The organism is Nocardioides dongkuii (assembly GCF_014127485.1).
Taxonomy (GTDB): domain Bacteria; phylum Actinomycetota; class Actinomycetes; order Propionibacteriales; family Nocardioidaceae; genus Nocardioides; species Nocardioides dongkuii.
This window is the reverse complement of the sequence record NZ_CP059903.1, coordinates 4,165,835-4,207,844: the sequence shown is the minus strand read 5'-3', so window position 1 is coordinate 4,207,844 and position 42,010 is coordinate 4,165,835. Positions and strand designations below refer to the sequence as shown.

Annotated in this window: 41 protein-coding genes (1 of these 41 only partly in view); 22 read left to right on the top strand and 19 right to left on the bottom strand. The window is 73.9% G+C overall.

Annotation, left to right across the window (positions count from 1 at the left end; translation table 11 throughout):
* The first annotated feature begins 352 nt into the window (after positions 1-352).
* The 8 genes from rpmH (at position 353) to H4O22_RS20325 (ending at position 5,673) form a co-directional block, all read left to right on the top strand.
* Positions 353-490 (top strand): 50S ribosomal protein L34, encoded by a 138-nt coding sequence (gene rpmH / locus H4O22_RS20360; protein ID WP_101525941.1) that lies wholly within the window; start codon positions 353-355, stop codon positions 488-490.
* Between the two features lie 34 nt (positions 491-524).
* Entirely contained in the window at positions 525-857 is a 333-nt protein-coding gene (gene rnpA, locus H4O22_RS20355) for a ribonuclease P protein component (protein ID WP_182525106.1), read from the top strand.
* Positions 854-1,120 (top strand): membrane protein insertion efficiency factor YidD, encoded by a 267-nt coding sequence (gene yidD / locus H4O22_RS20350; RefSeq protein WP_182525105.1) that lies wholly within the window; start codon positions 854-856, stop codon positions 1,118-1,120. The genes rnpA and yidD overlap by 4 nt, the downstream gene beginning before the upstream one ends.
* Positions 1,121-1,156: 36 nt before the next feature.
* Positions 1,157-2,194, top strand: coding sequence for a membrane protein insertase YidC (gene yidC / locus H4O22_RS20345; RefSeq protein WP_227465704.1), 1,038 nt, complete (start codon positions 1,157-1,159; stop codon positions 2,192-2,194).
* Positions 2,191-2,724: a Jag family protein gene (locus tag H4O22_RS20340; protein WP_406603319.1), complete on the top strand. Its 534-nt coding sequence runs from the start codon at positions 2,191-2,193 to the stop codon at positions 2,722-2,724. Before yidC ends, H4O22_RS20340 begins: the two co-directional genes overlap by 4 nt.
* 53 nt (positions 2,725-2,777) lie before the next feature.
* Positions 2,778-3,476, top strand: coding sequence for a 16S rRNA (guanine(527)-N(7))-methyltransferase RsmG (rsmG, locus tag H4O22_RS20335; protein ID WP_319804101.1), 699 nt, complete (start codon positions 2,778-2,780; stop codon positions 3,474-3,476).
* 356 nt (positions 3,477-3,832) lie between these two features.
* Complete coding sequence (locus H4O22_RS20330) at positions 3,833-4,651, top strand: ParA family protein (protein ID WP_280530172.1); 819 nt, start codon at positions 3,833-3,835, stop codon at positions 4,649-4,651.
* Positions 4,648-5,673, top strand: a complete 1,026-nt coding sequence (locus tag H4O22_RS20325) for a ParB/RepB/Spo0J family partition protein (RefSeq protein ID WP_182525102.1) — start codon at positions 4,648-4,650, stop codon at positions 5,671-5,673. Before H4O22_RS20330 ends, H4O22_RS20325 begins: the two co-directional genes overlap by 4 nt.
* Before the next feature lie 494 nt (positions 5,674-6,167).
* Here H4O22_RS20325 and H4O22_RS20320 read toward each other — a convergent pair whose 3' ends face one another.
* Positions 6,168-6,947, bottom strand: coding sequence for a lysophospholipid acyltransferase family protein (locus H4O22_RS20320; protein ID WP_182525101.1), 780 nt, complete (start codon positions 6,945-6,947; stop codon positions 6,168-6,170).
* A gap of 50 nt (positions 6,948-6,997) precedes the next feature.
* Positions 6,998-8,317: an aminotransferase-like domain-containing protein gene (locus H4O22_RS20315; protein ID WP_182525100.1), complete on the bottom strand. Its 1,320-nt coding sequence runs from the start codon at positions 8,315-8,317 to the stop codon at positions 6,998-7,000.
* Between the two features lie 117 nt (positions 8,318-8,434).
* Between H4O22_RS20315 and H4O22_RS20310 the strand changes: the two genes are divergently transcribed.
* Complete coding sequence (locus tag H4O22_RS20310) at positions 8,435-9,118, top strand: GNAT family N-acetyltransferase (protein ID WP_182525099.1); 684 nt, start codon at positions 8,435-8,437, stop codon at positions 9,116-9,118.
* Here the strand turns inward: H4O22_RS20310 and trxA are convergent.
* The 7 genes from trxA to H4O22_RS20275 all read right to left on the bottom strand — a co-directional run bounded on the left by trxA (position 9,108) and on the right by H4O22_RS20275 (position 18,057).
* A complete protein-coding gene (gene trxA / locus H4O22_RS20305; protein WP_220451227.1) occupies positions 9,108-9,440 on the bottom strand; it encodes a thioredoxin in 333 nt (110 codons plus the stop codon). The genes H4O22_RS20310 and trxA overlap by 11 nt on opposite strands.
* 70 nt (positions 9,441-9,510) lie before the next feature.
* Positions 9,511-10,521 (bottom strand): thioredoxin-disulfide reductase, encoded by a 1,011-nt coding sequence (gene trxB / locus H4O22_RS20300; RefSeq protein WP_182525098.1) that lies wholly within the window; start codon positions 10,519-10,521, stop codon positions 9,511-9,513.
* 98 nt (positions 10,522-10,619) lie between these two features.
* Positions 10,620-11,438, bottom strand: coding sequence for a hypothetical protein (locus H4O22_RS20295; RefSeq protein ID WP_182525097.1), 819 nt, complete (start codon positions 11,436-11,438; stop codon positions 10,620-10,622).
* Between the two features lie 72 nt (positions 11,439-11,510).
* A complete protein-coding gene (sigM, locus tag H4O22_RS20290) occupies positions 11,511-12,194 on the bottom strand; it encodes an RNA polymerase sigma factor SigM (RefSeq protein ID WP_182525096.1) in 684 nt (227 codons plus the stop codon).
* The gene (locus H4O22_RS20285; protein ID WP_182525095.1) at positions 12,191-14,014 is read right to left on the bottom strand and encodes a protein kinase family protein; all 1,824 of its coding nucleotides are present in this window, start codon (positions 14,012-14,014) and stop codon (positions 12,191-12,193) included. The genes sigM and H4O22_RS20285 overlap by 4 nt, the downstream gene beginning before the upstream one ends.
* Positions 14,015-14,092: 78 nt before the next feature.
* Complete coding sequence (gene murJ / locus H4O22_RS20280) at positions 14,093-15,772, bottom strand: murein biosynthesis integral membrane protein MurJ (RefSeq protein WP_182525094.1); 1,680 nt, start codon at positions 15,770-15,772, stop codon at positions 14,093-14,095.
* A complete protein-coding gene (locus H4O22_RS20275; RefSeq protein WP_182525093.1) occupies positions 15,769-18,057 on the bottom strand; it encodes a DUF6049 family protein in 2,289 nt (762 codons plus the stop codon). The genes murJ and H4O22_RS20275 overlap by 4 nt, the downstream gene beginning before the upstream one ends.
* 115 nt (positions 18,058-18,172) lie before the next feature.
* Between H4O22_RS20275 and H4O22_RS20270 the strand changes: the two genes are divergently transcribed.
* Complete coding sequence (locus H4O22_RS20270; protein WP_244963227.1) at positions 18,173-19,585, top strand: CCA tRNA nucleotidyltransferase; 1,413 nt, start codon at positions 18,173-18,175, stop codon at positions 19,583-19,585.
* Positions 19,586-19,593: 8 nt separating this feature from the next.
* On the opposite strand, the gene H4O22_RS20265 is transcribed toward H4O22_RS20270, so the two are convergent.
* The gene (locus H4O22_RS20265; RefSeq protein ID WP_182525091.1) at positions 19,594-20,586 is read right to left on the bottom strand and encodes a hypothetical protein; all 993 of its coding nucleotides are present in this window, start codon (positions 20,584-20,586) and stop codon (positions 19,594-19,596) included.
* A gap of 23 nt (positions 20,587-20,609) precedes the next feature.
* A complete protein-coding gene (locus tag H4O22_RS20260; protein WP_182525090.1) occupies positions 20,610-22,277 on the bottom strand; it encodes a Kelch repeat-containing protein in 1,668 nt (555 codons plus the stop codon).
* Between the two features lie 135 nt (positions 22,278-22,412).
* Here H4O22_RS20260 and H4O22_RS20255 point away from each other — a divergent pair, with 135 nt between their 5' ends.
* A complete protein-coding gene (locus tag H4O22_RS20255) occupies positions 22,413-22,886 on the top strand; it encodes an SRPBCC family protein (RefSeq protein WP_182525089.1) in 474 nt (157 codons plus the stop codon).
* A gap of 15 nt (positions 22,887-22,901) precedes the next feature.
* Here the strand turns inward: H4O22_RS20255 and H4O22_RS20250 are convergent, their stop codons facing one another.
* The 3 genes from H4O22_RS20250 to H4O22_RS20240 form a co-directional block, all read right to left on the bottom strand.
* Positions 22,902-24,338 carry an alpha/beta hydrolase domain-containing protein gene (locus H4O22_RS20250; protein WP_220451226.1) on the bottom strand — a complete coding sequence of 479 codons (1,437 nt, stop codon included), beginning with the start codon at positions 24,336-24,338 and terminating at the stop codon, positions 22,902-22,904.
* A 113-nt stretch (positions 24,339-24,451) separates the two neighbouring features.
* A complete protein-coding gene (locus H4O22_RS20245; protein WP_182525087.1) occupies positions 24,452-25,537 on the bottom strand; it encodes an inositol-3-phosphate synthase in 1,086 nt (361 codons plus the stop codon).
* A gap of 53 nt (positions 25,538-25,590) precedes the next feature.
* Positions 25,591-26,169 carry a PadR family transcriptional regulator gene (locus H4O22_RS20240; RefSeq protein ID WP_182525086.1) on the bottom strand — a complete coding sequence of 193 codons (579 nt, stop codon included), beginning with the start codon at positions 26,167-26,169 and terminating at the stop codon, positions 25,591-25,593.
* Between the two features lie 213 nt (positions 26,170-26,382).
* Here H4O22_RS20240 and H4O22_RS20235 point away from each other — a divergent pair, with 213 nt between their 5' ends.
* A complete protein-coding gene (locus tag H4O22_RS20235) occupies positions 26,383-28,608 on the top strand; it encodes a transglycosylase domain-containing protein (RefSeq protein WP_244963040.1) in 2,226 nt (741 codons plus the stop codon).
* Positions 28,605-30,023: a glycosyltransferase family 87 protein gene (locus tag H4O22_RS20230; protein WP_182525084.1), complete on the top strand. Its 1,419-nt coding sequence runs from the start codon at positions 28,605-28,607 to the stop codon at positions 30,021-30,023. Before H4O22_RS20235 ends, H4O22_RS20230 begins: the two co-directional genes overlap by 4 nt.
* Positions 30,024-30,086: 63 nt before the next feature.
* Here H4O22_RS20230 and H4O22_RS20225 read toward each other — a convergent pair whose 3' ends face one another.
* A complete protein-coding gene (locus H4O22_RS20225; RefSeq protein WP_182525083.1) occupies positions 30,087-31,142 on the bottom strand; it encodes an alanine racemase in 1,056 nt (351 codons plus the stop codon).
* 4 nt (positions 31,143-31,146) lie between these two features.
* On the bottom strand, positions 31,147-32,289 hold the full coding sequence (locus tag H4O22_RS20220; protein WP_280530171.1) for a lipid II:glycine glycyltransferase FemX: 1,143 nt from the start codon (positions 32,287-32,289) through the stop codon (positions 31,147-31,149).
* Positions 32,290-32,414: 125 nt separating this feature from the next.
* Between H4O22_RS20220 and H4O22_RS20215 the strand changes: the two genes are divergently transcribed.
* The 5 genes from H4O22_RS20215 (at position 32,415) to H4O22_RS20195 (ending at position 37,929) form a co-directional block, all read left to right on the top strand.
* Positions 32,415-33,026, top strand: coding sequence for an RNA polymerase sigma factor (locus H4O22_RS20215; RefSeq protein ID WP_182525082.1), 612 nt, complete (start codon positions 32,415-32,417; stop codon positions 33,024-33,026).
* Positions 33,026-33,502, top strand: a complete 477-nt coding sequence (locus H4O22_RS20210; protein ID WP_182525081.1) for a hypothetical protein — start codon at positions 33,026-33,028, stop codon at positions 33,500-33,502. The genes H4O22_RS20215 and H4O22_RS20210 overlap by 1 nt, the downstream gene beginning before the upstream one ends.
* Positions 33,503-33,508: 6 nt before the next feature.
* Positions 33,509-35,086, top strand: coding sequence for a S8/S53 family peptidase (locus H4O22_RS20205; protein ID WP_182525080.1), 1,578 nt, complete (start codon positions 33,509-33,511; stop codon positions 35,084-35,086).
* A 7-nt stretch (positions 35,087-35,093) separates the two neighbouring features.
* Positions 35,094-37,520, top strand: coding sequence for a CHAT domain-containing protein (locus tag H4O22_RS20200; protein ID WP_182525079.1), 2,427 nt, complete (start codon positions 35,094-35,096; stop codon positions 37,518-37,520).
* Between the two features lie 91 nt (positions 37,521-37,611).
* On the top strand, positions 37,612-37,929 hold the full coding sequence (locus tag H4O22_RS20195; RefSeq protein ID WP_182525078.1) for a hypothetical protein: 318 nt from the start codon (positions 37,612-37,614) through the stop codon (positions 37,927-37,929).
* Positions 37,930-37,979: 50 nt separating this feature from the next.
* Here the strand turns inward: H4O22_RS20195 and H4O22_RS20190 are convergent, their stop codons facing one another.
* Positions 37,980-38,777 (bottom strand): deoxyribonuclease IV, encoded by a 798-nt coding sequence (locus H4O22_RS20190; RefSeq protein ID WP_182525077.1) that lies wholly within the window; start codon positions 38,775-38,777, stop codon positions 37,980-37,982.
* A complete protein-coding gene (locus tag H4O22_RS20185) occupies positions 38,774-39,580 on the bottom strand; it encodes a serine/threonine-protein kinase (protein WP_220451225.1) in 807 nt (268 codons plus the stop codon). The genes H4O22_RS20190 and H4O22_RS20185 overlap by 4 nt, the downstream gene beginning before the upstream one ends.
* A gap of 202 nt (positions 39,581-39,782) precedes the next feature.
* Here H4O22_RS20185 and rpsF point away from each other — a divergent pair, with 202 nt between their 5' ends.
* From rpsF to rplI, 4 genes are all read left to right on the top strand, one after another.
* A complete protein-coding gene (rpsF, locus tag H4O22_RS20180; protein WP_182525076.1) occupies positions 39,783-40,073 on the top strand; it encodes a 30S ribosomal protein S6 in 291 nt (96 codons plus the stop codon).
* A 123-nt stretch (positions 40,074-40,196) separates the two neighbouring features.
* Complete coding sequence (locus tag H4O22_RS20175) at positions 40,197-40,772, top strand: single-stranded DNA-binding protein (RefSeq protein WP_182525075.1); 576 nt, start codon at positions 40,197-40,199, stop codon at positions 40,770-40,772.
* A gap of 89 nt (positions 40,773-40,861) precedes the next feature.
* Positions 40,862-41,098 carry a 30S ribosomal protein S18 gene (rpsR, locus tag H4O22_RS20170; RefSeq protein WP_017933521.1) on the top strand — a complete coding sequence of 79 codons (237 nt, stop codon included), beginning with the start codon at positions 40,862-40,864 and terminating at the stop codon, positions 41,096-41,098.
* A gap of 14 nt (positions 41,099-41,112) precedes the next feature.
* Positions 41,113-41,559 carry a 50S ribosomal protein L9 gene (gene rplI / locus H4O22_RS20165; RefSeq protein WP_182525074.1) on the top strand — a complete coding sequence of 149 codons (447 nt, stop codon included), beginning with the start codon at positions 41,113-41,115 and terminating at the stop codon, positions 41,557-41,559.
* Between the two features lie 82 nt (positions 41,560-41,641).
* Here the strand turns inward: rplI and H4O22_RS20160 are convergent, their stop codons facing one another.
* Positions 41,642-42,010 carry the 3' end of a hypothetical protein gene (locus H4O22_RS20160; RefSeq protein ID WP_182525073.1) on the bottom strand. 795 nt of this gene lie beyond the right edge of the window, so only the last 369 of its 1,164 coding nucleotides appear in the window; its start codon lies off the right edge, out of view; its stop codon occupies positions 41,642-41,644.

Here is a 42,010-nt window from a genome sequence, read left to right as displayed (position 1 = left end):
CCGCTCCGAGACGCAGCTCGTGGCCGTCGTCCTCGGTGTTCCCGCAGGTCAGGGCGGGTGCGGGGAGACACCTGGCCGGGCCGTGAGCGGGACGCCCAGTGCGCGGACCCCAGACTGGCGGGGAACCTCGGTGCCGCGAACCTAACCCGCGGTCCGGGGCTCCGGCAAGACGTCATCCACAGGCTCGGGGGCGGTCCCGTAGGCTGATCCCGTCGCCGTCCGGCGTCGGTTTGACCCTGTGGAATCACAGCGCGTACCGTTGGCCGGTCCCCCGGTGTCGATCGCCGCCGACGCGCAGTGCCGATCCATCGGTGGTCCCACCAGGCCTGAACACCCAGCGAAAGAGATGCTCGTGAGCAAGCGTACGTACCAGCCGAACAACCGTCGTCGCCACAAGGTGCACGGGTTCCGCCTGCGCATGCGCACCCGCGCCGGGCGCGCCATCCTCTCCTCGCGTCGCCGCAAGGGACGCAAGGAACTGGCCGTCTGACGGCCGGTCCCCGGTCGTCCACGCGGGATCGGCCGTGCTGTCGCCGGACCATCGCCTCACGGGTGCGGACTCGTTCCGCTCCGCGACGCGGGGCCGGCGCGCCGGAACGCGCACCCTGGTCGTGCACCTCGCCCTCGGTGAGGGGCACGATCCTGCCCGGGTCGGGCTGGTCGTCAGCAAGGCCGTGGGCAACGCCGTGGTCCGCAACCGCGTGAAGCGCCGACTGCGTCACCTCGCCCGGGAGCACGTCTCGTCGCTCCCGGGCGCTGCTGTGCTCGTGGTCCGCGCGCTCCCGGCGGCGGCGGGTGCGACCTACCCCGAGCTCGGCGCCGACCTCGCGCGCGGCCTGGACCGGGTGCTCGCATGAAGCACGTCCTGATCGCCCTGCTCCGCGCCTACCGCGCGGTGATCAGCCCTCTCTACGGCCAGGTGTGCCGCTACCACCCGTCGTGCTCGGCGTACGCGCTGGGCGCGGTGCAGGAGCACGGCAGCCTCCGCGGCTCGTGGCTCGCCGTACGCCGTCTGGGACGCTGTCACCCGTGGGCCGCCGGCGGCTACGACCCGGTGCCCTCCCGATCCCGTCCTCCGCGCTCCGGCGCGGCCGCCACCTCATCCCAGCAAGGAGCCTGATCGGTGGGCATCTTCAGCGACATCGGCAGCCTCATCATGACGCCGCTGTACTACGCCATCTCCGCCGTGCTGCTCGGGTGGCACTGGCTGCTCACCGAGCTCGGCATGGACCCGGCCGGCGGCTCGACCTGGGCGCTGTCGATCATCGGGCTGACCCTCGTCATCCGCGCGCTGCTGATCCCGCTGTTCGTCAAGCAGATCAAGTCCAGCCGCAACATGCAGCTGATCCAGCCCAAGGTCAAGGAGCTGCAGAAGAAGTACGGCCACGACCGGGAGCGTCTCGCGCAGGAGACGATGAAGCTCTACAAGGACACGGGCACCAACCCGTTCGCGTCCTGCCTGCCGATCCTGCTGCAGATGCCGATCTTCTTCGCGCTGTTCCGGCTGCTCGACCAGGCGGCCCGCAACGGCACCGCGCACGGCCTGCTGACCGAGAAGCTGGCGCGCCAGTTCGGCGACTCCCAGCTGTTCGGGTCGATCCCCATCGCGGAGAGCTTCTGGGGTGCGGGCGTCTGGCGCGCGGACGGCGGCCACACGGGTGTCATGATGCTGGCCCTGGTGCTGGTGCTCGCGATGACGGCGACCACGTTCACCACCCAGCGCCAGCTGATGAGCAAGAACATGCCGGCCGACGCGCTCACCGGTCCGTACGCCCAGCAGCAGAAGCTGCTGCTCTACGTCCTCCCCGTCGCGTTCGGTCTCGGTGGCGTCGCGTTCCCGATCGGCGTCCTCCTCTACTGGACGACCTCGAACCTGTGGACGATGGGCCAGCAGTTCTACGTGATCCGCAACAACCCCGCCCCGGGCACGCCGGCGGCGAAGGCCAAGGAGGAGCGGGACCGGGCCAAGGCGGAGCGCAAGGGCCTCACGGTCGCCGACGAGGCGGTGCCCGCGGTCGAGGAGAAGCCGCGCCCCGCCGTACGCCAGCAGCCGAAGAAGCAGACCCGTGAGCAGCGGCGCCAGGGGGCTCCCCGTCCGCCCGGCGGGTCCACGGCCAGTCGGCCGACCCCGAAGCCGAAGCCCAAGCAGAAGCCGAAGCCGCAGTCGAAGCCCAGCAAGGGAGACAAGTCGTGAGCGACGAGATGACGCAGTCCGAGGTCGAGGAGACCGGGGCCGAGCCGGTCGCCGCGCAGACCGAGGACGCTCGCCTCCAGCAGCTCGAGCAGGAGGGCGACATCGCCGCCGACTACCTCGAGGAGCTGCTCGACATCGCCGACCTGGACGGCGACCTGGACATGGACGTCGAGGGCGACCGCGCCGCGGTCTCCATCGTCGGGGCCGACCTCTCCCAGCTCGTGGGCACCCACGGCGAGGTGCTGGACGCGCTGCAGGAGCTGACCCGGCTGGCGGTCTACCGCGAGACCGGCGAGCGCTCGCGCCTGATGCTGGACATCTCCGGGTTCCGTGCGGAGCGCCGCGCCGAGCTGGAGCAGCTCGCCCAGGAGAAGATCGCGGAGGCCCGCGTGGGAGGCGAGCCGGTGTCGCTGCGCGCGATGTCGCCCTTCGAGCGCAAGGTCGTGCACGACGCCGTCGCGGCCGCCGGGATGTCGTCGGAGTCCGAGGGCGTGGAGCCCCGTCGCTACGTGGTGATCCTCCCGAGCTGATGTCCGACCACGTTTCACGTGAAACACCCTCCGCGCCCGACGTGGCCCGGAGGGTGTTCTCGTCCCAGCGCCTCCCCCTCGCCGAGAGGTACGCCGCCCGGCTCGCCGGTGACGGCGTGGTCCGCGGCCTGATCGGTCCCCGCGAGGCGCCCCGGCTGTGGGAGCGACACCTGCTGAACTGCGCCGTGCTGGCGGACCTCGTCCCGGCTGACGCGACGCTCTGCGACATCGGGTCGGGCGCCGGGCTCCCCGGGATCGTGCTGGCGATCGCCCGCCCCGACGTCCGGGTGACCATGGTCGAGCCGCTGCTGCGCCGGACGACGTTCCTGGAGGAGGTCGTCGAGGAGCTGGGCCTCACCAACGCCGAGGTAGTCCGCGGGCGCGCCGACCAGCTGCACGGCGAGCGCCGGTTCGGCATCGTGACGTCGCGGGCGGTGGCGCCGCTCGACCGGTTGCTGGAGTGGTCGATGCCGCTGGTCGAGCCGACCGGAGCCCTCGTGGCAATGAAGGGATCCTCGGCTGCGGACGAGGTCGAGGCGGCCGGGCCCACCCTGCGTCGGCTCGGTGCCGCGCCTCCCGAGGTGATCGTCCTGGGCGAGCACCTGCTCTCCTCCACCACGGTCGCCGTCCGGGTGGTCTGGTCGGATCCCGCGAAGGTATCTTTACCGCTTGCCCCGAACCCGGCGGCGGGGCGGAGTCCCCGACCCCGACGCAGGTCCCAGCAACGATCCCACCGAAGGCAGGGCACGTGACCGACGAGCCACGACCGGCGCACGAGCATCCGGGCACGACGGACCTGAGCGACCCCCAGGACGAGCAGGACCGGACGACCTCGGCAGAGTTATCCACCGGCGAAACCGGGTCCGCTGAGCCTGGTCGTCCACAGGATGATGCAGTTTCTCCACAGGACGCCCCGGCTTTCGTTTCACGTGAAACAGGCGGCTCGGAGGACTCGGTTTCACGTGAAACCACTCCCCCGGCGCCGTTCAAGGTCCGCACCGCCGGAGACGTCGCGCCGTACGACACCGACATCGCCGACCACAGCACGCCGCTCGCCCGGGCCGCCGAGCACGTGGTCCGCTCGCGCCAGAGCGGGCCCGGCCGGCGCGTGGTCCCCCGCCCCTCGGCCACCCGGGTCTTCGTGGTGGCCAACCAGAAGGGCGGCGTCGGCAAGACCACCTCGACCGTGAACGTCGCCGCCGCCCTGGCACAGCTTGGCCAGCACGTGCTGGTCATCGACCTCGATCCCCAGGGCAACGCCTCGACCGCGCTGAACATCGAGCACCGCCGCGGCGTGCCGTCGACCTACGAGCTCCTGGTCGAGGGCGCCTCGCTCTCCGACGTGGTCACGCCGTGCCCCGACATCGAGGGCCTGGACGTCGTGCCGGCCACCATCGACCTCGCCGGCGCGGAGATCGAGCTGGTCAGCGTGGTCGCGCGGGAGAACCGGCTGCGCCGCGCGATCCACGGCCACCCGATGGTCGGCGACGAGTCGCGCGGCGAGGACCGTTACGACTACGTGCTGATCGACTGCCCGCCGTCCCTGGGACTGCTCACGCTCAACGCGCTGGTCGCCGGCGACGAGATGATGATCCCGATCCAGGCGGAGTACTACGCGCTCGAGGGGCTCGGGCAGCTGCTCGAGACCGTCGACATGGTGCGCGCGCACCTCAACCCCGACCTGGCGGTCTCCACGATCCTGGTGACCATGTACGACGCCCGCACCCGGCTCGCCGCGGGTGTGGCGGCCGAGGTGCGCGAGCACTTCGGCGACCAGGTGCTGCGCACCTCGATCCCCCGTTCGGTGCGGGTCTCGGAGGCGCCGTCGTACGGTCAGACCGTGATGACCTACGACCCCGGCTCCCCCGGGGCGCTCAGCTACTTCGAAGCCGCCCGCGAGATCGCCACCAAGGGAGCCCGTCCGTGACCAACCGCCCCCAGCAGCGTCGCGGACTCGGGCGCGGACTCGGCTCGCTGATCCCCACCGCGGCCCCGCAGCCCGCGACTCCCCCGACCCAGGACGGGACGACCGCCCCCGGCACCGGCACCGACGAGCCGGACGGCCCGCGCCCGGGCGGCCAGGGTGCCGCGGCCGCGCGGGACGGGTCCGGCGCAGGGCCGGAGCTCGCGCCCGTCGAGGGCGCCTGGTTCGCCGAGCTGCCGATCGACCAGATCGTGCCCAACCGGGTCCAGCCGCGCACGGTCTTCGACGAGGACGCGATGGCCGAGCTGGTGCACTCGATCACCGAGATCGGGCTGCTCCAGCCGATCGTGGTCCGGCGCTCGGGCGCGGACACCTACGAGCTGGTGATGGGGGAGCGGCGGTGGCGCGCCTCGCAGCAGGCGGGTCGTACGACGATCCCGGCGATCGTCCGCGAGACCGACGACACCGACATGCTCCGGGACGCGCTCCTGGAGAACCTGCACCGCTCCGATCTCAACCCCCTGGAGGAGGCGGCAGCGTACGCCCAGCTCCTGGAGGACTTCGGCTGCACCCACGAGGAGCTCGCCGGCCGGATCGGCCGCTCCCGCCCGCAGATCAGCAACACCCTCCGACTGCTCCGGCTCAGCCCGGCCGTGCAGCGTCGGCTGGCAGCCGGCGTGCTCTCGGCCGGCCACGCCCGATCGCTGCTCGCCGTCGAGGACCCGGAGATCCAGGACCGGCTGGCCCAGCGGGTGGTCGCGGAGGGCATCAGCGTGCGCGCGCTGGAGGAGATCGTCGCCGTCGGCGACCACGGCGGTGCCCCGCGCAACGTACGACGGCCCAAGCCGACCGCTCCCGGGCTCTCGGACCTCGCCGAGCGGCTCTCGGACCGCCTGGAGACCCGGGTGAAGGTCGACCTGGGCCGCAGCAAGGGCAAGGTGACCGTCGAGTTCGCGTCCCTGGACGACCTGCGCCGGATCGTCGACATCATGGACCCGCGGAACCGGAACGACAGACCGATCTAGCCATTCATCGCTTTGTCGACAAACCGATGAATCCTCGGTGTGGTGGAGGTAGTCCGGCACGATCCGGTTCGTGGAGCGGCGTCCTGAGCGACCGGAACGTGCCGGACTATCCCGGGAGAGCCCGGTCCAGGGCCCCAGTTGCGTCTGAGCGAACCGCGCGCACGCAGGGATCGGCTCCCCAGGGCGAGTATGCGGGGGTAGTCCGGCACGATCCGGTTCGTGGAGCGGCCTCCTGAGCGACCGAAACGTGCCGGACTATCCCGGGAGAGCCCGGTCCAGGGCCCCAGTTGCGTCTGAGCGAACCGCGCGCACGCAGGGATCGGCTCCCCAGGGCGCGTATGCGGGGGTAGTCCGGCACGATCCGGTTCGTGGAGCGGCCTCCTGAGCGACCGAAACGTGCCGGACTATCCCGGGAGAGCCGAGTCCGGGGCCCCAGTTGCGTCTGAGCGAACCGCGCGGGCCGAGATCGGTGCCCCCAAGGGCGCGTAGCCGGACTACCCCTGGGTGGGACGGGTGGCGGCCTTGGCGGCCTTGCGCTCGGCGCGGCGGCGCTTCTCCTCGGCGTCGAGGCGGGCGGCCTCCTCCGGGGTGGGGGCGGAGCCGCCGAAGCGGGCCGGGAGCCACCAGGAGCCGGGGGGTTGCTCGGCGGCGGGGTACGCCGCGATCGTGTCGTCGAGCAGCCGCGACATCACCGCGCGCAGCTCGGCGGTCTCGGCCACCGGGTCCGCCCCGGTGGGGTGCAGCGGCTCGCCGACCGTGATCGCGATGGTCTTCCCGCGGGAGAGGTCCTTGGGGTGGTCCTTGGTGAGCATCCGCTGGGTGCCCCACAGCACCACGGGCAGCACGGGGACGCCGGCCTCGGCCGCGATCCGGACCGCCCCGGTCTTGAACTCCTTGAGCTCGAAGGACCGCGAGATCGTCGCCTCGGGGAAGATCCCGACTGCCTCGCCGGCGCGCAGGTAGTCCACTGCCCGCTGGTACGACGCGAGGCCCTCGCCGCGGTCGACCTCGATGTGGTGCATCGAGCGCATCACCGGACCGCCGACGGCGTGGTCGAAGATCTCCCGCTTGGCCATGAACCGCACCAGCCGCTTGGCGGGGTGGGCCGCGAGCCCGCCGTACACGAAGTCGGCGTAGCCGATGTGGTTGCACGCGAGCAGCACCCCGCCCGTGCGCGGCACGTGCTCGGTGCCGGTCATCACGAAGCGCTGGCCGAGGAGGCGGAAACCGGTCTTGGCGGCGACGATGATCGGGGGGTAGGTGAGGTCCAGCACGGAGCGAACCTACAGGCCCCGGTACGCCGGCCCGAGACCAGGGACGCCGGTCAGGACAGGTCGGTGCTCGGCCCGTCGTACCCCTGCGGGCCGACCTCACGGGTCGGGGTGGAGGCGCCGAACGTCGCGCGCAGCTCCATCTCGGCCTCCACGACGCCGGCGAGGCGCCGGACGCCCTCGCGGATCCGCGTCGGGGTGGGGTAGCAGTAGGAGAGCCGCATCGAGCCGGAGCCGAAGCCGTCGGCGAAGAACGCCGTGCCTGGCACGTAGGCGACGCGGGCGGTGACCGCGCGCGGCAGCATCGCCTTGGCGTTGACGCCGTCGGGCAGCGTGAGCCAGACGTAGAACCCGCCGTCGGGGACGTTCCAGCGGCACGCGGCGGGCATCAGGTCCGAGAGCGCGTCGACCATCGCGTCGCGGCGCTCGCGGTACATCTCGCGGAACTGCTTGATCTGGCCCTGCCAGTCGTGGTTGGCGAGGTACGCCGAGACGGCCATCTGCGAGAACTGCGGGGGACAGAGGGTGGCCGACTCCTGGGCCAGCACCAGCTTCTCGCGCACCGGGTGCGGGGCCAGCGCCCAGCCGACGCGGAAGCCCGGCGCGAAGGTCTTGGAGAACGACCCGAGGTAGATGACGTTCTCGGCCTCGTCGGCGCGCAGCGCCCGGATCGGCTCGTGGTCGAAGCCGAGCAGGCCGTACGGGTTGTCCTCGAGCACCAGGATGCCCTCGGTGCGGCAGATCGCCAGCACCTCGGTGCGGCGCTCGGCGGACATGGTCACGCCGGCGGGGTTGTGGAAGTTCGGGATCGTGTAGAGGAACTTGATCGTCCCGCCTGCGGCCTTGACCGACGCGATCGCCTGCCGCAGCGCCTCCGGCACCAGGCCGTGGGCGTCCATCTCGGCGTGCACGACCTCGCACTGGTAGGACTTGAAGACGCCGAGCGCCCCGACGTACGACGGGGCCTCGCAGATCACCACGTCGCCGGGGTCGCAGAAGACCCGGGTGACCAGGTCGACCGCCTGCTGGGAGCCCACGGTGACCACGACGTCGTCGGGGTGGGCGTGGATCCCCTCGAGGCGCATCACCTCGGTGATCTGCTCGCGGAGCTCGGGGACGCCCTGGCCGGAGCCGTACTGCATCGCCACGGCGCCGTGCTGGGCGACCAGGTCGGCGATCGCGCCGCCGACGACGTCGAGCGGGAGGCCGGAGATGTTCGGCATGCCGCCGGCGAGCGAGACGACCTCCGGGCGCGAGGCCACCGCGAACAGGGCGCGGATCTCGGACGCCGTCATGCCCGCGGTCCGTGCGGCGTACCGGTCGACGTAGGAGTCGAGACGGGCGCTCTGCGGTCGCTCGGGCGTGAGATCCATGGTCTGCCTAGCATGGACGATGCACCTCGCGATCGCACGCCCGGCCCGCGGTTCGGTCGCGTCGGACCCGTCACAGAGGACGCGGGGGAGCACGGCTCGAGCAGGGAGGGAGCAACCATGACCCGCAAGGTCGTCCGGCTGACCGTCGACCACCTGGCCCAGCTGCCGGGACCCTGCCCCACCTGCCTGTTCTGGGAGCTCGACCCGGTACGCCGGGCCCGGGTCCGTCCCGCCGAGGTCGCCGCCGAGAAGGAGGCCTGGGTCAGCGAGGTGCTGCGCGAGTGGGGGTCGTGCGGACGGGTGCTGCTGGTGGACGACGCGGTGGCGGGCTTCGCCGTCTACGCGCCCCCGGCGTTCGTGCCGGGCGCCGCGGGGTTCCCCACCGCCCCGGTCTCGCCGGACGCGGTCCTGCTCACCACGGTGTACGTCGACCCGGCCCACGCCGGCGGCGGGCTCGGCCGGGTGCTGGTGCAGGCGATGGCGGCCGACCTCGTCGAGCGCGGGGGCGTGGTCGCGGTGGAGGCCTTCGGGTCGCGCGGCGGCGGCCGGCGCACCTGCGCGCTGCCCGTCGACTTCCTCGGCGGCGTGGGCTTCAAGACCCAGCGCGCGCACCCGACCACGCCCCGGATGCGGATGGACCTGCGCTCCGCGCTGAGCTGGCGCGGCGAGGTCGAGGCGGCTCTGGAGCGGCTGGTGGGCGCCGTGCGTCCCCCGCAGAGGGCGAGACCCTCACCGCCCACCCGCGACAGCGGGCGTACGACGAGGGTCTCGACGAGGCGAGTCGGGGGACTCAGCCGATGAACTCGGAGAGCTCCTTGACCAGCGCGGCCTTCGGGCGGGCGCCGACGATCGTCTTCACGACCTCGCCGCCCTGGTAGACGTTGATCGTCGGGATGCCGGTCACGCGGTAGGACGAGGGCGTGACGGGGTTCTCGTCGACGTTCATCTTGAAGAACGTGATCTTGTCGCCGTGGCTGCCCGCGATCTCGTCGAGGATCGGAGCCACCTGGCGGCACGGCCCGCACCACTCGGCCCAGAAGTCCACGAGGACCGGCTTGTCGGACTTGAGGACCTGCGCCTCGAACTCGGCGTCGGTCACTGCGGCGATGTTGCCCACGGTCATGCCCCTTTTCTCACGGTGGTCGATGTCTGGTCCAACAGCGTGCCCGGGACGGTTGTTCCCGGGCCGCGGCTCACAGGCCGGCGGTCTGCACGGCCTCGGTGTCGGCCGACGCCGCGACGGCGTCCTGGGCCTGCCCGGCGGTCGCGGAGGAGTGGTCCCGCTCGGCGAGGTACCGCTCCGCGTCGAGCGCGGCGGCGCAGCCGGTGCCGGCGGCGGTGATCGCCTGGCGGTAGTGGTGGTCGACCAGGTCGCCGGCCGCGAAGACGCCCGGCAGGTTGGTGGCCGTGGACGGGTGCCGGACCAGCACGTAGCCGTTCTCGTCGAGGTCGACCTGGCCCGCGAGGAGCTCCGAGCGCGGGTCGTGGCCGATCGCGATGAACAGGCCGGTGGCGGGCAGGTCGCGGGTCTCCCCGGTGACGGTGTCCTTGAGGGTGACCGACTCGAGGCGGTCGGAGCCGTTGACCGACTCGACCACGGAGTTCCACTCGATCTCGAGCTTGGGGTCGGCGAACGCGCGCTCCTGCATGATCTTGGAGGCGCGCAGCTCGTCGCGGCGCACGATCAGGGAGACCTTGGAGCCGAACCGGGTCAGGAACGTCGCCTCCTCCAGCGCGGAGTCGCCGCCGCCCACGACGGCGATGTGCTGCTCGCGGAAGAAGAACCCGTCGCACGTGGCGCACCAGGACACGCCGCGGCCGGAGAGCTCCTCCTCGTTGGGGAGCCCGAGCTTGCGGTAGCCCGACCCGGTCGCCAGGACGACGGCCCGGGCGGTGTAGGTCTCGGTGGCGGTGCGCACGGTCTTGACCTCGCCGACCAGGTCGACCTCGACGGCGTCGTCGGGGATCAGCTCGGCGCCGAACCGCTCGGCCTGGGCGCGCATCTCGTCCATGAGCGCCGGGCCCATGATGCCGTCGCGGAAGCCGGGGAAGTTCTCGACCTCGGTGGTGTTCATCAGGGCCCCGCCGGCGGTGACCGAGCCCTCGAGGACGAGCGGCTGGAGGCCGGCGCGGGCGGCGTACACGGCTGCGGTGTAGCCGGACGGCCCGGAGCCGATGATGATCACGTTGCGGGTCTCGGACATGAGGTCCCTTCGGTCGACGGTGGCGTCTGGTGGAACCGATCGTAGGGGAGGGACATTCCCCCGGCCCGGCGGCCGAGTGGGTCAGGGAACCGGGATCCTCAGGGCAGCGGGATCGTCATCGAGCGCAGCACCGTGCCCGTGCCGCACTGCAGGAGCTCCACGACCACCGTCTGCTTCGTCGGGGGACGGAAGGCGAGGACGGCGGACTGGTCGTCGTACTCCACCGCGGTGAGCCGGCCCTCGCCGTACGGTCCGGGCTCGCAGGTGAACCAGGCTCCGTCGCGGAGCGCGTCGTTGCTCAGCTGGCTGTCCGCGTCCGCCGCGTCCTCGGGTACGGCGGGCTCCGGCGCGCTGCCCGCGTCGCCTCCGGCGCTGAACTCACCGCTGGAGTCGAGGTTGCTGGCCAGGGTGGGGCGGCCGCCGAGCAGGCCGGCCACCCGGGCGCGGCGGCGGGCGTCGCGGGCGAAGCCCTGCGAGGTGACCTCCACCGGCGTGGCGCTGGTGGGCCTGGGGGCGGGACGGGCCGCGCCGTCCGCCTGGGGCGCCGCCTCGGCGGCGGCAGCCGGTGCGCTGCTGCCGGCCGCCTCGTCCGAGGCAGCGCCGCCGCCGGCACTGCCGTCGGCACTGCTGTCCGCGTCGCCGGAGGTCGAGGTGAGGTCGAGCTGCCCGATCCCGACACCGACCGCCACGGCGGCCGCGGCCGCGACCAGGACGGTGCGCGCCCGGCGGCGCCGGTGCGCGGCCAGGTCGGCGGCGGGTGCGAGGACCGGCTCCTCCGCGACCAGGGTCGCGAGCACCCGGTCCAGCCGGGTGGCGACGTCGCCGGGGACCGGCTCGTCGTGACGTGCCTCGGCGAGCAGGCGGCGTACCTGGTCGGACTGCGGGTCGAGCGGGTCGTGCTGGTCGGGCTGGTCCATCGGGTGCCTCCTCTCGGCGTCGGGAGCGTGGTCGAGCGTGGTCGGGCGTGGTCGGGCAGGGTCGGGCGCGGCTCACGGGGGAGCGCGGGAGCCCTGGGGTCGGACGGACGGCGGCGGGAGCGGGTTCCCCGGCGGCTCGTGGTCCGGGTCACCCCCGGGGGCGAGCACGCCCAGCAGGCCCGCCAGGCGGGTCCGGCCGCGGGAGCAACGGGACTTCACCGTACCGACGGCGCAGTCGAGGATCGCCGCCGCCTCCAGCACGGAGTAGCCCTCCATGTCGACCAGCACCAGCGCGGCCCGCTGCTCCGCCGGGATCCGGCCCAGCGCGTCGAGCACCAGCCGGCGCCGCTCGGCGCGGACCGAGAGGTCGGCGGGGTCCTCGACGTCCGTGGTGGCCGAGACCAGCGAGCCCCGGCCCCCGCGCTCCTCGTGGTCGTCCGGGAGCGGTTCGGCGCGGCGTACCTTCTGGGCGCGGAGGCGGTCCAGGCAGGCGTTGACGACCACCCGGTGCAGCCAGGTGGTCACCATCGCCTCGCCGCGGAACGACGCCGCCCGGCGGTACGCCGCGACCATGCCGTCCTGCAGCCCGTCGGCGGCGTCCTCGGGGTTGCCGGTCGTGCGGAGCGCGACCGCCCAGAGCCGGTCGCGGTGCCGCCCGAAGAGGACGCCGAAGGCCGCGGGGTCGCCGGCGACGTGCGCGGCCAGCAGCGCGGCGTCCGAGGGCCCCCCGTCGGGGGGCTCGTCGGCCGGGCTCATCCCCGCACCCGGATCTCCGCGACCTCCGCACGGAAGCCGTCGCTCACCGCCGGCAGCGCGGTGAACCAGACGGTGAGGTAGCGGCCCCGCGCCGGCTCCTCGAGGGTCGCGGTGTCCTCGGTGCCCACGGTGAGCTCGGCGACCGGCTCCAGGTCGGCGATCGCGGTGGGCGGCTCCTCGGTGAGGTAGAGCTGGACCGCGGTGGGCTCCTCGACCATCGTCAGGTCGACCTCGGCGACGTCGACGACCGACCCCAGGTCGACGACCAGGCCGACGCCGGTCTTCAGGCCGGCGGGCCCGAGCTGCTGCTCGTACGTCGAGGTGCGCCACGTCGTCGCGGGGTCGCCGTCCACGGTGGCGCCGACACCCTCGGGGTTCTCGTCGCCGTCCTCGCTCTGGGGGTCGAAGTCGGTCGCGGCCAGCCCGGCCAGCGGGGTCGGGGTGGTCGAGGGAGTGGCGGTGGGCGACGCCGCGGAGGAGGTCGGGTCGTCGGGCTCGGTGCCGAGCGGCGTCTTGCCGCGGCCGAGGTTGACCGCGACCACGACGGCGACGAGGAGCAGCAGCGCGGCGGCGATCCCGGCGGCGAGCCGCAGCCAGCTGCGCCCGGGCACCTCGGCGTCCTCGACCACCGGGGTGAGCCCGGTGCCGGTGGCGCGACCGGGGTCGGTGCCCTCCCACGGCCAGTAGTCGCCCCGGCCCTGCAGCCCGGCCACCGCGGCGACCGACGGCCGCTGGCGGCGCAGCGGCTCGCCGTCGGACGGCTCGGGGGCGAAGAGGGGGCGCTCGGGCGGCTCCTCGAACGGCGGCGGGGGCGGCGCGGGCGCGCCCGGCGCGGTCAGCCAGGACACGTCGTCCTCGCCCTCGCCGAAGATCGGCATCCCGGCCTGGGTGGGCTCGGGCTCGGGGACCGCACGGGGCGGGGGCTCCGGCTCCGGCTCCGGCTCGGGTTCCGGCTCCGGGTCGGGGGCCGGGATCTCCTCGAGCGGGGGCAGCACGACGGTCTCGTCGCGGTGCTCGTTGACCATCGCCAGCTGCTCGGGCAGCCCGGTGGGGTCGCCGACGAAGTCCGCGAGCAGGTCGGCGATGCCGCGGGCGCTCGCCGTGTCGTGGGCGGAGCCGGCGCGCGCCGCGGCGTACGGGTCGAGCACCTCCTCGCAGAGCGCGTCCAGCGGCCGGGGTACGCCGGCCCGCACCTGCCGGGGTCGCAGCACCCGGCCGTGGTCCTGGGGCGCGGGCGGGACCGCCGACGGCGAGACCCCCGCCCACCGGCCGGTGAGCGCGCAGTAGAGCAGCCCGGCGAGGTCGGTGACGTCGGTGGCGAGCCGCCCCGGGCCGAGCCCGTGCAGGGCGGCGTCGACGGCGAGCCCGATCACCTTGACCGCGCCGGTCCCGTCGATCAGCACGTTCTCCGGCGTCAGCCGGCCGTGCGCGACGCCGGCGGCGTGGGCGGTGGCGATCGTGTCGGCGACCTCGGCGACCAGCCAGGCCGCCCGCCGCGGCGGCAGCGGCCCGTGGGTGGCCACCAGGGCGTCGAGGGAGGTGCCGGAGCCCCACTCGTTGACGACGTAGCAGAGCCCGCCCGAGCGCTCGGCGTCGAGCACGCGCAGGATCCGGCGGTCGGGCACGGTCGCCGACCGGCGGGCGGCCTCGACGAGCGCCTCGGCCCGCTCGTCGCCCTCGGCGATGACGTGCAGCGCGACGTGCCGCTCGAGCACCCGGTCGTGGGCGCGCCAGAACTTGCCGTTCCCGCTCTCGCTGAGCAGGTCCACCAGCCGGTAGCGGCCGGCGAGGACGTCACCGGGTCGGATCGAGAGCGGCACGGCGCAGCGACCCCCTTCCGACGTCTGGACGGCGACGACCGTGGTCCGGCGAGGGACCCGGGGTCATCGTAGGCCGGGTCATCCCCGGCGCGCGGCCGGAAGCCGGCGCGTGATGGTGGCGAGCACGGAGGTGACCTCGCGCAGCCGCAGCGCCCGCGCGAGCAGCAGGAAGACGGCGACGTCGAGCGCGGTGACCACGCCGGCGCGCAGCAGCGCCTCGAGGTACGTCGGGGCCCCGAGCAGCGCCTGCCCCACGGCGTACGCCCCGCCCGCGACGGCGGTCGAGACCGCCACCGTGACGCCGAGGCGGACCAGGAAGCGCACCAGCACGCGCGACTCCAGCCCGCCCAGCACCCGCGCCAGGACGGTGTAGGAGATGACCGAACCGACGAGGTACGCCGCCGAGTAGCCGACCACCAGCGCGGGGGCGGTGTCGGCGTCGCCCGTGGCGTTGACCAGCAGTGCCGCGACGACGATGTTGGTGACCGCCACCGCGCACTGGATGTAGAACACGGTGCGGGTGCGCTCGACGGCGTAGAAGCCGCGGAGCACCAGGTAGTGCACGGTGAAGAAGACCAGCCCCGGCCCGAAGAGGGCGAGGGAGGGGACGAAGTTCTCGTAGGTGTCCGCGGAGCGGCCGTAGGAGATCAGCCGGGCCAGGTCGGTCGCCACCAGCGGCAGCAGCGCGGCGAACGGCACCGTGACCGCCAGGGCGGTGCGCAGCGTGGCGCCGAGCCGGGCGGCGAGCCCGCGCAGGTCGCCGTCCGCGCCGTGCGCCGAGAGCGTCGGGAGCACGGCGGTCGCGAGCGACACCGTGATCACCGAGTGCGGGACCATGATGATGAGGAACGCGGTCGAGTAGACGCTGTAGCCGGTCCCGTCGGCGCCGCCGTCCGCCGTGCCGCTCGAGGCGAGCCGGACCACCACGAAGTACGCGACCTGGTTGGCCAGCACGAACAGGACCGTCCAGGTGCCGAGCCGCAGCGTGTGCCCCAGCCCGGTGCCGCGGAAGTCGAAGCGCGGGTCCAGCCGCACCCCGGCGGCGCGCAGGTAGGGCACCAGGACCAGCAGCTGCACGGCGATGCCGAGCGTCGACCCGAGGCCGAGCAGCAGCTCCTGGTTGGTCGTGAAGCCGCCGTCGGTGGACCCGCCCGTGGTGCCGTACACGACCAGGTAGATCACCAGGACGGCCACCGAGACCACGTTGTTGGCGATCGGCGCCCACATCATCGGGCCGAACCGGCCGTGGGCGTTGAGCACCTGCCCGACCAGCACGAACATCCCGTAGAAGAAGACCTGCGGCAGGCAGAGCCGGGCGAAGTCGACCGCCGACCGCTGCGCCTCGGGGGACCAGCTGCCGTCGGTGGCGAGCGCGACGACCCAGGGGGCCGCCAGCACCAGCACGACGGTGACCCCGCCCAGGAAGAGCGCCGCCAGCGTGACGATCCGGCTGGTGTACGCCGCGCCGCCGTCCTCGTCGGAGCGCATCGCCCGGACCAGCTGCGGGACCAGCACCGCGTTGAACACGCCGCCCGCCAGCAGGATGTAGAGCATGTTGGGGATCGTGTTCGCGATGTTGAACACGTCGGCGTGCAGGCCGTTGCCGAGCGCGGCGAGCAGCAGCCCCGACCGCACGAAGCCGCTGAGCCGGGAGACGACGGTCCCGGCGGCCATCACCGCGCTGGAGCCGAGGATGCTGCGCTGCTCCTGGTCCTCTGCGGTCCGGTCGGCCGGGGCGGGCGGTGCGGGCTCGGTCATGCGGGGGCGTGCTCCTGGCTGGTGTCGGGGGCGTCGGCGTGGTCGGTCGGCTCGGCCTGGGGGGTACGGCGGGCGGCGCGCAGCCGGCGTACCAGCCGGACGGCGATGGCGCCGAACAGCAGCGCGCACCCGGTGGCGATGATCAACCAGATCACGCCGCTGACCTGCGCGGCGCGGATGGGGAGCCGGTCGGAGGAGCCGAGCGGCGTGCCGGCGATGTCGGTGACCCGCAGCGTGACGTTGTGGACGCCCTGCTGCTCGGTGGCGGCGGTGAGCAGCACGGTCCGCCGGCCGCCCGGGGGCAGCGTGATGTCCTCGTCGGGCATCGTGATGGTCATCGACTCGTCGGCGACCGCCTGGATCCGCACGGTCACGGACTCGTCGAGGGAGTTCTCGAGCAGCGCCGAGAACTGGCCGCTGGCGCTGGAGAGGATCACCTTGTCGGGCGCCGAGACGCTGACGTCGCGCAGCTGCCGGTCGATCTCCGCGGTAGCGGCTTCGGTGTCGGCGCGCACCGCCCGCGGGTCGATCCGGGCTGCGTAGGAGAGCGAGGTCATCGCCTGGTCGCTGACCTCGCGGCCGACGGTGTCGTTGCGGGTGAGCAGGTTCTGCAGCGTCCGGCCGGCCTCGGTGAGGGCCGTCGCGGCGGCGAAGGCGGCCTCGTCGAGCTCGCGCCGCACCTGGCTCTCGGGGTACAGCAGCTCCTCGGCGTCGACGGGGGTGGCCCGGGTCTCGGCCACGTCGGTGAGGGTGTCCAGGTCGAGCCAGTCGTGGTCGAGGCCGCCGAAGAACTCCTCGGGGTCGTCGGGGATCCAGCCCGTGGGCAGCACGACGACGAGCGGTGCGCGCGGCGTCTCGAGACGGCGTACGGCGGCCTCGGCGAGCACCCGCTGGCGCAGCGCGACCGTGGCGAGCGGGTCGTCGGGCCCGGGCCCGCCCGTCGCCACGTCCGAGGCGGCGACGACCAGCCGGTGGCCCGCGAACGTGACCACGGCGGGGACGTCGGGTCCGAGCGCGGCGAGCATCTCGTCGGAGACCACGATGGTCTCCTCGTCGGAGACCATCCGGATCGCCCGCTCGTCGAGGTAGCCGGCGGGCGAGCCCAGCGCCGGGGTGGTCGCCACGTCGCCGGGCTGCAGCGCCGAGCCGGACCGCTCCCGGGCGCGGAGGTACGCCCCGGGGTCGTGCTGCGCGGCGGCGGCGACGTCGAGGTCGCCGTACGGCAGCGCGAGCGCCTCGCCGGAGCCGAGCGCGTCGCGGAAGAGGTCGAGCCAGCCGGTCGCGGCCTCCGCGGCCGCCAGGTCGGCGGGGTCGGGCTCCTCGGCGGGGGCGTCCCCGGACTCCTCGGACTCCTCGCCGTCGTCGGGCTCGAGGGTGACCGGCGGGACCGGCTCCGACGGGCTGGGGCTCGGCGACGCGGAGGAGCCGGGGTCGACGGCCGCGGCGTCGGGGTCCTCGGTGGCGTCGGGGTCCAGGCTCGGGGCCAGGGACCGGCCGGGGTTGCCGGCGGCCAGGCGGGCGACGGCGTCGGGCAGCGCGGGGTCGACCAGCCAGCTGACCGGCCGGCTCCCGGCGGCGGCGCCGAGCTCGACCAGGGACTGCAGCCGGCCGCCGTCCGAGAGCGTGGAGGTCCAGTCCTCCGGATCCGCCAGCGAGCCGTCCGGGTCGTAGTCGATCGCGCCGCGCACCGGGACCACGACCGCGGTCTGCACCTGGCGGCCCGACCCGGTCATCCGGGGCAGGAAGGTGCGGGCCCGGCCGTCGGCGGTCGCGACGTCGTCGCGGCCCTCGGTCGTCTCGCCGAGCGCGTGCACGCCGAACCAGTAGACGCCTTGCTCGTCGGCCCCCAGGTCGCGCTGGCGCACCCGGACCGCGAAGCGCGCCGTCTCGCCGGGGTCGAGCCGGTCGATGGTGTCGTAGGGCCCCTGGTCGGTGAGCCGGTCGCCGACGGAGACCTGCGGGTCGGAGTCGACGGCCTCGGCGATCTCGGCGCGGGTGGTGAGCGGCTCGGCGGAGACGAACGGGTACATGTTGATCGCCGACCAGGTCACGTCGTCCAGGTTGGTCACCGTCCCCACCACCGTCACCCGGCCCTCGCGGGGGATCGCGGACGGCGACACGGAGTCCAGGGCCACCGCGAGCGGGGCGTCCTCCTCGGCGGGCGCGGCGCTCGGCGCCGGACCGGGCGCCGGGCCGGCCGACGCCGGCTCCGTGGGTACGACGCCCACCGCCGCCGTCGCGGCGACCACCACGAGGGCAGGCAGCAGCGACAGAGGGCGGAGCATGCGCTCGACTCTAGATCAGGGCGGCCGACCCCCGGGGTGGCACGTCGGCGCGGCGCGAGGCCTAGACTGACCCCCCGTGCCAGACGCCCCCCTCCCGCCCCTGAGCCTCGTCGAGGTGCAGCGTGCCGTGGCGGGCGAGCTCGACCGGATCGCCCCCGTGATCGACGACCTCGGGGAGCGGTTCGCCGCGGCCGGCCACGAGCTGGCCCTGGTCGGTGGGCCGGTGCGCGACGCGATGCTGGGCCGGCACCACAACGACCTCGACTTCACCACGTCCGCGCGCCCCGACCAGACCGAGCGGCTGCTGAAGACCTGGGGCGACGCGACCTGGGACATGGGGCGCGCCTTCGGCACCATCGGCTGCCGCAAGGGACCCTGGGTGGTCGAGGTGACGACGTACCGCTCCGAGGCCTACGACCCCTCCTCGCGCAAGCCGGACGTCGAGTTCGGCGACGACCTCGTGGGCGACCTGGGCCGCCGCGACTTCACCGTCAACGCGATGGCGGTGCGGGTGCCGGGCCGGGAGGTCGAGGACCCGTACGGCGGGGTGGTCGACCTCGCGCACCGGGTGCTGCGGACGCCGGGCCGGCCCGAGGACTCCTTCTCCGACGACCCGCTGCGGATGATGCGCGCGGCCCGGTTCGCCGCCCAGCTCGGCTTCGCCGTCGACCCGTCGGTGGTCGCGGCGATGACCGCGATGGCCGACCGGATCTCGATCATCTCCGCCGAGCGGGTCCGCGACGAGCTCGTGAAGCTGGTGTGCGCGCCGTACCCCCGCCTGGGGCTGAGCCTGCTGGTCTCGACCGGCCTGGCGGCGCACGTGCTGCCCGAGCTGCCGGCGCTGGCGCTGGAGCGCGACGAGCACCACCGGCACAAGGACGTCTACGAGCACACGCTGACCGTGCTCGAGCAGGCGATCGACCTCGAGGACCGCCTCGGCGGGGAGCCCGACTTCGTCTCGCGGTTCGCCGCGCTGATGCACGACGTCGGCAAGCCGCGCACCCGCCGGTTCGTCGACGACGGCACCGTCACCTTCCACCACCACGACGTGGTGGGCGCCAAGCTGACCCGCAAGCGGATGAAGGCGCTGCGGTTCTCCAACGACGAGATCGACGCGGTCTGCAAGCTCGTCGAGCTGCACCTGCGCTTCCACGGCTACGGCAGCGGCGAGTGGACCGACTCCGCCGTCCGTCGCTACGTCCGCGACGCCGGCGACCAGCTCGACCGGCTGCACGTGCTGACCCGCGCCGACTGCACCACGCGCAACCAGCGCAAGGCCGACCGACTCCGGCGCACCTACGACGAGCTGGAGGAGCGGATCGCCCGGCTCTCCGAGCAGGAGGAGCTCGCCTCCATCCGGCCCGACCTCGACGGCAACGAGATCATGGCGATCCTCGGCATCGGCCCCGGGCGCGAGGTCGGCCAGGCCTACCAGCACCTGCTCGAGCTGCGGATGGACCGCGGCCCGATGAGCGAGGACGAGGCGCGCGCCGAGCTGCTCGCCTGGTGGGCGGCGCGCTCGGACTGAGCCGCACCTCAGGGGCGGACGGTCGGGAACCGCGGCCCGCTGCGGTCGGCCGGCAGTCGCGCCCCGGCGGGCACGTCCGGCAGCGGTGCGCACCGGCCGGTGGGCAGCGTGCAGCCCAGGAGCACGTCGGTCTGCCCGTCCAGCGCCCCGCCGACCGCGGTCTGGTCGTCGAGCCAGGAGTCGAGCTCGTAGACGTCGTACGGCGCGCGGGTCACCACCGGATCCCCGCCGTCCGCGGGTACCAGGCGCGCGGGGCTGCCGTCGGCCGGCTGGGCGAGGGTCCACGCGCCGTCGGGGCTGGTGCGGGCCTCGGGGGAGCCGAGCGCCAGGAACCAGTCGTCGTCCCACGCGTCCGCGGCCGACGGCGCGACCTCGCTCGGCTCGCCCGTCGCCAGGTCGTAGGAGAGGACCGCGCCCGGGCCGGCGACGTACGCCGCCCGGTCGGTGAGGCCGAGCACCTCGGGCGCCCCGGCGTCCTCGTAGAGGTCGGCCAGGTCGTCCTGACCGGGGTCGCCCATCGCGGCGGCGCTGCGGACCACCTCCTCGCCCTCGACCAAGTCCACGACGACGGCGGTGCCGAGCGGGGTCCCGTACTCGTCCTGGGTGCCGGTCTCGGGGTCCAGGAACGCCAGGTACCGGCCGTCGGGGGAGACCCGCAGGCTGTCGGGGGCGGCGACCGCGCCGGTGTCCTCGGGGTTCCCGGGGTCCTCGGGCGTCGCGTGCAGCACCGGCCCGGCGGTCGCGTCCGACCCGGCCGCGGCCACGAGGTAGACGCCGTCCCCGGCCACGACGTACCCCGCGACCTCCTCGCCGGTCTCGATCGTGGTGCCGTCGCCGAGGTGGACGGTGCCGCCGGACTCCCAGACCAGGCCGGAGGCGTCCAGGACGGTGTCGGCGGCCGACCAGGTCGGGGCCTCGCCGGCGTCGGCGTCGTCCCCGCAGCCGGCCAGGGTCACCGCGCCGAGGAGCGCGAGGGCGGCCAGGGACGGGGCGGTGCGCATGCGGGGTCTCCTGCGGTCGGGGGTCACGGGATGAGCGAGCGGAGCCGGTCGAGCAACGAGCCGCTGCCCTGGTCGCTCTCCTCGTACGCCTTGGCGGCGCTGACCAGGCCGGACGCGGTGAGGGTCGCGGAGATCCTGCCCTGGTCGAGCCAGGCGGCGGTCTCGCCGAGGTGGGTGACGACCGCGGAGGCGAACGCCGCGCCCTCCGGAACGTCGCCGAGCACGCCGCCGGCCAGGGTCAGCCGCCCCACCTTCCGCTCGACGGCGTCCAGCCCGGCCTCGACCTGGTCGAAGATCCGGCCGGCCTCGGTGAGCGTGACCGGGCGGACCTCGACGGTGCCCCCGCCGGCGAGGCCGAGCTCGGAGTACGGCGTCACGCTCATGTTCATCGCCGCCCAGAGCTCGTCGAGCGAGGCGGACCTGGTCGTCGAGGAGTACTTCTCGGCACCGGACTCGAAGGTGGTGAGCAGGCCCTGGGGGAGCGCGGCGACGCCCTCGGCCATGTTCGGCAGGTCGGCGGTGCGGATCGGGTCGCCCAGCGGCCCCGCGGAGAGGGCGTCGCCGCGGTTGAAGCTCTGCAGCGTGCTGCCGTTGCCCCGGCCCAGCGAGGAGCTGTAGACCACCTCGTTGCCGCGGACCGCGATGCCCTGCACCTTCGGCGGGGTGGGGAAGGGCCCGCCGGACTTCTCCCACGAGCGGGAGTCCTTGTCCCAGGTGTAGGTGTGCAGCTGCCCGGGCCCGTCCTCCTCGTGGGTGCCGACGTAGAGCGTGCCGTCGACGATGGTCGAGTACGCGCCGGCGGCCACCGGGACCGGCGTGCCCTGCACGTCGACGGTGCTCCCGGGGCTGGCCCGCTCGATGTCGGCGAGGGAGTAGGCGAAGAGCCGGGGCGGGCTGTCGGAGGAGGTGACGTAGACCGTGCCGTCGTGGGCCGCCACGCCGCCGGCGTGGTCCGGGGCGGTGTCGCCGGCGCCGCCCTTGCCCAGGTCGACGGTCTGGGTCAGCTCGCCGGTCTCCGGGTCCACCAGGGACAGCTGCGCGCGGCCGTCGCTGGTGTACGACGTCTGCAGCAGGTGGCCGGACTCCGGGTCGTAGCCGAGGCCCTGCGGGATGAACCCGTCGTCGGCGCCGGTCGCCAGCGTGCCGGGGATGATCGGCCCGGCGTCGGTGGGGTGCGTCAGGTCGTGCCGCATCGACCGGACGAGGCCACGCTCGAGCCAGGCCTCCTGGTCGCCGGTGAACGGGTCGTCGACCACGAAGTCGGTGGCCTCGGCGACCCGCGTGCCGTGCGTCGAGCGGATCTCGGCGAGCACCACCAGCACCGACACCCGGAACGTCACGAGCTCCAGCACGTCGCGCGCGGCCTTGCGCTGCCGCCGCCACTGCTCGATGACGTCGTCGGCGTCCGCGGCCATCACCCGGTAGCTCTCCCGCACGGCCCGCAGCGCGAGGGCGGCCCGGTTGAGGCGGATGAACGACACCTCGGCCGCCGCGCGCGTGGTCCAGGCGCGCATGTTGAACCGGGTGCGGGCCGACGGGCTCGACCAGTCCGGGGTGTCCTCGGCGTACCGGATCGTCCCCATCTCGTCCGCCGCGTCGCCCATCGCGCGGCGTACGTCGGACTCGAGCGCGGCGACCGTGCCGGGATCCCCGGAGGTCATCGCGGCGTGCACCGCCTCGGGGCCGCCCATCTCGCCTCCTCGCCCGCACCCCGCAGCGACGCCGTGCGGCGCGCGGGAGATCGTGCTGCGGTGCCTACCCGGCCGACCGGTCCAGGAAACGCGGGCCCGGCGGCGGGGCACCGCGCGGCCACTAGGGTGCGGCGCATGCCCAGCGATGCCACCGCCCCCGTCACCGACCTCGAGGCCTCGATCGAGGTCGCCGCGCCCCCGGCCGCCGTGTGGTCGCTCGTGTCCGACCCCGCCCGGGCCCGGGAGTGGAGCCCGCAGGTGCTGCGGACCGTCGTCCGCCGGCCGGTCGGGGTGGGGACCCGCTTCCTCAACCTCAACCACCGCGGCCCGCTCGTCTGGCCGACCACGGCGAAGGTGGTCGCCTACGAGCCGCACGTGCGCTTCGCGTTCCGGGTCATCGAGAACCGGACGATCTGGTCCTTCACCCTCGAGCCCACCGCCGACGGCGGCACCCGGCTCACCAACCGCCGCGAGGCGCCCGACGGCATCTCGGGGGTGTCGCTGGCGCTGACCCGCGTCGCGCTCGGCGGCGTGGACACCTTCACCGAGGAGCTGCGCGCCGGGATGCAGGAGACGCTGCGGAGGATCAAGGCCGAGCTCGAGGGCTGACCCCCCGGCCCGGGATCACTCGGGCAGCCGGTCCGGCTGCGCCATGGCGAGCAGCGCCTCCCGGTCCTCGGCGAGCACGAACCCCGCGGCCACGGCCGCGTCGGCGGACGCCTCGAACCGCCGCAGGTAGGACGCGCGGTCGCCGTACGCCGCGAGGCGGGCGTCCGGCAGCGGCCGGGTGGAGCCGAAGAGCAGGCAGGTCAGCTCGTCGCTGGCCGGCTCCCCGGAGAGGACGTCGACCGGCACGTCGACCAGCGGGGTGCGGATGCCGCCCAGGACGATGCCGTCCGGGCTGCGCCGGTAGGCCCCGTCCTCGACCTCGAGCAGCTCGGCCTTCGGCGGTGCGAAGCCGTCGCGGACCCACGCGTCGAGCGCGCGCAGCGCCGCCTTGGCGACGAGGTGGTGCGGGCCGTCGTTGATCGGCCCGCCGCAGTCGAGGGTGTCGGCGACCTCGCCGAGCAGGTGCCGGTCGGCGTGCGCGGTGCCGGCGACCTCCCACAGCCGGAAGGTGTCGGTGTCGGGCTGCCGGGAGGGCAGGTAGTTGAGCACCCCGACCACGTCGGACTCGGTCTCCAGGGTGAGCACCGGCACCTCCAGGTCGGTGCGCACGGTGACCGGGTCGCCGAGGATGCTCGAGGCGATGTCGATGCCCTGCCCCGGCTCGCCGAGGGGCGCCTGGGCACCGCCGCGGCTGTGCAGCAGGAAGCCGTCGAAGGCGTCGGTCAGCGGCTGGACGCCGTTGGCGTACGTCGTCAGCGCGAAGCCCGACTGCGACTCGCCGACCGCCAGCACCCGCTCGGGCTCGAGGTCGTCGAGCAGGGCGCCGTCGCGGGCGGCCGCGGCGGCCTGGGTGTAGATGTCGTAGGAGAACGCGTCGCCGGGGTGGAGCAGGTCGCCGTACCGCTCGGGGTCCAGGGCCTTGAGGCCCTTCCCGGCGCCGGCGGCGTCGCCGGCGGGGATCCCGACGGCGACCGGGCCGCCCTCGATGCCGATCCGCTGGGCGGAGACCCCGACCCAGGCGTAGCCGCCGCGGAGGATCTCCTCGCGCAGGTAGGAGAAGTCGGGGTCGGCGTCCAGGCCGCCGCTGACGTTGAGCCACTCGACCAGGACGGTGCCGTTGAAGTCGGCGGCCGGCGGGCGGCGGACGACGGCGCGGGTGGCGAAGAGCGCCTCCGACCCGGGCTCGAGCGCGACGGTGCCGTCCCGCGGGGCGCCGTTGGTGCTGGTGTACGTCGTCGCCGTGCCCTCCAAGAGCAGCTCCTCCTCGGTCCAGCCGTCCGGGAGCTCGGTGGCTCCCGAGGCGCTGGCCAGGAAGATCCCGTCGCCGCCGGTCAGGGCGGTCGGCCCGGTGCCCTCGTCCTCGCCGGGGTCGTCGTCGGAGCCGGAGCAGGCGGTGAGCAGGCAGCAGAGCGTCAGGGCGATCAGGGCGACGCGGGCAGGGGTCGAACGCATGGGCGCCATCCTGCGGCATCGGTGGTGGGACCGGCGCCGAAATGCCGACGACCCGCCCGGTGGGACCGGGCGGGTCGTCGTGCGTTCAGCGGTTCAGCGTGAGAGAGGCAGTCTCACTCGTCGCCGGCGATGAAGGCCTCGACGCGGCGGCGGCCCTCGTCGTCCGGCAGCTGCACCGGCGGGGACTTCATCAGGTAGGACGAGGCGGAGATGATCGGGCCGCCGAGGCCCCGGTCCTTGGCGATCTTCGCGGCGCGGATCGCGTCGATGATGATGCCGGCGGAGTTCGGGGAGTCCCAGACCTCGAGCTTGTACTCGAGGTTCAGCGGGGCGTCGCCGAAGGCGCGTCCCTCGAGGCGGACGTAGGCCCACTTGCGGTCGTCGAGCCACGCGACGTGGTCCGACGGGCCGATGTGCACGTTGCGGTCGGAGATCTTGTCGGCCAGCTCGCCGGTGAGGTTGGAGGTCACCGCCTGGGTCTTGGAGATCTTCTTGGACTCCAGGCGCTCGCGCTCGAGCATGTTCTTGAAGTCCATGTTGCCGCCGACGTTGAGCTGGTAGGTGCGGTCCAGCGTGACGCCGCGGTCCTCGAACAGCTTGGCCATCACCCGGTGGGTGATGGTGGCGCCGACCTGGGACTTGATGTCGTCGCCGACGATCGGGACGCCGGCGTCCTCGAACTTCTTGGCCCACACGGGGTCGGAGGCGATGAAGACGGGCAGCGCGTTGACGAAGCCGACGCCGGCGTCGATGGCGCACTGGGCGTAGAACTTGTCGGCCTCCTCGGAGCCCACCGGGAGGTAGGACACCATCACGTCGACCTGGGCGTCCTTGAGCGCCTGGACGACGTCGATCGGCTCGGCGCTCGACTCGTCGATGGTCTGGCGGTAGTACTTGCCGAGACCGTCGAGGGTCGGGCCGCGCTTGACCTCGACGCCGAGCGTCGGGACGTCGGCGATCTTGATGGTGTTGTTCTGCGAGGCGTTGATGGCCTCGGAGAGGTCCTTGCCGACCTTGAGGTCATCGACGTCCAGCGCCAGCACGAACTCCACGTCCTTGACGTGGTACTCGCCGAAGGCGACGTGCATGAGACCGGGGACGGTGCCCGACGGGTCGGCGTCCTTGTAGTACTCGACGCCCTGGACGAGGGAGCTGGCGCAGTTGCCGACCCCCACAATTGCTACACGAACCGAACCCATCGGGTTTCCTTCCTGGTCACGAAATCAGGTCTGTGGTGCTGCGGTGCTGGGTGCTACTGCTCAGCCGGTCTGATCGGCGCCACGGGGGGCGCGCCGTTGCTGCGCTCGGCGTTGATGAGGTCGGAGAGCCACCGCACCTCACGCTCGACGGACTCGACGCCGTGCCGCTGCAGCTCGGCGGCGTAGCGGTCGACCTCCTTCTCCGTCATCGACAGCTCGCGCTGCACGCGGTCGAGCCGTTCCTGCAGGCGGATCCGGCGGCCTTCGAGGACGCGCAGCCGGATCTCCATGTCGGTGCGCCCGAAGAAGGCGAACCGGATGTCGAAGTTGTCGTCCTCCCACGCGGCAGGGCCGACCTCCGACATCAGCCGCTCGAACTCGCGGGTGCCGGCCTCGGTGACCTGGTAGACGATGCGCGGCCGCCGGGTCACCGGCGTCACCGTGGCGGTGGTCTCCTCGATGAGGGAGCCCCGCAGCATCTTCTTCAGGGTCGGGTAGAGCGACCCGTAGGACAGCACCCGGCCCCAGCCGAGCATCAGGTTGAGCCGCTTGCGCAGCTCGTAGCCGTGCATGGGTCCCTCGTGCAGCAGTCCGAGGACTGCGAGCTCGATGGTCTCCGCACGACGTGTCACGCGACCTATCGTAGCGATATATCTGGCCGACGTGAATCCTCGTCGCATCGGTCGTGAGGTGGGGCACCCGCTCCCCGGGGGGACGACGACTTCTGCCCCGGCGCTGTGCCTGGTGCGTACCCTGGTGAGTTGTGCGCCCGGACCCCCGGTCGCGGACCCCCCGACGCAGGAGATGGACGATTGGCAGCCAAGCGCAGGGCTGAGGGCCCCGCCGTGAAGCGGCCGCCGGCCAGGAAGCCGACGGCACCCCGCACCCGCAAGCAGAAGCTGGGACGCTTTGCGAAGTGGATCGGTATCGCCGGTCTGGTCGTGACGCTGCTGGGGGTCGGTACCTTCGTCGCGCTCTACCAGGTCATCGACGTCCCGGACCCCAACGAGGACTTCCAGACCGAGACGACCTTCGTCTACTACGCCGACGGCAAGACCGACCTCGGCAAGCTCGCCGAGCAGGACCGGACCTCGATCTCCCTCGACGAGATGCCCCAGCACCTCCAGGACGCGGTCGTCGCGGCGGAGAACCGCTCCTTCTGGTCCGACCGGGGGCTCGACCCCAAGGGCATCATGCGCGCGGCGTTCAGCAACGCCTCCGGGGGCACCACCCAGGGCGCGTCCACGATCACCCAGCAGTACGTGAAGATCCTCTACCTGACCCAGGAGCGCTCCTACACGCGCAAGGTCAAGGAAGCCATCCTCTCGCTGAAGATCCACCGCCAGCAGAGCAAGGAGGAGATCCTCCAGGGCTACCTCAACACCATCTACTTCGGCCGCGGCGCGTACGGCGTCGAGGCCGCCGCGAAGGCGTACTTCATGAAGCCCGCCTCCGAGCTGGACCTGCGCGAGTCGGTCGTGCTCGCCCGGGTGCTGAACAACCCCTCGGCGTACGACCCGGCGAACGGCAAGAAGGCGCGCCGCGAGCTCAAGGCCGGCTACGCCAGCATCCTCGAGGGGATGGCCGAGATGGAGCCCGACCTGTACGCCGACAAGGCGCCGCGGGCGGCCAAGCGGCTTCCGGAGTTCCCCGAGATCCCGGAGGAGAGCACCAACGGCGGCCAGGCCGGCCACATGCTCACCATGGTGAAGAAGGAGCTCGCCCGCCTCGGCTACGAGGAGGACGAGGTCGTCGGCCAGGGCCTCAAGGTGACCACCACGCTGACGCCGAAGGCGATGGCCGCGGCGGAGGCCGGGGTCGTCGAGGGCCGGCCGGAAGGCTTCGGCGACAAGGAGTTGCACGTCGGCGTCGCGAGCGTCGAGCCCGGCACCGGCGCGGTCCGGGGCTTCTACGGCGGCCAGGACTACCTGCAGTCGCAGATCAACTGGGCGGTCGCGGGTGGCCAGGCCGGCTCGATCCTCAAGCCGTTCGCGCTCGCCGCGGGCCTCGAGGAGGGCTTCTCGCTGCGCGACACCTTCGACGGGAACAGCCCGCTGACGATCGGCGACACGCCCTTCGAGAACCAGGGCAACGAGGACTACGGCCCGGTCAACCTGATCACCGCGACCCAGAACTCCGTCAACACCGCGTTCATCGACCTGACCAACTCCATCCCGGGCGGCCCCGAGAAGGTCGTCAAGACGATGAACGCGATGGGCATCCCGCCGCGGGAGGCGCCGTACCGCAAGGCGCCGGGCTTCCCGAGCTCGACGCCCGGCCTGGAGCCGCAGGTCGGCGTCGCCCTCGGCAGCGCGACCGTCAGCCCGCTCAACATGGCCAACGCCTACGCGACGATCGCCAACGGCGGCGTCTACACCGAGCCGTACCTGATCGAGAAGATCGTCGACAAGGACGGCGAGACCGTCTACACCCACCGGGTCAAGGAGAAGCGGGTCCTCGACGAGGACATCGCCGCCGACGTCTCCTACGCGATGGAGCAGGTCATCTCCCCCGAGGGCACCGGCTCGCGGGCGATGGCGCTGGAGCGGCCGGCCGCCGGCAAGACCGGCACCTCGACCAACGACAAGGGCGACGTGGTGTCGTCCTGGTTCTCCGGCTTCACCCCGCAGCTGGCGACCTCGGTCGTCTACGTGCGCGGCAAGGGCGCCGAGCCGCTCGACGGCTTCCTGCCGGAGTTCTTCGGCGGCACCTACCCCGCGCAGACCTGGACCGCCGTGATGCGCCAGGCGCTGGAGGGCCTCGAGGTGCTCGACCTGCCCGACCCGGTGTACGTCGACGGCGAGGCGCCCTCGGACGGGCACGCGCCGTACGTCCCGCCGCCGTCGCCCACGCAGCAGCCGAAGCCGACGCGGAACCCGCCGAACAACCCGAACCCGAGCCCGGAGCCGACGAAGGAGCCGACGAAGGAGCCCTCCCAGTCGCCGCCGCCCTCGCCGCAGCCGACTCCAACGCCGACTCCGACGCCCACCCCGACGCCCACCCCGACGCCGACGCCGACCCCCAGCCCGACGGGCCCGACGTCGGCCCCGCCGGGCGGTCTCCGCCGGTGACCGACCGGGTCCACCCCACCCGCAGCGACCCCGTGGTCGCCGCCGTGAGCGCCGGGGTGGGGGGCCCGGTCGGGTCGCGTGCCGGCCGGCACCCGTGGTGGACCCCGGTCCGGGTCGTGCTCGCGCTCGCCGCCCTGGCCTTCGCGCTGGGCATGGTGCAGAAGTCCCCCTGCTACGAGGACACCTGGAGCGACGGGCAGCAGCGCTACTCCCAGATGTGCTACTCCGACCTGCCCTACCTCTACACCGGGCGGGGGTTCGTCGAGCTGGCCTGGCCCTACGACGACGACGCCGAGGTGCGCGGCCGGTACGAGGTGATGGAGTACCCGGTCGGCATCTCCTACGTCGCCTACGGGACGGCGTGGGCGACGCACCTGCTGACCGGGTCGCCCGACCTCGCCGAGCGGTTCACCCGGCCCGTCAGCGAGCTGTTCGGGGACGAGGAGGTGCAGGGCGAGATCCGCTGGTTCGTGGTCCTGAGCGCCGTCGGGCTGGCCCTCGCGACGCTCCTGACCGCGTGGTTCCTGGCCGGCGTGGACCGGCGGCGCCCGTGGGACGCCGCGATGTTCGCGGCCTCGCCGGCGCTGGCGCTCACCGCGCTGGTCAACTGGGACCTGCTCGCGGTCGTGTTCGTGGCGGGGGCGGTCTGGGCGTGGGCCCGGGGCCGGCCGGTCCTCACCGGGGTGCTGATCGGGCTCGGCACCGCGACCAAGCTCTACCCGCTGTTCCTGCTCGGCGCGGTGCTGGTGGTCTGCGTCTGCGACAAGCGGGTGCGCGACTTCCTGGTCACGACCGCCGCCGCGGCCGGCGCCTGGCTGCTGGCCAACGCCCCGGCGTACCTCTCCGGGCCCGAGGAGTGGAAGGTCTTCTGGACCTTCAACTCCGAGCGGGGCCCCGACCTCGGCTCGCTGTGGCTGGTCGTCGCGCAGGCGACCGACACAGCGATCGACGCCTCGACGGTGAACACCTGGTCCTGGCTGCTCTTCGGCGCCTGGTGCGTCGGCGTGTTCGTGCTCGGGGTGCTCGCACCGAAGACGCCGCGGCTGGCCCAGCTCGGCTTCCTGATCGTGGCCGGGTTCCTGCTGGTCAACAAGGTCTACTCACCGCAGTACGTGCTGTGGCTGCTGCCGCTGGCCGTGCTGGCCCGCCCCCGCTGGCGCGACCAGCTGGTCTGGCAGGGCAGCGAGGTCCTCTACTTCGCGGCGGTCTGGTGGTACCTCGGCGGCTACCTCGCGCCCGGGGGCGGCGGCGACGCCGGCTTCTACTGGCTGGCGATCCTGGTCCGGGTCGCCGGCGAGCTGTTCCTCATCGCCCTGGTGGTCCGCGACGTCCTGGTGCCCCGCCACGACCCCGTGCGGATCGACGACGCCGTCGTTGAGTTGGGCCGAACTCCCGCTCGAGTTGGGCCGTCCTGACGCACCGGGCGTGAGAAAGGCCCGATTGGAGGGTGAGGAGGGCCCAACTCGACGGACGGGGGGTCAGCTGATGACGACCCGGTCGAAGGCGGTGGCGGTGTAGCGGACCCGGACGTCGACCTGCTCGCCCACCTCGGGCACGCGGGCGCCGGAGGGCAGGAACAGCATCGAGGCCTGCATGTGCGGGGGCTCGGCGAAGAGCCGCTGCTTGCCGTCGATCGAGAACGGCGAGCGCACGAAGCCGACCGCGTCCAGGCCGCCGCGCGCGAGGGTGGCGGCGCGGGCGCGGAGGCCCTGGTCGCCGGTGGGCGCCTCGAGGCCGATGCCGTGCGCGGTGCCGCCGCTGACGACCAGCAGGTGGCCGGACTTCGGGGCGGTGCGGCTGCGGTAGCCGAAGGAGTCCCCGCGCTCCACCTCGTGGACGTCGAGCACGGTCGCGGTCACGCGCAGCGCGTCGCGGGCGCCGAGCCAGAGCGAGGTGCCGATCCGCGGCCGGATCTCGTAGTCGGCGTACGACGCCCGCAGCTGCTCGAGCTCGGCGTCGGTGAGGTGGCTGACGTAGACGGTGTGGGTGGGCAGCTCGGCGGCGACGACGTCGTTCATCAGCCGGTCCACCTCGCCCAGGTGCGAGCCCTGCGCGAGCGGGAGGTGCAGCGCGATGCCCTCGAGGCGTACGCCGGGGTGGTCCTGCAGCATCCGGCCCGTGGCCCACAGGTCGCGGGCGGAGAGCCCGTGCCGCTGCATGCTGGTCAACCGCTCCAGCACGAACCGGGCGTCGGGCTGCGCCTCGAGCAGGTCGGCGAGGTCGTGGGTGCGGCCGACGGTGTGCACGACCCGGCGGGCGAGCGCGGGGTCGACCTCGAGCGCGGCGCCGAACGGCCGCCACGGCGTCAGCACCAGCAGGTCGCCGTCGAAGCGGGTGGCCACGTGCGGCAGCTCGTCGTACGTGCCGACGGCGACGGTGTCGACGCCCAGCCAGCCGGACTTCCGCGCGAGCCGGCCGACGGTGAAGCCGTAGCCGTTGCCCTTGAGCACCGGCACCAGGCCCGGGTGGGTCTCGGCGACCGAGCGCAGGTGCGCGCGCCAGCGCTCGCCGTCGACGGAGAGGGTCAGGCTCATCGACTCACCGCCGGCGCATGTAGAGGTCGAAGGCGGCGTAGAGCGCCCGGTTCAGCGGCAGGTCCCACTCCCCGGCGTACTCGACGGCCTCGCCGCCGGTGCCGGCCTTGAACTGGATCAGCCCCACGTGCGGGTCGTCGGCGTCGAGGGTGTCGGTGATGCCGCGCAGGTCGTAGACCGCGGCGCCGGCCGCGAGGGCGTCGCGGATCATCGCCCACTGGACGGCGTTGGAGCCGCGGACGTCGCGCTTCTCGGTGGAGGAGGCGCCGTAGGAGTACCAGGCGTGGGTGCCGACGCGGATCGCGATCGTCGCGGCCACCAGGTCGCCCTCGTGGTGCGCGGCCCAGAGCCGGAACCGGTCGGGGTCCTCGGCGGCGAGGGCGTCGCGCATGGTGCGGAAGTACGCCAGCGGGCGCGGCGTGAAGTGGTCGCGCTGCGCGGTGTGCAGGTAGAGGTCGTGGAACGCCTCGAGGTCCTCGCTCACCGAGACCTCGACGCCCGCCTTGGCGGCCTTCTTGATGTTGCGGCGCCACAGCTGGTTCATGCCGGCGAGGACGTCGTCCTCGGTGCGCGGCTTGCCGTCGGCGTCGACGAGCGGGACCTGGAAGACGTACTGCGGCTGGCCGGCCGCGAACCCGCCCTCGGCCACCTGCGGGCGCCAGCCCAGCTCGCGCAGCTGGGCGACCACGCGGGCGCCGGTGGCGTCGCGGCCGGTCGGCGGCAGCTCGCCGAGGCGGTGTACGGCGGGGTCGGCGATGCCGTCCTTCACCACGGCGGCGGTCCACCGCCGGGTCACCACGGGGGGACCCATCCGGACGCCGAAGGCGCCCCGGCGCTGGAGGTGGGCGGCCATCGGCGCCAGCCAGGCGGCGAGGTCCTCGGTGTCCCAGTCGAGCAGCGGTCCCTCGGGCAGGTAGGCGAGGTAGCGCTTGACCTTGGGCAGCTGGCGGTAGAGCACCAGCGCCGCCCCGACCAGCTGCTCGCCCTCGAACCAGCCGAGGGACTCGCGGCGCCACTCCGCCTTGACCCGTCCCCAGGCGGGGGTCTGGAGGAAGGACGCCGAGGACCGCGAGCGGATCAGCGCGAGGTGCTCGGACTCGGAGATCTCGCGCACGCTCAGGAGGGTGCCGCTGGGTCCGGGAGTCACCCCACGAGGCTAGACGACCGCGGCAGGGGCCTCGCTCCCGGCGCTGGCGTGCCCCACCATGGACTCGGACGTATCAGGACGGGGGGACCGTGCTCCTGGGGTCTGTGATCTTGACGGAGGCGAGGATGGCGGCGAAGCGGCCGGCAGCCCGGGCCGCGCCCGGCGCGCGCCCGCTCGCGGACGGCGTGTGGGCCGAGGCCACCTGCGCCTTCGAGCGGTGGACGGCGGGCGACCAGGCCGGCCTCGACGAGCTGGTCGCGGTGATGACGCCGGTGCTGTGGCACGTCGTGCGGGCCTACCGCCTCCCGGCCGACGTCGCGGAGGACGTGGTCCAGACGACCTGGCTGGCGCTGGTGCGGCGGCGTACGACGATCGCCGACCCGGGCGCCGTGGGTGGCTGGCTGACCACGACCGCGCGCCGCGAGGCGTGGCGGGTCGCGAAGTCCGCGCAGCACGCGGTGCCGGTGGCCGACGAGGTGCTCGGCGCGCGGCTGCCGGCGGGCCGGTCCGCCGAGGCCGAGGCGGTCGAGGACGACGGCCGGCGGCGGCTGTGGGCCGCGGTCGACGGGCTTCCGGAGCGGTGCGGCCGCCTGCTCCGGGTGGTGGCCTTCGAGCAGCGGCCCGACTACGCGCGGCTGGCGGTCGACCTGGACATGCCGGTCGGGAGCATCGGCCCGACCCGGGCGCGGTGCCTGGCCAAGCTGCGGGTCGCCCTGGTGCAGGCGGGAGGAGCCTGATGAGCGAGATGGGACGCGAGGACCTGCTGGCGGTCGTGCGCACGGTGTGGGAGGAGCGCGACCCTGTGCCCCCCGGCCTGGTCGAGCGGGCGCAGGCCGCGGCCGGGCTGGCCGCCACCGACGCCGCCACCGACGCCGCCCTCGACCTGGACGGCGAGCTGGTCGCCCTGATGGAGCTGGTCGAGCGCTCCGAGGAGCTCGTCGGGGCGCGCGGGTCCGCGACGTACACGCTCCGGTTCGTGCACGGCGAGACCGACCTGCTGGTGCGGATCGCCGTCGACGACGGCCGCTCGCGCATCGACGGCTGGGTGGTGCCGCCCGAGCCGATGACGGTCCGCGCCGGCGGCCACGAGGCGACCGTCACCGACACCGGTCGGTTCGAGCTCGACGACCTCCCGCTCGGGATGCTCCGGCTCGACCTGGAGCCCCACGACGCGCACCGCGCGCCGTTCGCCACCCCCGCCTTCGAGATCTGAGGAACCATGGCCGCACCCGACCAGGAGAAGCGCCCCACCCGGCGGAAGCCGCTGGACCGCGACCCGGCCCCGCCGCCCCGCGAGACGCTCGCCGCCGTCGGCGGGCGGGTCCTCGACCCGGCGACGGCGATCCCGGTCAACGGCGTCACCCCCCGGCCGACGGTGTACGTCGGGCCGCGGCTGACGGTGTCGAAGTCCGTCGACCTCGAGGCGGCCCTCGAGGTGCTGCGCGCGGTGGCCGGCCCGCTCGGCTGGGACGTGGAGCCCGAGCCGGAGGAGCCGCGCACCCGGGGGCTGCGCTTCGGGGTGCGCCGGGTCCGCATCACCGTCGCCAGCAACCGGGTGACGGTCGCGCCGGACGGGTGGACGCTCCTGCAGCAGACCCGGGCCCAGCTCGGGGTCGAGGCGGTGCGCGGCGTCGGCCTGGACCACGTCGTCTTCACCGACCCCTACGACTCCAGCCACCCCTACGACTCCAGCCACCCGTACGACTCGAGCCACCCCTACGACTCGAGCCACCCGAGCGGGCCGGGCGGGGCGCGGCCGGTCCGGACCTACGCGGTCGCCGGGTCCGGCGGTCGGCAGCCGATCGCCTACGTCGGCCCGGCGCCGCGCCGTACTCCCGACGACGGGATGCGGAGCCGCCGACCGGTGGTGGCGCTGCTCGACACCGGCTGCGCCGCGCACCCGTGGCTGGACGCCGCGGTGGACACGTCGGTCACCCTCGACGGCCACCCGATCGGGTACGACGACGCGGCCACCCACCCCGAGCTGCGGGGGGACCTGGTGGGCGACCTCGACGGCGTGATCGACCCGCTCTCGGGCCACGGCACGTTCATCGCCGGGCTGGTGCACCAGGCCTGCCCCGACGCCGACATCCTGGCCTGGCGGGTGGTCCCGTCCGCCGGTCCGATCCTGGAGTCCGCCTGGGTGACCGCCCTGGCGCAGGTCGCGGAGCTGAGCCGCCGCCACCACGCGGGGGAGCCGGGCGGGCGGGCGATCGACGTGCTGAGCATGTCGATCGGCTACTACCACGAGACCCCGCAGGACGCCCTGTTCGACCCGACCCTGCTGGCGATCCTGGAGGACCTGGCCGGACGCGGCACGATCGTCGTCTGCTCCGCCGGCAACGACGCGACGAGCAGACCGGCCTTCCCGGCGGCCTTCGCTCCCTGGTCGGACGGGGCCGGACCGGTCCCGCTCGACCCCGCTCGACCGCCGGTCGTCTCCGTCGGTGCCCTCAACCCCAGCGGCCACAGCGACGCGCTCTTCAGCAACACGGGACCGTGGGTGCGGGCCTACGTGCCGGGAGCCGCGGTGATGAGCACCATGCCCTCCTTCGAGGGCGGCCTGCAGTCCGTGGCGCGGACCGTCGTCTTCGATCGGGTGCGCACGACGATCGATCCCGACGACTTCCGGTCCGGCTTCGGGGTCTGGAGCGGGACGTCGTTCGCGGCGCCCCTGCTGGCCGGACGACTGGCGCAGTCGCTCCTCGACGAGCCGGCGGCCCTGCTCGCCGAGGAGAGCGACCCGGTGGAGCGCGCGTGGTCGGTCATCGAGAGGAACACCTCGATCGCGAGATGATGCCCGGGTGCTGAGCGCCCGCCAGCTTCACGAGCGAGGGGTCGTCGCGATCAACGACGGCCTGGTCCGAGCCGCGCGCCCCCTGCTCGAGCGCGCACTGGCCGCCGCCGACGAGGACGACCTCGCCGCCCGGGTGGAGGCGAGCCTGGCGTACGTCGTCGCGGAGCTGGACGGACCGGCGGCGGCCCTCGCGCTCCTCGAGCGCTCGGCGCTGCGCACCGAGACCTCGGCCCTCACCCGCGGCATCGTCGCGAGCCAACGGGCCCTGCTGCTGATGCGGCTCGGCGAGACCGCGGCGGCGCTCCGCGAGTTCGGCTCGGCGATCGCGGCACTGGGGTCCGAGCCGGGCGAGCTGGGCCGGGCCGAGCTGAACCGGGGCGGGGTCCACCTGCAGCAGGGCGAGGTCGCCGCGGCGGTGCGCGACTTCACCCTGGCGGCCGGGCACCTCCGGGCGGCGGACCTGACCACCGAGGCGGCCAAGGCCGAGCACAACGGCGGCTACGCCCGCTTCCTCGCGGGTGACCTCGTCGGTGCCCTCGCGCTGATGGAGCCGGCCGCGCGGGTGCTGGCGCCGCTCGGCGAGGTGAGTCGCGCGATCGGGGAGCAGGACCGGGCGGAGGTGCTGATGGCCGCCGGGCTGGTCGAGGAGGGGCGGGCCGCGCTCCGCTCGGCCGCGCGCGACTACGGGACCCGGCGCCTGCGCCGACGGCAGGCCGAGGCGGAGCTGGTCCTGGCCCGCTCGCTGGTCTGGGACGACCCGGCCGGTGCGCGGCGGGTCGCTCGACGCGCCGCGCGGCGGTTCGGGGCGGTCGGGGCCGAGGCCTGGGCGGCCCGGGCCGAGGCGCTCGCGCTGATCGCGGAGGTGGACACCGGCCGTCACTCCTCGGACCTGCTGGAGCGGGGCGACCACCTCGCCGACCAGCTGGTCGCGCAGGGCCTGCGCGACCAGGCGACCGACCTGCGGCTCCACCTCGTGCGGGCCGAACTCGCGCGGGGCCGGGTCGCGGAGGCGCGCGCCCGGGCGGTCGCGGTGCGACCGGGCTCCCGGGCCCGGCTGGCGACCCGGCTGCTGGACCGCGACGTCCGGGCCGAGCTGGTCGGCGCGGGCCGCCCGACGCTGGCCCTCCGGCACCTGCGCGAGGGACTGGCCGACGTGCACGCGTGGCAGAGCTCGTTCGGCTCCCTCGACCTGCAGACCGGGGTGGCCGGCCACGGGGTCCGGCTCGGTGTCCGCGGGCTCGCCCTGGCCGTGGAGTCGCGGCGGCCCGCCGTACTGCTGGAGTGGTCGGAGCGGGCCCGGATGCTGGCGAGCCGGGTGCAGCCGGTGCGGGCGCCCGAGGACCCCGACCTGGTCGCGGACCTGACCGAGCTGCGCGCCGACCCGTCGCCGGCCCGCGAGGCCGAGCTGCGGCAGCGGGTGCGCGAGCGGGCCTGGCAGCACCGTGGGTCCGGCGAGGTCGTCGACCCGGTGACGCTCCCCGACCTGCAGGCCGCCCTCGACGCCGGCACCGCGCTGGTGGCCTACGTCGTGACGGCGACGGACGTGGTCGCGCTGGTCGTGACGGCCGAGGCCGCGACCTGGGTCGACCTCGGCGGCCGGTCCTCGCTGGACGCGCTGCTCGGCGGGCTGCTCCCCGACCTGGACACGGCCGCGGCCGACCTGGCCGAGCCGCTGGCGGGCGCGGTCCGCAGGGCGCTGGCGGCTCGCCTGGAGGAGCTGGCGGGCCTGCTGGTGACGCCGGTCCTGGCCGCGGTCGGCGACCGGCGGGTGGTGCTGACGCCGTCCGGGGTGCTGGCGGGCGTGCCGTGGCCGCTGCTGCCCGGGTACGTCGGCCGCCCGGTCACGGTCGCGCAGTCCGCCACCTCGTGGCTGGCGCGTCGGACGACCCCGCTGCGCACGGCGGCCGCGGGCTTCGTCGCCGGCCCGCGGGTGCTGCGCGCCCAGGACGAGGTCGACGCGGCGGCCAGGGAGTGGGCGGGCGCCCGGGTCCTGGTCGGCGGGGCCGCCACCGCCGGCGCCGTCTCGGAGCTGGCCGAGCAGGTCGACGTCCTGCACGTCGCCGCGCACGGCCGGCACTCCGCGGAGAACCCGCTCTTCTCGGGCCTGCTGCTGGCGGACGGCTCGTGGTTCGGCTACGACGTCGACCGGCTCCGGGCCGTCCCGGACGTGGTGCTGCTCTCCGCCTGCGAGGTCGGCCGCTCGACGGTGCGGTGGGGCGAGGAGCTGATCGGCATGTCCACGGCCTGGCTGCACGCCGGCGCCCGGTGCGTGATCGCCTCCGCGGCCGCGGTCAACGACCGGGCGGCGTACGAGGTGCTGGTGACCGTGCACCGGCACCTGGCCACGGGCGCCGACCCCGCCGCGGCGCTGGCGGCCGCCGTGCCCGCGGTGTCGGACGAGTGCGCCCCGGTGCCGCTGGTCTGCTTCGGCTGAGGTCGCGCCGGGCGCGGGGTATCAGTGCGGGACGCCGGCTCTCCTCGTCCTCATCAGCATCCCCGCCAGCACCCGCACCGAGGAGGACGTCGTGCCGATCGCCCAGCAGACCACCCACCAGGTCACCCACCACGTGGTCAAGGATCCCGCGTCCGGGGAGGTGATCTCCGCGGACGTCGGCAGCTGGGTGCGCCTCTCGTTCCGCCGCCGCCTCGGCCTCAGCCGCTGGCGGGTCGCCGACCGCCCGGCTCACCTCGTGCCGATCGAGGAGAACGGCCACGACTTCTCGTTCCTCGTCTTCGGGCCCGGCCGGGCCGACGCCACCGCCGGCATGCTGCGGATGGTGCGCGAGCGCGACGGGAGACCCGGTTCGGCCGAGGTGCGCTCCCTCACCCTCACCATCCGTTGAGTTGGGCCTCCCTCACCGTTGAGTTGGGCCCTCCTGACGCGGGGGGCAGGTCAGAGGCGCTCGCGGAGCCAGGCGAAGTCGGCGAGGTGGGCGTCCGCGGGGCCGGGGGTCTCGCAGACCACCGGGGCGCCGGCGTCGCGGACGACGGCGGCCAGCAGGTCGGGGTCGATCCGGCCGGCGCCGAAGTTGGCGTGCCGGTCGGCGCCGGAGTCGAAGTCGTCGCGGCTGTCGTTGCAGTGCACCAGGTCGATCCGACCGGTGATCGCGAGCACGTCGGGGACCACGGTCTCCAGGGCGTTGCCGCCGGCGTGGGCGTGGCAGGTGTCCAGGCAGAAGCCGACGAGGTCGGCCTGCTCGGTCGCCGAGATCGCCGCCCACACACCGGAGATCCGGTCCAGGTAGCGGGTCATCGCGTTGTCGCCGCCGGCAGTGTTCTCGATCAGCAGCGGCAGCTTGAGGTCGGTGGCGTCGATGGCCTTGCGCCAGTTGTCGAAGCCCTTCGCCGGGTCGTCGTCCTTGCCGACGTGGCCGCCGTGCACGATCAGGCCCTTCGCGCCCACCGCGGCCGCCGCGTCCACGTGCTGCTGGAGCAGCTTGCGGCTGGGGATCCGGATCCGGTTGTTCGTGGTGGCGACGTTGATGATGTACGGCGCGTGCACGTAGAGGTCGACGCCGGCCGCCTCCGCGTCGGCGCGCAGCCCGTCGGCGCCCCCGGCGTACCGGACCTCGGGGCCCTTGTAGGACTGCGGGTCGCCGAGGAAGAACTGCACCAGCGGCGCCTGGCGGGCCTGGGCCTCCGCGATCGGGTCGGTCTGGTCGACGTGGGCACCGATGGCGAGCTGGGTCATGGGGCCCATCGTAGGAACCGGCGGGGGACGGCCGGATCGGGGCCGAGCCGGTCGGGCACCGCCGGCCAGGCCGCGCCCCGGCGTACGGGGAGGGTGCGCAGGCGGTCGAGCGCGGCCGCGGCGGCGGGACGCAGCCGGGCCTCGGGCCGGGTCATCGAGTCCAGCACCGTGCTGACCGCGGCCGGGCCGGCGAGCAGCAGGCGCCCGGTGACGCCGAGCGCGTAGAGGTCCTGGGCGGGGTCGGGGGGTGCGCCGCGGGCCTGGTCGGGCGCGAGGAAGCCGGGAGTGCCGACCGGTCCGGTGTCCGGGAACACCACGCCGTCGCGGGCGGACGCCAGCCCGAAGTCGGCCAGCCGCAGGTGCGGCCGGCCGGTCCCCGTGGGCTCCAGCAGCAGGTTCGCCGGCTTCACGTCGCCGTGCACGACGCCGCGGTCGTGGACGGCGGCGAGCGCCTGCAGGGCCTGGTCGAGCAGCGCGACCACGAGCCCCTCGGGGAGCGGGCCGGCGGCACGGACCAGGTCGGCGACCGACCCGCCCCGGACCAGCTCGCTGACGATGACCGCGACGCCGTCCTCGGCCGCCCAGCCGTGCGGGGCGAGCACGTGCGGGTGCCGCACCCGCAGCGCCTGCTCGCGGACGAACCGCAGCAGCAGCGCCTCGTCGTACCGGCGCAGCACCTTGGCCGCGACCCAGCGCTCCTCGCGCAGGTCCCAGGCCCGCCAGACCGCGCCCACCCCGCCGATCCCCACGGGGTCGCCTAGGACGTAGCGGCCCACGATCGCGGGGGTCGGGGGGCGCGCCACCCCGGGACGCTAACCGCGGGTCGCGGGACCTCCGGGCGTTCTCCACAGGATTGGGAGGCGGTCGTGCGCCGCTGCTAACCTGTGCTGTCCGCTGCGCCCCGCCCACCGACGGGACTGGTCGCCGCGTGACCCCCGGTCCGCCGGGGAGGATCCCCTCCTGCCACGGAGAGACCGTGGCCGCCGAGCCCACAGGAGGACGCGCATGCGCGCTTACGAAGTCATGGTCATCCTCGACCCGAGCCTCGAGGAGCGGACCATCGGTCCGTCCCTCGACAAGTACCTCAACGTCATCCGCAAGGACGGCGGCTCCGTGGAGTCCGTCGACGTGTGGGGCCGCCGTCGGCTGGCCTACGAGGTCAAGAAGAACGCCGAGGGCATCTACGCGATCATCACGCTGAACGCCGAGCCGGCCACGGTCAAGGAGTTCGACCGCCAGCTCACGCTCAACGAGTCGATCCTGCGCACGAAGGTCATCCGGCCCGACGCCAAGTGACCCTGCTCCGACGAGCAGGATCCGTCCGCGTCTGTGGATGACCCCTTCCGGCCGTCGGTGCGCTCCACCACCATGTGGTGCGGACAGACGTTCCGGACACGATCAGAACAATGAGGAGACCTCATGGCAGGCGATACCGTCATCACGGTGGTCGGCAACCTCGTCGACGACCCGGAGCTGCGCTTCACCCCCTCGGGTGCGGCCGTGGCCAACTTCCGGATCGCGTCGACGCCGCGCACCTTCGACAAGCAGACCAACGAGTGGAAGGACGGCGACGCGCTGTTCCTCTCCTGCTCGGTCTGGCGTCAGGCCGCGGAGAACGTCGCCGAGTCCCTGCAGCGCGGCATGCGCGTGATCGTGCAGGGTCGCCTCAAGCAGCGCTCGTACGAGACCCGCGAGGGTGAGAAGCGCACCGTCGTGGAGCTCGAGGTCGACGAGGTCGGCCCCGCGCTGGCGTTCGCCACCGCCAAGGTCACCCGCGCCAGCCGCTCCGGCGGCGGGGGCGGCTACTCCGGCGGCGGTCAGGGCGGCGGACAGGGCGGACAGGGCGGCCAGTCCCGTCCGCAGCAGCCGGCCGGCAACGACCCGTGGGCCACCCCGGCCCCGCAGGGCGGCGGCGCCTCCTCCGGTGGCGGTGGCGGTGCCCCCGCCAACGACCCGTGGGGTGCGCCCGGCGTCTCCGACGAGCCCCCGTTCTGATCCAGCACCACCGCACCAGGCACGACCACCCACCCGAAGACACTCCACCATTCCGGCGCGAGCCGGGCTTCTAGAAGGGAAGCACCACAATGGCCAAGGCAGTGATTCGCAAGCCTAAGAAGAAGGTTTGCCAGTTCTGCAAGGAGAAGGCGACCGGTGTCGACTACAAGGACACCACCCTGCTCCGCAAGTTCATCTCCGACCGCGGCAAGATCCGTGCGCGGCGTGTGACCGGCAACTGCGTCCAGCACCAGCGGGACGTGGCGATCGCGGTCAAGAACGCCCGCGAGGTCGCGCTCCTGCCCTACACCTCCACCGGTCGCTGAGAGGAGCGGAGAAGATGAAGCTCATCCTGACCCAGGAGGTCACCGGCCTCGGTGCCCCCGGCGACATCGTCGAGGTGAAGGACGGCTACGGCCGCAACTACCTCGTCCCGCGCGGTGTCGCCATCCGCTGGACCCGTGGCGGCGAGAAGACCGTCGAGTCGATCAAGTCGGCCCGCGCCAGCCGCGCGGTCCGCGACCACGACCACGCCGCTGAGATCAAGACCAAGCTCGAGGCGCAGCCGGTCGCCGTCAAGGTCCGCTCCGGCGAGGGCGGCCGCCTCTTCGGCGCCGTCACCGTCACCGAGATCGCCGGCGCCCTCACCGAGGCCACCGGCGAGCAGGTCGACAAGCGCACGATCGTGGTCCGCAACCCGATCAAGGCGCTCGGCTCCCACGAGGTGTCGGTCAAGCTGCACGACGAGGTGTCCGCCACGGTGGCCCTCAACGTCATCCCGGCCTGACGCACCACGCCTGACGCACGACAGGGCCCGTTCCTCCTCCGGGAGGGACGGGCCCTGCTGCGTACGACGGGGTCGGCGCCCCTCAGCGGGCGAGGACGCCGTCCAGTGCGACCGGCCGGCCGCTCGAGACGACCCGCACCCGGATCCGGCCGCTGAGCCGGGGGGCGAGCTCGTCGCGCAGCTGGATCTGGTCGGCCTGCGTGCGCACCGGGTTCTGCAGGCTGACCGTGTGCCAGCTCGAGCCGATCTTGAGCTGGATCGTGCCGGCCCTCGGCCCCGTGGTGGCGATCAGCCGCAGCTCGCGGAACCGCGTCGCCACGAAGGTGAGCTCCGCGCCCTTCCGCCGCGCCCGGAGGACGTCGCCGCCGAGGTGGCTGGCGCTGCGCACCCGCTTCCAGCCGCTCTTCGCGCCCTTGGCGCGGAGGTTGTCGGGGACGGTGAACTCGGTGAC

Bases quoted from the DNA above. Each gene is read 5' to 3' on its own strand.
- yidD (WP_182525105.1), top strand. From the start codon at position 854: ATGAAGCACGTCCTGATCGCCCTGCTCCGCGCCTACCGCGCGGTGATC.
- yidC (WP_227465704.1), top strand. From the start codon at position 1,157: ATGACGCCGCTGTACTACGCCATCTCCGCCGTGCTGCTCGGGTGGCAC.
- H4O22_RS20315 (WP_182525100.1), bottom strand. From the start codon at position 8,317: ATGGATCTCACGCCCGAGCGACCGCAGAGCGCCCGTCTCGACTCCTAC.
- H4O22_RS20310 (WP_182525099.1), top strand. From the start codon at position 8,435: ATGACCCGCAAGGTCGTCCGGCTGACCGTCGACCACCTGGCCCAGCTG.
- trxA (WP_220451227.1), bottom strand. From the start codon at position 9,440: ATGACCGTGGGCAACATCGCCGCAGTGACCGACGCCGAGTTCGAGGCG.
- trxB (WP_182525098.1), bottom strand. From the start codon at position 10,521: ATGTCCGAGACCCGCAACGTGATCATCATCGGCTCCGGGCCGTCCGGC.
- H4O22_RS20295 (WP_182525097.1), bottom strand. From the start codon at position 11,438: ATGGACCAGCCCGACCAGCACGACCCGCTCGACCCGCAGTCCGACCAG.
- sigM (WP_182525096.1), bottom strand. From the start codon at position 12,194: ATGAGCCCGGCCGACGAGCCCCCCGACGGGGGGCCCTCGGACGCCGCG.
- murJ (WP_182525094.1), bottom strand. From the start codon at position 15,772: ATGACCGAGCCCGCACCGCCCGCCCCGGCCGACCGGACCGCAGAGGAC.
- H4O22_RS20275 (WP_182525093.1), bottom strand. From the start codon at position 18,057: ATGCTCCGCCCTCTGTCGCTGCTGCCTGCCCTCGTGGTGGTCGCCGCG.
- H4O22_RS20265 (WP_182525091.1), bottom strand. From the start codon at position 20,586: ATGCGCACCGCCCCGTCCCTGGCCGCCCTCGCGCTCCTCGGCGCGGTG.
- H4O22_RS20260 (WP_182525090.1), bottom strand. From the start codon at position 22,277: ATGGGCGGCCCCGAGGCGGTGCACGCCGCGATGACCTCCGGGGATCCC.
- H4O22_RS20255 (WP_182525089.1), top strand. From the start codon at position 22,413: ATGCCCAGCGATGCCACCGCCCCCGTCACCGACCTCGAGGCCTCGATC.
- H4O22_RS20250 (WP_220451226.1), bottom strand. From the start codon at position 24,338: ATGCGTTCGACCCCTGCCCGCGTCGCCCTGATCGCCCTGACGCTCTGC.
- H4O22_RS20245 (WP_182525087.1), bottom strand. From the start codon at position 25,537: ATGGGTTCGGTTCGTGTAGCAATTGTGGGGGTCGGCAACTGCGCCAGC.
- H4O22_RS20225 (WP_182525083.1), bottom strand. From the start codon at position 31,142: ATGAGCCTGACCCTCTCCGTCGACGGCGAGCGCTGGCGCGCGCACCTG.
- H4O22_RS20215 (WP_182525082.1), top strand. From the start codon at position 32,415: ATGGCGGCGAAGCGGCCGGCAGCCCGGGCCGCGCCCGGCGCGCGCCCG.
- H4O22_RS20210 (WP_182525081.1), top strand. From the start codon at position 33,026: ATGAGCGAGATGGGACGCGAGGACCTGCTGGCGGTCGTGCGCACGGTG.
- H4O22_RS20205 (WP_182525080.1), top strand. From the start codon at position 33,509: ATGGCCGCACCCGACCAGGAGAAGCGCCCCACCCGGCGGAAGCCGCTG.
- H4O22_RS20190 (WP_182525077.1), bottom strand. From the start codon at position 38,777: ATGACCCAGCTCGCCATCGGTGCCCACGTCGACCAGACCGACCCGATC.
- rpsF (WP_182525076.1), top strand. From the start codon at position 39,783: ATGCGCGCTTACGAAGTCATGGTCATCCTCGACCCGAGCCTCGAGGAG.
- H4O22_RS20175 (WP_182525075.1), top strand. From the start codon at position 40,197: ATGGCAGGCGATACCGTCATCACGGTGGTCGGCAACCTCGTCGACGAC.
- rpsR (WP_017933521.1), top strand. From the start codon at position 40,862: ATGGCCAAGGCAGTGATTCGCAAGCCTAAGAAGAAGGTTTGCCAGTTC.
- rplI (WP_182525074.1), top strand. From the start codon at position 41,113: ATGAAGCTCATCCTGACCCAGGAGGTCACCGGCCTCGGTGCCCCCGGC.